Here is a 57,671-nt window from a genome sequence, read left to right as displayed (position 1 = left end):
TCGAAGCCGATGCCGGCATCGCGCTGCCGGGCGGCCAGCGGATCGCCGTCAATGCCGCGATGCGCGCGCCGGAGCGCTCGGTCGACATCCGCCTGCTGATTCGCCCGGAAGACGTGTGTGTGCGGCCCATGACGGCGAATCCCGGCCCGAACGTCGTCGCCGGCAAGGTGACGTTTGTTCGCGACGTGGGCGCGCAGATCGAAGCGACGATCGATTGCGACGGCTTCACGCTCACCGCCGCCACCACACCCCGCGAGACGCCGGACCTCGAAGTGGGGCGCCCCGTGCTCGCCGAGCTGCCGGCCCACGCCTGCAGGCTGATTCCGGCGCATATCGCGCACTGAAATCTCGCGTCGAAATTTTTTACCCCCAAAGAAGCAGTTGGAAGGAGACATCCGTCATGAACACCACTCACGTCACCACGAACCGCGTGCAGCGCCTGGCGGCTCGCACCATCGCAGCCTTCGCGCTGGCCGGCATGGCTGGCCTCAGCGCGTTCGCACCGCTCGCGCACGCGGATGCCCTCGACACGATTGCGAAATCGGGTGTCGTGCGTGTCGGCGTTTTCGAGGACTATCCGCCGTTTGGATCGATCGGGCCCGACATGAAGCCGCAGGGCTACGACATCGACGTGGCCAATCTGATCGGCAAGGCCCTGAATGCAAAGGTCGAACTCGTGCAGGTGACGGGCGACAACCGCATGGCCTATCTGGCGGATCACAAGGCGGACATGCTGCTCTCGGTCGGCCAGACGCCCGAGCGCGCGAAGGTGATCGACTTTTCGCAGCCGTATGCGCCGTACTATCTCGCGGTATTCGGGCCGAAATCGCTGGCGGTGAAGAATGCGGGCGATCTGGCCGGCAAGACGGTCGCCGTTGCGCGCGGCACGCTCGAAGATCTGAGCGTGTCCAAGGTGGCGCCGCCCTCCGCGGTCATCAAGCGCTTTGACGACCCGAACGGCGCGATTTCCGCTTTCCTGTCCGGTCAGGCCCAACTGCTGGTGGTTGGCAACGATGTCGGCGCGACCATCATGGCCCGTCATCCCGCCAACGATCCGGAGCAGAAGTTCTCGTTGTTCAGCTCGCCCGATCACGTGGGGCTGAACAAGAACGAGCCGCGCCTGAAGCAGAAAGTCGACGATGCCATCGCCGCCGCAAAGAAGGACGGCTCGATGAACGCCATCTCGCTCAAGTGGCTGCGTGCTCCGCTGCCGGCCAGTCTTTGATGCGCTCCGGCTCCCGCTTACTTGACGACAGACGGCGCAGCGATGACTTACACATTCGACTTTAGTGACTTCGGTCTTTACGCGGGCATGCTCGCGCGCGGCGTGGAAGTGACGCTCGGCCTGACGGCGGTCTCGACCGTGCTGGGCGGCCTGCTCGGCATTGCCGGCGCGAGCCTTGCCGTCGCGGGCCCGAGGTGGGTGCGCGCGCTGGTGGCGTCCTATGTCGAGCTGATCCGCAATACGCCTTTTCTCGTGCAGCTCTTTTTCGTGTTTTTCGGGCTGCCGGGGCTGGGCGTGCAGATCAACGAGATGCAGGCGGCGGTATTGGCGATGACCGTCAATCTGGGGGCCTACGCGACCGAGATCGTGCGCGCCGGCATCGACTCAGTCCCTCGCGGCCAGCGCCAGGCGGCCATGGCGCTCGGCTTGCAGGGGCGGCAGGTTTTCCGCCACGTGGTGCTACCTCAGGCGCTCGCCAACGTCTTCCCGGCGCTGCTGGGCCAGGTGCTGATCGTGATGCTCGGCTCGGCCGTCGTTTCGCAGATTTCTGTGCCCGACCTGACCTACGCAGCCAACTTCATCCAGTCGCGCAACTTCCGCTCGTTCGAGAGCTACGTGATCGTCACGGTGATCTACCTGCTGCTGTCGATCGTGCTGCGGCTGCTCATCAACCGGCTCGGCAAGGGCCTCTTCGCCGGACGCACGGCGCGCGGCGCCGGCGCCTCGCGCACAACCCTGCGCGCGTGGTTTTCCGGTCGCGCCCGCATGGCGGCATCCGGCCTTTCGAAGGAGCGTTCGTAATGGTCGAGTTCACTCTCTGGGATATAGCGCGCAATCTGCTGCTGGCCGCGCGCTGGACCGTCCTGCTCTCGCTTTGCGCGTTCGTTGGAGGCGGCATTGCGGGCCTCGTGCTGCTGGCGATGCGCGTGTCGCCGTTGGCCTGGCTGCGTCGGATCGCCGTGCTGTACGTCGAGCCGTTTCAAGGCACGCCACTGCTGATGCAGCTCTTTCTCGCGTTCTTCGGGCTGCCGCTCGTGGGAATCGAAGTGTCGCCGTGGCTGGCCGCAACGGTGACGCTCACGCTCTACACGAGCGCCTACCTGGCCGACATCTGGCGCGGCTGCGTCGAAGCCGTGCCACGAGGGCAGTGGAGCGCGGCGGCCAGCCTCGGCATGACATGGCCTCAGCAGCTGCGTTACGTCGTCTGGCCGCAGGCATGGAAAATCGCCGTGCCGCCCACGGTCGGCTTTCTCGTGCAGGTGGTGAAGAGTACGGCGCTCACGTCGATCATCGGCCTGACCGAGCTGACCAAGACCGGAACCATGATCACGAACGCCGTATTTCGTCCGTTCCCGATCTACGCAATGGTCGCACTGCTGTACTTCGCGATGTGCTTTCCGCTCACGTGGTACGCACGTGTGCTCGAAGGCCGCTACCAGCGTGCCCGTCACCGCTGAACGCATGAACTTCAACGCTTTTCAGAAGCAGGTTTCCACATGATTACCATTAGCAACGTATCGAAGTGGTACGGTCAGTTCCAGGTGCTCACCGACTGCACGACGGAAGTGAAAAAAGGCGAAGTCGTCGTGGTGTGCGGGCCGTCGGGCTCGGGAAAATCGACGCTCATCAAGACGGTCAATGGCCTCGAACCGTTTCAGAACGGCGAGATCAGGATCAACGGCGAGTCGGTGGGCGACAGGAAGACCAATCTGTCGAAGCTGCGTTCGAAAGTGGGCATGGTCTTTCAACACTTTGAACTCTTCCCGCATATGTCGATTATCGAAAACCTCACGCTCGCCCAGGTGAAGGTGCTTGGCCGGCACAAGGACGAGGCCGCGCAAAAAGCCCTGGGGCTGCTGCATCGCGTGGGCCTGCGCGCTCATGCGGACAAGTTTCCCGGCCAGCTCTCCGGTGGTCAGCAGCAGCGTGTCGCGATCGCCCGCGCGTTGTCGATGGACCCGATCGCCATGCTGTTCGACGAGCCAACCTCGGCCCTCGACCCGGAGATGATCAACGAGGTGCTGGACGTGATGGTCGAACTCGCCCAGGAAGGCATGACGATGATGTGCGTGACGCACGAGATGGGCTTCGCGAAGAAGGTGGCGAATCGCGTGATCTTCATGGACCAGGGGTGTATCGTCGAAGACGATCTCAAGGAGGCGTTCTTTGCGCAGCCGAAGTCGAGCCGCGCGAAGGACTTCCTTTCAAAAATCCTTCACTAGGCCGCTTCGGTTAAATCGGAAACGCGAATTCCATGCGACGCCTTCCTCCCCTCAACGCACTGCAGGTATTCGAAGTGGTGGCCCGCCACCGCAGCTTCACCTGTGCCGCGGAACATCTGTGTCTCACGCAGGGCGCGGTGAGCCGGCAGATCCTCTCGCTGGAGGACTACTACAACTTTCCGCTTTTCATCAGGGGAAAGAAAGGGCTCACGCTCACGACCGAAGGCGAGATGCTGCTGCCCGTCGTGAAGGAGGGCCTCGCGCGCATCGAGGAGACGTCGGCGCGTTTGACGCGGCAGCGCACCGATCTCGCCATGAAGGTGCCGACCTGCATCATGCGCTGGATGTTGCCGCGCATCATGCGGTTTCAGGGCGAGCACCCCGACTTGCTGGTGCTGATCACGGCAACCTGGCAGCATGACGTCGACTTCCAGGCCGAGCCGTTCGACGCCGCGATCATCTACGGCTCGTCCCCAGGGGCCGATGTTCACGCGGTGCCGCTCTTCGACGAGCAGATTACGCCGGTGTGCGCGCCGGAACTGCTGAACAGCAAGCCGCTCGCCCAGTTCGACGATCTCTCGCAATTCACGCTGCTGCACCCGACGCGAGACCATCGTGACTGGCGACAGTGGCTCGATCAGGTCGGCGCGACCCAGGTGGACGCGAACCTGGGGCCGAGTTTCGAGACACTCGACCTGGCGACGAACGCCGCCATGCAGGGCTTCGGCATCGCGATCGGCGACCGCACGCTGGTCGATGACGACCTCGTGGCGAAGCGGCTCGTCATGCCGTTCGACACGGTGATCGAAACGGGCGCGCGCTATTACTTTGTCTATCCCGAGTGCGTGGCACATCAGCCGAAGGTAAAGCTCTTCAGCGAGTGGATGGCACGGAATCATCAACCACAACCGGCGCTTGCGCCGCTATAGCAACCGCCAGGCTAGCGGCGCACGCTCAAGTCTGCGCCGCCGCTTCCTCCGTCTTGTCGCGTTCCAGCAGGGGATAGGCGAGCGCGCAAATATGCGACTGGATGCGCACGAGATCGCGCAGCACGTCGAGATGCAGCGAACTCGAGGCCAGGCTGTCCGGCTGGCCTTCGCGCAGCCGTTCGAGGTGGCGCTCGCGCGTCAATCGTTCGAGTTGCCGCAGTGCCTGCTTGTCGGCGATGAGCTGCGCCGCGGTCTGCGTCCGCCCCGACACGAGCAGGGCCTGGGCCCGGCGAAAGCTGTCGATCACCGAGTCGTGCAGCATGCGCAGCTCTTCGGTGCCCTCGGCCGAAAAGCTCAGTTGCATCTTGATCTTCTTCTGCGCGATCTCGAGCAGATTTCTGTCGATGATGTCGCCGATATGCTCGAGATTGATCACGGCGGTCATGATGTCCGACGCCCAGCGCCGGTCCTCTTCGCTGAGCGGCTCGCGGGTCAGTTCGGTGACGTAGCGCTTGATCGCGTCGTGGAGTACGTCCACGGTGTCGTCGCGGCTCGCGATATCGCTCACCGCGCGGCGGTCATTGGCGAGCAGCACCGGAACGCTCTCGCGCAGCATGGCCTCGACGATCTCGCTCATCCTGATCACTTCGCGCGCCGCGCACGCCAGCGCCAGCGGCGGAGACTGCAGGGCGCTTTCATCGAGGTAGCGCGGCGAGCCCGCGTCGTCGCCCGCAGCGGGCGAGGGCATCATGCGCTCCAGCAGACGCGCTACCGGATCGAGCAGTCCGATGAACACGATCGCGATGGCGACGTTCAGGCCCGTGTGAAAATCGGCAATCGTGCGGCTGGCGTCGCCGGGCAGCGTGTCGAGCAGGCGCGCGAGCGGCGAGCACACGGCGAGCAGCAGCACGCACACGCCGCCGCGCAGCAGCAGGTTGCCGGCGGGCAGCCTGCGGCGGCTGAGGTCGTCGCCCTTCGCCGCCTCGAAATACGGATTGAGCGCGCTGCCGACGTTTGCGCCGAGCACCATGGCGATCGCGATGTCGAGAGGCACTGTATGCAGCTTTGCGAGCGACATCACGAACAACACGACCGGAATGCTCGAATGCGCGGCCCATGTGAGCACGCACGCCAGCGCGGCGTTGAGCACGGGTTCGCCAGACAGCGCGCCGAGCACCGTACGCAGCGCGGGCGCGGTTTCCGCGGGCTGCACCGTCGCGACGAGCAGCGTGAGCGCGAGCAGCATGAGTCCGAGGCCGATCGATGCGCGGCCGATGTCGCGGTTGCGCGAGCCCTTGCCCCTTTCGAACAAGGCCATGCCGATCAGCAGGCACGCGGGTGAGATCCAGCTGAGGTCGAGCGAGAACGCCTGCACGATCAGCGTCGAGCCCACGTTCGCGCCGAGCATCACGGCGAGTCCCGTCACCGCTCCCATCAGGCCGCGCGCCGCGAAGGACGACGCGATCATGCCGGTTGCCGTACTGCTCTGCAGCGCGCCGGTGATCGCGAGTCCCGCACAGAACGCGTTGAAGCGGTTGCCGAGGCTGCGCGCCATGAAGCGCCGCAGCGACGCCCCGAACGCGCGCATGAGCCCGGACTCGACCATGTGCAGGCCCCATGTGAGCAGTGCGACACCGCCCGCGAGATGAAGCACGATCAGGATCATCCGGCGCCTCCCTTGTGTTGTTTTCGGCTACACCGCCTGCACGCCTGCCTCGATCGCCTCCTCGAGTATCATCAGCGCACCGCCGCTTTGGTGGAGACGCGCGACAGTGCGAGTAGCACGAGGAGCGTGCCGCCGCCCAGCACCATCGTGAGGGTCGACGCGTCGAAGATCGCACCACGGTCGGACAGCGCGAAGATGCCGACGGGCAGCGTGACCCAGCCGGGCGGGTAGATCATCAGCGTCGCGCCCAGCTCGCCCATCGACAACGCGAAGCTCAGGCTGAACGACGCGAGCAGATACGGCGCGATGAGTGGCAGTGTCACGCGGGTCAGCTGGTAGAACGGCCGCGCGCCGAGGCTTTCGGCGACCTCGCCATACTCCGGCGCGAGCCGCGAGAGCCCAGCCGACACGTTGCCATACGTGAACGCCGAAATCAGCAGGAAGTGGGCGAGAAACACGATCGACGCCGTGCCGTTGAGCAGGACGGGCGGCTGGCTGAACGCCACGAGCAGCCCGAGCCCGATGGAGACCGACGGCACGGCGCTCGGCACGAAGAACACGACGTCGAGCACGCGCTTCGGCATGCCCTTCATGCCACGCAGCGCGAGTGCCGCCCATGTGCCGCTCACGAGTGCCGCCGCACTGGCCAACGCCCCGGTGAACACGCTCACGCGCAACTGGTCGGCCGAATCCGTGTGGAACACCCGCGCGTAGTGGGCGAGCGTCAGGTGGCTCGGCAGGATGCCGTTCCACTGTCCGCTCACGCTGGCGAGCGCGATCATCGCGACCGGCAATCCATAGATCGCGGCGAATAGCAGCGCCGTCGCACTCCAGGTCGACACCTTTGCCCATTTAGCCCAAAGCAGCACGGCGACCTCCGCAAAGTGACACGACTGTCCGGTAGCAGGCGTAGAGCCCGAGCGACAGCGCGATGTTGATGACGGCGATCACGCAGGCCGTGGTGTAGTCGAACTCCTGAATCGCCTTGCCGTAGATGAGCAGCGGCAGGGTGATCACGTCTTTCGCGCCGATGAACAGCACGATGCCGAACTCGTTGACGGTCAGCAGCAGGCACAGGCTGCCGCCGGCGAGCAGCGCGGGCAACGCGGCGGGCAGGATGATCTGGCGGATGATGCGCAGCGGCTTCGCGCCGAGACTGCTCGCCACTTCGATCTGCGCGTTGTCGATCTGCGAGAAGCAGGCAAGCAGCGGGCGCATGATGAACGGCGTATAGACCGTCACCTCGGAGAGCACGACGCCCCACTGCGTGTACAGGAAGTCGACGGGCGGCAGGTTCAGGTGGAAGAACGTCATCAGCGACTGGTTCAACAGGCCCGCCGAGCCGTACACGAACGTGAAGGCGAGCGCGACGAGAAAGGTCGGCAGTGCGATGAAGGTATCGATCAGACGGCCGACGAAGCGCGCGCCAGGAAACGGCACGAATGCAATCACGAGCGAGAACACGAAGCCCAGCACGAGGCAGCCCGCCGACGCGCTGACCGCAATGGCGATCGTGTGATAAAGCCCGCTCAGGAACTGTCGCGAATGCAGCACGGCGGCGAAGTTCGCGAGCGTGAGCGTGTGAGTGCTGGAGTCGGCCCCGCCGCCCAGCGCCTGCAGCGCGATGAGGCCGAACGGGTAGAAGAAGATCGCCGCCAGCACCACGAGCGGCGGCGCGATCCAGAGGCCGCGCCAGTTGGCCGGGGAGCGGCCGGCTGGCGCGGGCGGAGCAATGACGAGATCAGCCATGGCCTTCGACCTCCGGTACGAGCGTGACATCCGCCGCGTCGAAATGAACGGACATCGCAGTGCCGGGCTCCGGCGGACTTTCGAGCGGCGCACGCGTGAGACGCAGCGCCTCGCCGCCGACGTCGAGCACGACGCTGTGCAGTTCGCCGAGCCACTGCACGCTCTGCACGACGCCCGTCACGCGGTTGGACGCTTCCGTGTGCGGCCTGAAGTGCAGATCGTGTGGCCGCACGCACACATAACACGTGCTGGCGGCGGGCAGGCCGTGATGATTGCGCCCGACGATCGAGAAGTCGCCGCAGCGCACCCGCGCGAAGCCGTCGGTCGTGGGCTCCAACTGCTGCGCCGGCAACACGTTCGCACGCCCGAGGAACTCCGCCGCGAAGCGGTTCGGCGGATGCCGGTAGAGCCCCTGGGTCTCGCCGTGGGCCACCAGCTTGCCGTCGCGCATGATGCCGATGTGGTTCGCGAGCGTGAGCGCCTCCGTCTGATCGTGCGTCACGTAAAGCACGGTCAGCGAAGGCAGGCTGCGATGCAGCTTCGCCAGCTCGTCGAGCATCGAGCGCCGGATCTGCGCGTCGAGCGCGGAGAGCGGTTCGTCGAGCAGCAGCACCTGGGGCTGGATCGCGAGCGCACGCGCAATTGCTACACGCTGCTGCTGGCCGCCGGAGAGTTCGCGCGGATAGCGCTTCGCATACTTCGACATGCCGACGAGGCCGAGGCACTCGGGCACCCGTGTGCGGATCGTCTCCGCATCGGTGCCGCGTGCACGCAGGCCAAAGGCGACGTTGTCTTCCACGCGCATGTGCGGAAACAGCGCGTAGTTCTGCACGACCATGCCGATGTTGCGTGCATACGGTGGCAAGCGCGTGACGTCGCGCGCCCCGATCACGATGCGTCCCGCGCTCGGCTGCACGAAGCCCGCGACGGCCCGCAGCGCGGTCGTCTTGCCGGAGCCCGAGGGGCCGATGAGCGCGACGATCTCGCCGGGCTTCACGGTGAGCGTGAGCGAGTCGAGAATGGTCTGGCCGCCGTACGTCACCGAGACATTCTCGAAGCCGATTCCGCTGGCGCCGTGCGCGACCGCCGCCGGCACCGCGGGGGCCTGCTGCGCAGGCCCGCGTTCCATGGTGAAGGTATTGGCCATTAGTTGCTCGAGATCGCCTGGTTGTAAGTTGCCACGTCGGACTTCAGGTCGTGCATGACCTGGTTCCAGTCGGGCTCCCAGATTTCGACGCCCTGCAGCATCGCGCTGAGCGTCTTGAAGTTGGCGTCGGTGGGATGCACGTCGGTGCGCACGGGCATGCCGTAGGCGGACTTGCTCACGTCCTGCTGGGCCTCGGCGCTGAGCAGGAAGTCGATCAGCTTCTTGCCGTTGTCCGTATGCGGCGCGCCGGCGACGAGACCGATGTAGTAGGGCAGCGAGAAGGTGGCGCGGCGCCCGCTCGGACCGGCGGGGAAGAAGACCGCAATGTTCGGGTTGTCGCGCATCTGCGAGAGGTTCATCTGCAGATCGCCGTTGGCGACGTAGAGTTCGCCCTTGTTCACGAGCGCCGTGAGCTTGCCCGTGGAGGCGGACGGCCCAAGGTTGTTCACCTGGAGCTTGCGCAGATACGCGAAGCCGCCATCCTTGCCGTCGAACGCGTGGAAGGTCTGCAGCATCAGCGCGGTGCCGTCACCGGCCTGGCCCGGCGTCGAGTACTGCACCTTCTGCTTGAACTGCGGGGCGAGGAGGTCCGTGTAGGCCTTGGGCGCGCTCTTGAGCACCGCAGAGTTGTAGATGAACGTGGGGTAGTTGTCGACCATGGCGACATACAGCCCCTTGGCGTCCTTGTCGCGCGCGGCGATCTTGTCGGCGCCGGCCGGGGTGTAGGGCTGCAGCAGGCCGTCGGCAGCGGCCTTCTGCATGAACGGCGGCAACGTCACGAGCACGTCGGCCTGAATATTCGACTTCTCCTTGCCGAGGCGATCCACCACGCCGCTCGACCCGGCCTCGATATATTGGACCTTGATGCCCGTCGCCTTCGTGAACGCTTCGAACTGGTTGCCGAACCAGCTGGGCGTACCGTCGTGCAGACCGTCCGCGCTATAGATGGTTACGACGCCGGATTGTGCATGCACGGAGCCCGCTGCGAAGGCGAAGGCACAGGTCACCGCGGCGATCAGTTGAGTTTTCATATTCAACCTTCCTTGAGTTCGGATGCTGAAAAAAACCTCGTAGGGCCGCGCGCTGGCGGCTTGCGTCGCAATCCTGCCGGTTGCTGCCGTTACTCCCAGGGCATGGACCAGGTCCTGACGTTGGTGTAGCTCTTCATCGCCTCGACCATGCCTTCCTTGTAGCCGTTGCCGGAGTCCTTGATGCCGCCGAACGGCGACATCTCGGTGCGGTAACCCGGCACTTCCCAGACGTTCACGGTGCCGACCTCCAGTTCGTTGACGAACTTCGTCGTGTAGTCGATCCGGTTCGTGCAGACGCCCGAGGAGAGGCCGTAGGCGGTCGAGTTCGAGATGCGGATGATGTCTTCGATCTGGTTGGGAACCCGAATGATCGGGATGACCGGGCCGAAGGTCTCCTCGCGCACGAGTTCGCAGTCGTAGGGCACGTGATCGACGACGGTGGGGGCGAACAGCGCGCCCTGGCGGGGGGCGCCGTAGAGCACGCGTGCGCCGTGCGCTTCGGCGTCGGCCACGCGGCGCTCGAACAGTTGCGCGGCCGCTTCGTTGATGACCGTGCCCACGTCGACGCTCGGGTCCATCGGGTCGCCGCACTTGAGCTTCTTCGCGTGCACGAGCACACGTTCGACGAAGGCATCCGCCACGCTTTCCACCACGAGAATGCGTTTGACCGCCGTGCAGCGCTGGCCGGAATTCCTGGTCGCGCCCGTCACCGCGAGCAGCGCGGCTCGGTCGAGGTCGGCGTCTTCCATGACGATGAGCGGGTCGTTGCCGCCCAGTTCCAGCACGGTGCGGCGGTAGCCCGCGTGCTGCGCGATGTACTTGCCCACACGTACCGAGCCGGTGAACGTGACCAGGTCGCAGTGCGGGTCCGTGATCATGCTGTCGCCCATCGTGCGCGGATTGCCGGTCACGACGCTCAGCATCTCGGGCGGCAGGCCCGCTTCGTAGAGCACGTCGGCGAGGGCGAGCGCGGTGAGCGGCGTGAGTTCGGTGGGCTTGAGCACCACCCGGTTGTTGGTTGCGATGGCCGGCGCGAGCTTGTGGCTCACCATGTTCAGCGGATGGTTGAACGGCGTGATGGCGGATATCACGCCGAGCAGCGGCAGACGCGTCGTGAAGATCTTGCGGTTCTTGCCGTTCGGGCTGATATCGCACGAGTAGACTTCGCCATCGTCCTTGATCGTGAGTTGCGCGGCAAACGACCAGACGTCGTAAGCGCGGCTTGCTTCGTAGAGCGAATCTTTCCAGCACAGACCCGACTCCGCGGTGATGAGGCGCGCGAAGTCCTCCTTGCGGTCGCGCAGCGCTTCGGCGGTGGTCTGGAGAATGCGCTGGCGCTCGAAGCGCGTGAGGTGCGGGCGCGCGGCGTGGGCTTTGGCGAACGCTTCCTGCACGTGTTCGGGCCGGCCCGCGGGCACGGTGCCGACCACTTCGTTCGTGTAGGGGTTGAAGACTTCGATCACTTCGTCGGTCGAGACCTGCCGGCCGGCGATGCGCATGGACTCCTGCCTGAATGCGGGTTTGGTCATGACGTTCATCGCTTACCTCGTTCTATGATCCGGTTGGGCACGCCCCCTCGCGAATGCGAGCGGCGGCGTGCGGGGGGCTTCGTGTTGATACGTGTGTCAAGCGGCGGCGGCTTGTGCGACGTGGTTCAGCGCGACATCGAAAATGTCGAAGTTGCGCAGCGCGCGGCCCTGTGGCCAGTCGGTCTGGCGGTTGACGATGAGCGGCACGTCCTGCTCCGAGATCCCGCCATGCGAGCGCAGCGGTTCAGTCAGGCCGGAGAAGTCGTGGCGCGCGGCGCTCGTGCCGAACACCTTGGCGCGCGTGCCGACCACGACGAGGTCGCCGATCCGGTCGGGCGGCAGCTCGAAGCGCTCGCATGCCGCCTCGCTCGTCAGCGCGAGTTCCACGCCCGCGGTGTTGCGCAGCTTGTCGAGCAGCGTCGCCGCGCCAGCGGCGTCGGTGCCCTCGGGCAGGTAGATGGTGGCGAACGAGCCGAGCGCGCCGTGGTGCGCGACGTAGGGATCGGTGATCGGCAGGATCACCCGCGCGCGGCCCTTGCCGGTCCACTCGTCGAACAGATCCTGGAGATAGAGCACATCGGGCTCGCCGCTCGCGCGGTGCTTGTCGTTCATGCCGTGGTCCGCCGTGATGGCGAGCACGCAGCCCGCGGCGTCGAGCGCGCCCACGTAGCGGTCGAACATCGCGTAGAAGTCGTTGGCCTTCGGCGCTCCTGGCGCGGCCTTGTGCTGCACGTAGTCCGTCGTCGAGAGATACATCAGGTCGGGGCGAAACGTATCGAGAAGCTTCACGCCGGCGGCGAACACGAACTCGGAGAGATCGGCGGAGTAGACGTCGGGCAGCGGCTTGCCGACGAACGCGAGCAGGTCGCCGAGACCGTTTTGCTCGCGCGTCGCCTGATCGGCCTTTTCAGCCGAGAACGCGATGGCGCGGCCGCTCGCGAAGTCGAGCCCCTTGCCGAGCAGCGTGCGCAGTTTGTCCTTCGCAGTAACGACCGCCACTTTCGCGCCGGCGTCGTGGAACGCCGCGAAGATCGTGGGGGCGCGCAGGAAACGCGCGTCGTTCATCATCACTTCCTCGCCGCTCGCACGGTCGTAGAAGTAGTTGCCCGCAATACCATGCACTTTCGGCGGGCGGCCCGTGAGGATCGAGAGATTGTTCGGGTTGGTGAAGCTGGGGATCACGCACTGCGCAATGCGGCTCGTGCCGGTGCGCAGCAGCTTCGCCAGATGCGGCGCGCGGCCTGCCTTGATGGCCTCCTCGATATACGCCGGCTCGGAGCCGTCGAGGCAGATCACCACGACGGGTGCGGCGGGAAAGCGGTATTCGCGGCCGTTCACGGCCACTGCGGTGTCGTTCAGCGTGCTCATTGCATCTCCATTCGGGCTGTCTTTTCGATCTGGCCGACCATGCCCATTTCCTCGAGGACCTCGCCGATCGCGGCGAGTGCGGCGCGGATTTCCTTTTCGCCGATCCGGCCAATACAGCCGATACGGAACGAGTCGGCCACGGTCAGCTTGCCCGGATAGATCACGAAGCCGCGCGCCTTCAAACTTTCATAGAACTGGGCAAAGACGAAGCGCGGGTCCTCGGGCATGTGAAACGTGACGATGATCGGCGCCTGCAGCGCATCCGCGAGCAGCGGCCGGAAGCCGAGCGCGCGCATGCCGTCGAGCAGGATCCGGCAGTTGTTGCGATAGCGTCCCCCGCGACCGGCTACGCCACCTTCGGCATCGAACTCATCGAGCGCCTGGTGGAAGGCAACGATCACGTGCGTGGGCGGCGTGAACCGGTACTGGCTCGTCTTCTCCATGTTGAGCCACTGGTCGTGCAGGTCGAGCACGAGCGTGGTGGCGTTGCCCTGCGTGCGCTTGAGCGCCTCCACCCGGCAGATTACGAAGCCGAGGCCCGGTACACCTTCGATGCACTTGTTGGACGATGCGGCGACCGCGTCGATGTGCATGGCCTGCACGTCGAGGGGCAGCGCGCCGAAGGCGCTCATCGAATCGACGAGATAGCCCTTGCCGTATCTGGCCGCCAGTGCGCCGATCTGCGCGATGGGGTTCAGAATGCCCGAGGTCGTCTCGCAGTGAACCGTGAACACGTGCGTGATGGAAGGGTTGCTCGCCAGCAGCGCTTCGACCGCGGCGAGGTCCGGCGGCGTGTCTTCGGCGGTTTCGTGCACCACCGTCCTGCGCCCGGCGATGTCGAGAATGCGCTTCGCCCGCTTGCCATAGGCGCCATTGATCAGCACGAGGACTTCGCCATCGGCGGGCACGAAGGTCGTGAGCATGGCTTCGACGGCGAAGGTGCCCGAGCCTTGCATGGGTACCGTCGCCCAGTCGTCCGAACCATTCGCTATCCTGACGAGTCGCGTGAGTACTGAGCGGTTGATCGCGATGAAGTTCGCATCGCGCGAGCCCCAGTCGTGAACCATTGCGGCTTTGACGGTGCGCGAGGTGGTGAGTGGGCCGGGTGTGAGCAGCAGCGGATCGCCGGTTTCTGAAGCTGCAGGGGAGGAAGCCGTGGAAGATGCCGTCATGGGGTGTCTCCGTGAAGGTCTGTTCTGACTGACTGCGTGTTGAAGTCACTTTAGGACGTGCAACAAAAACAGTCAATACGCCACTATTTGCCACAACACCAGGGGATACGCTGATGCATCGGCAGTGACTGAGTCAGATGCGCCGCGGCAGGCCGCAGCGCGGCCCGGCACTGCGTGCGCGCAGGGGAACGACGTGGAGTGGATGGGCAAACGCCCGTGTATGCGGCTCAGCGCTCGCCGTTCGCGACGATCACGCGCCACTGCTGCTGTTCGAACGCACGAGCGATACGCGGAGGCGGCGGCGCATCGACGACGACGCCGGCGATGTGCGGCACGGGCGTGATTCGCACGGGCGTGCCGTGCTCGAACTTGGTGTGGTCGGCGAGCACGTAGACCGCCTTGCCGGCGTTCATCATCAGATGCCGCTGCTCGGCGGCGAGCCGCGAGTAGTCGGTGAATTCGCCTTCCGGCGAGATACCGCTCACGCCGAGAAAAACGAGATCGACGCGATAGTGCGCGAGCGCGGTCATCGTCTCGATGCCGAATGCCGCTTCGTCGTTCGGCTCGATGTCGCCGCCGAGCACGATCACCTTCACGCCCGGCGCGCGGCACAGTAGCAGGCCGATCGGCAGGCTGTTGGTGATGACGGTGAGGTCGCTGTGGTTCGTGAGCGCAGCGGCGAGGCCCAGCGTGGTGGAGCCCGAATCGAGCAGCACGACCATGCCGTCGGCGACGAGCCACGCCGCCGCGGCGCCGATGGCCGCCTTGCCCGCTGCGTTCGCCGCTTCGCGCGTGGCAAGCGACGGCTCGTCAACCGGGCGCTTCGCCGCGCCGCCGTGGACCAGACTCACGCGGCCCTGTTCCGCGAGCGCCTTGAGGTCGCGGCGGATCGTTTCGCGCGAGACGCCGAGCGTCATGCTCATGTCGGCGACGCTCACTGAGCCGCGCACATCGAGGCTTTGCAGAATGTAATCGGTGCGTCCGACGGCGAGACGGCGGTTCAGCGGCGCGGGTGGAGCAAGGGGTGGGGCGGCGCGGTCATCTGGCATGGTGTTGCCTTTCAGGAAAGGAAAGCGCGGCGGTGCCCGTGAACTGGACGCACAAGGGTAAGCCACAAAATACCACAAATTGCCGAACCGTTCGTTGCTCTCGAAGACGTGGCAAATCACCGTTGTTTTTTGACGGTCGCGCGGTGCCACGCCACCCAGACGAGGCAGAGACCCCACGGCAAGCGACCAGGGCTCGTGGCAAATGGAGTTGTTTTTTGTGGCGTCGTGTTGCATTATTTGGCGCGGTAGCTGTCCTCGCAACGCATTTCACTTCGCATCGAGGCCCACCCTATGCCTACCCCTGTCCCTGCGCATGCGCGCGTCGTGATCGTCGGCGGCGGTATCGTCGGCTGCTCCGTGGCTTACCATCTCGCGAAACTCGGCTGGAGCGACATCGTCCTGCTCGAACAGGGCGCGCTCTCGTGCGGGACGACGTGGCACGCGGCGGGCCTGGTCGGCCAGTTGCGCGCGCAGCACAGCGTGACGAAGCTCATTCGCTATTCCACGGCCCTTTATGCCGAACTCGAGGCTGAAACGGGACTCGCCACGGGCTGGAAGCCGTGTGGGTCGCTCTCGGTGGCGCGTACGCCGGAGCGAATGACCCAACTGAAACGCACGGCGGCGTCAGCGCGCGCCTATGGCGTGACCTGCGACGTCATCGGGCCGCGCGAGGCGGGCGAGTTGTGGCCGGTAATGCGCACCGACGACCTGCTTGGCGCCGTCTGGCTGCCGGGTGACGGCAAGGCGAATCCGACGGACCTGACGCAGTCGCTCGCGCGCGGCGCACGCATGCGCGGCGCCCGCGTGGTCGAGAACACGCGAATCACGGCTGTGCACACGGCCGCCACGCACGCGGGGCGCGCCGTCGCCGGGGTGACGTGGCGCAACAAGGACGGCGACGAAGGCACGTTGCACGCCGACCTCGTCGTGAACTGCGCGGGGCAGTGGGCGAAGGCGATCGGCCGGCTGGCTGACGTCACGGTGCCCCTGCATTCGGCGGAGCACTATTACATCGTGACCGAGCGCATCGCGGGCGTGCATCCCGATTTGCCCGTCATGCGCGATCCCGACGGCTTTATCTACTTCAAGGAGGAGGTGGGCGGCCTCGTGATGGGCGGCTTCGAACCCAATGCGAAGCCGTGGGGCATGAACGGGATTCCGGAGAATTTCGAGTTTCAGCTGCTGCCCGACGACTGGGATCAGTTCGAAGTGCTGATGGAAAATGCCTTGCAGCGCGTGCCGGCGCTCGAAACCGCGCAGGTTCGCCAGTTCTATAACGGGCCGGAATCGTTCACGCCGGACAACAACTTCATTCTCGGCGAGGCGCCCGAGTTGCGCGGCTTCTTCGTCGGCGCGGGCTTCAACTCGATGGGCATCGCCTCGGCAGGCGGGGCCGGCATGGCGCTCGCCGAGTGGATCGTGGCCGGCGAGCCGACCATGGATCTGTGGCCCGTGGACATCCGCCGCTTTGCGCGCTTCAACGGCAACGACACCTGGCTGCACGACCGCGTAAAGGAAACACTGGGGTTGCACTATGCGATGCCCTGGCCAAATCGGGAACTCGACACGGCGCGGCCGTTCCGTCGCTCGCCGCTCCATGCGCTGCTCGCCGGGGATGGCGCCTGCTTCGGCAGCAAGATGGGCTGGGAGCGCGCGAACTTCTTCGCGCCAAAGCCCGCCGAGGCGCGCATCGAGTACGCGTTCGGCCAGCAGAACTGGCTGGCGTGGAGCGGCGCGGAGCACCGCGCCTGCCGCGAGCGCGTTGCGCTGTTCGACATGACGTCGTTTGCCAAGCTGCTCGTCAAGGGGCGTGACGCGGAAGCGGTCCTGCAGGGCATTGTCGCCAATGACGTCGCAGTGCCGGTCGGCACCACGATCTATTCCGGCATCCTGAACGATCGCGGCGCTTACGAGTCGGACGTGACGCTCACGCGCCTGGCGGAAGACCAGTATCTCGTCGTCACAGGTTCCGCGCAGGCGACGCGCGACTTCGACTACCTCGAGAAAGCGATCGGGCACGAGCGGCATTGCGTGCTCGTCGACGTCACCGGCCAGTACGCGGTGCTCGCCGTGATGGGGCCGCACTCGCGGGCGCTGCTGCAGAGTGTGTCGAAAGCCGACTGGCGTCCCGCGGCCTTCCCGTTTGGCCAAAGCCGCGAGGTCGATATCGGCTACGCGACCGTGCGCGCAACGCGCGTGTCCTACGTTGGCGAACTGGGCTGGGAGCTATACGTTCCCGTCGAATTCGCCGTGGGCGTCTACGAGACGCTGCACTCGGCGGGTGAAGCGTTCGGGCTGGTGAATGCGGGCTACTACGCGATCGAGTCGTTGCGCCTCGAAAAGGGCTACCGCGCGTGGGGCCGCGACCTCTCGCCCGAGCACAACCCCTTCGAAGCCGGGCTCGCCTTTGCGTGCAAGCTCGGCAAGGACATCGCCTTTCGCGGGCGCGACGCACTGCTGCGTCTGCGCGACCAGCCGTTGCAGCGTCGGCTCGCCGTCTTCAGCGCCGACGGCGCAAGCGATCGCATGCTGTGGGGCGGCGAAGGCATTCTGCGCGACGGCAAACCGGTTGGCTCGGTAACGTCGGCCGCCTTCGGCCACACGCTGGGCTGCCCGGTTGCAATGGGCTATGTCTCGCGCACGGATGGGCCTGTCGATGCCGCGTGGCTCGCCCAGGGGCGTTACACGATCGACGTGGCGGGAGAGCCGATTCCGGCGACGCTGCATCTGCAAGCGCCATACGATCCGCGCTCGTTGCGCATGAAGAGTTGACTGAGTCATTGCGGGCAACCGAAGGGCTGCTCGCGAGCGGGTCAACGGCATCGTCCTCCCAGGGTGGCAACATGCATTACGCGCAATTGCGGGCATTTCATGCGGTGGCGAAGCAGGGCGGCTTTTCGAAGGCGGCCCGCGCGCTTGCGCTTACCCAGCCGGCGATTTCCGATCACGTGCGGCGCCTCGAACAGGACTATGGCGTCCAGCTTTTCGAGCGCACCGCGCGGGGTGTCGAACCGACGGACCTCGGCCGGCGTCTCTACGCGGTGACACGCCAGATGGTGGCCTGCGAGCGCGACGCCCGCCGCTTGCTCGAAGCCGCGGGCGAGCTCGAGTCGGGCGAGCTTTCCCTCGTCGCCGACGCACCGGACCTGGCGATGAGGCTGATCGGCGCGTTCCGGATGCGCCATCCGGGGATCGTGGTGAAACTCTCGGTGGCCAACGCGACCGAGTGCATGCAGCGCGTGCTGGCGGGCGTCGTCGATGCCGCGATCTCTGCCGCAGGGGTCGTGCATGCCGGCCTGGAAACGCGGGTGCTGTGCGAGGCGCCGCTCGTCGCTGTCGTTCCTGCCAGCAGCGCGCTGGCCACGCAGGCTGTGCTCAGCTATGAAGCGCTCGCGCTCGAACCGATGATCTTCCGCGAAACGCAATCCGTCACGCAGCAACTGCTCGAAGCGGAACTGGTCCGCAAGGGCCTGCAAGTGCGTCCCGTGCTGTACGTGGAAGGTCGCGAAGCGTTGCAAACCGCGATTACGCAGGGCGTTGGCGTGGGTGTCATCGCGCGCACGGAGTTCGGCGGCTCGCCGGGCGTGCGCGCGATTGCGCTCGCCGACTGCCAGGTCCGCATGGTCGAGTCGCTGGCGCGGCTCGCGGACCGCTCGGCGTCGAACCTCCTCGATGCACTTTTTAGTACCGACCCTGTATCGCCCTGACTTCGGGCTCGATCGTTGCTACCCCCTACCGCGGGTCCGCCAGGCGATCGAACAGGCGCAGATGGGCGGACAACGATCGACTCATACGAAGCAGAAGGCATCTGTCATGAAACGCGAAGCATGAAAGAACGAGCCACTGTCGTGTGCTGGCAGCGAGGACGGATTCTCCTCGTCGAACGGGGACGATCGAGATGGTCGCTGCCCGGCGGCACGATCCGGCGTGCAGAGTCGCCAGCGGACGCTGCGCTGCGTGAACTCGCCGAAGAAACCACGCTCGAGGGCTGCGAGCTGGGATACCTGTTCCAGTTCGGCGGGCTCAACAAGCGGCACCATGTCTTTTTCTCCGTGCTGCACGACGACGCGAGACCTGCGCCGAGCAACGAGATCCTAAGGTGCCGCTGGTTTCGTCCCCAGAAGGTATCGACACTGATTACCAGCGTGCCGACACGCGAAATCGTCAGTCTCCTGTTCGGTCATGAAGTGGAGCAACCCACGCTCGTGCGCGCGTAACGCGCTCTGCCGCCGCGCGGCCTCGTTCCCCGAGCCCCGTCCAGTTTCGAATCCAGACGTCACGCCACGCGCGCCGCCTGCAACTATCGGGCGCGCTGATGAATGAGATCGCAAATTGCGAGTTTTTCTATTGGCCGCTCATTTATACGATATTCACTATCGGCACAAAGTTTGTGCAGCTGCACCGCAAGCGTATCTGGAGGAGCGATGGAACATCAGCCCCGCACGCAGAATGAAAAGCTCGAGGTCAAGACCACGACGTGCTACATGTGCGCGTGCCGCTGTGGCATACGCGTGCATCTTCGCGACGGCGAGGTTCGTTATATCGACGGCAATCCCGAGCATCCGCTTAATCAGGGTGTAATCTGCGCCAAAGGCTCGTCGGGCATCATGAAGCAGTATTCGCCGGCGCGCCTCACGCAGCCGCTGCTGCGCAAACCGGACGCCCTGCGTGGCACCGCCCAGTTCGAGCCCATCTCCTGGGAAGCCGCATTCGACATGCTCGAAAAGCGCCTCGCGCACTTGCGCGCGACCGACCCGAGGCAATTCGCGCTCTTCACGGGCCGCGACCAGATGCAGGCGCTCACAGGTTTGTTCGCCAAACAGTTCGGCACCCCAAACTATGCGGCGCACGGCGGCTTCTGCTCGGCGAACATGGCGGCCGGCATGATCTATACGATGGGCGGCTCGTTCTGGGAGTTCGGCGGACCGGACCTCGACCGCGCGAGGCTGTTCTTCATGATCGGCACCGCGGAGGATCATCACTCGAATCCGCTGAAGATTGCGATTTCGAAATTCAAGCGCGCGGGCGGCCGCTTCATCGCCATCAATCCGATCCGCACGGGCTACGCGGCAATCGCCGATGAGTGGGTGCCGATCCGTCCCGGCACGGATGGCGCGCTGTTCATGGCGCTCATGCGTGAGCTGATCGAACAGAATGCGTATGACCGCGAGTTCGTCGAGCGCTATACGAATGCGGGTGAACTGCTCGACCTGCGCGCCGACCGCGATACATATGGCCTGTTCGTGCAGGACCCGACGGTCGAAGTGCGCAATCCGCTCTTTCCGCAGAATCACCTCTGGTGGGACGCCGCGAGCCAGCGCGAAGTGCCGCATCACGCGCCGGGCGTGCGACCCGCGCTGGAAGGGCGCTACACGCTCGCGGACGGCACGCCGGTCGCGCCGTCGTTCGAGTTGCTGCGTGAGCAGGTTGCCGACTGCACGCCGGAGTGGGCGGCGCAGATCACCGGCATTCCCGCCGCGACGATCCGCCGGCTGGCTCAGGAAATGGCCGATGTCGCGCGCGATCAGAAGGTCACCTTGCCGATTCAGTGGACCGACGCCTGGGGCGAAACGCACGAAACCGTGACGGGTGCGCCCATTGCCTTTCACGCCATGCGCGGGCTCGCCGCGCATTCGAACGGCTTTCAGTCGATACGCGGCCTCGCCGTGCTGATGTCGCTGCTCGGCACCATCGACCGGCCCGGCGGTTTCCGCCACAAGTCGCCTTATCCGCGCGCCGTGCCGCCCTCCGCGAAGCCGCCCAACAGTCCCGACGACGTGAAGCCGAACACACCGCTCGCGAACGGTCCGCTGGGCTGGCCCGCCGCGCCGGAAGATCTGTTTATCGACGCCAAGGGCGAGCCCGTGCGCATCGACAAGGCGTTTTCGTGGGAGTACCCGCTCGCCGTGCATGGTTTGATGCATAGCGTCATTACGAACGCGTGGCGCGGCGATCCATATCCCATCGATACGCTGTTGATCTTCATGGCCAACATGGCGTGGAATTCGTCGATGAACACGATGGAAGTCCGCAAGATGCTCGCGGACAAGCACGAGAACGGTGAGTACAAGATTCCGTTCATCGTGGTGTGCGATGCGTTCCAGTCGGAGATGACGGCCTTCGCCGACCTGATTCTGCCCGACACGACCTACCTCGAACGCCACGACGCGATGTCGATGCTCGACCGGCCCATTTCCGAATTCGATGGTCCGGTGGACTCCGTGCGCGTGCCCGTCGTTCCGCCGACGGGCGAATGCAAGCCGTTCCAGGAGGTGCTCGTCGAGCTGGCGAGCCGCCTGAAGCTGCCGGCCTTCACGACGCCCGAAGGCACGCGCAAATACCGCGACTATCCGGACTTCATCATCAATCACCAGACGGCGCCGGGCTCGGGCGTGGGCTTCCTGATCGGCTGGCGCGGCAAGGACGGCGACAAGGCGCTGGTCGGCGAACCGAACCCGCGGCAGTGGGAGGAGTACGCGAAGCACAACTGCGTCTACCACTACACGCTGCCCGAGTCGCTGCAGTACATGCGTAACTGCAACGGGCCTTATCTGGATTTCGCCGTCGAAAAGGGCTTTCGCAAGTTCAACGAGCCGATCGTGATCGCGCTTTACTCAGACGTGATGCAGAAGTTCCGGCTCGCCGCCCAGGGCAAGACCAAGGGCCGGCAGCCGCCCGAGCATTTGCGCGCGCGCATCGAGCAATACTTCGACCCGCTGCCGTTCTGGCATGCGCCGCTCGAGCACGACGCGACCGATCACGCGCAGTATCCGCTCGCGGCCGTCACGCAGCGTCCCATGGCGATGTACCACTCGTGGGACTCGCAGAACGCCTGGCTGCGGCAGATTCACGGCGAGAACTATCTGTACATGAATCCGCGCACGGCGGCGGCGCAGGGCATCGAGGACGGCGGCTGGATCTACGTCGAATCGCAGTGGGGCAAGGTGCGCTGCCTCGCGCGCTACAGCGAAGCGGTCGAGCCGGGCACGGTCTGGACGTGGAACGCCATCGGCAAGTCGGCGGGCGCCTGGAATCTCGGACCCGACGCCAACGAATCGCAGCGTGGCTTCCTGCTGAACCACCTGATCGCCGACGAGCTTCCCGTCAAGCGCGCCGATCACACGCGCACCTCGAACTCAGATCCGATCACGGGGCAGGCCGCGTGGTACGACGTGCGCGTGCGCATCTACCCGGCAGAGGCGCACGCCGACCACACGCTACCGCAGTTCGCCCCCATGCCCGCGCTGCCGGGCGCCGTTGGCACCGGTGGCGCGGGGGGCTTCATCCATCGCGTCGTGCAGACATATTTCGCCGGGCGCGGCGAGTTTGCCGCGCGTCTTGCGAAAGCCGCGCAACGCAAGTGAAACGGAGAGCATGCTATGACACAGATGGCGCTCGTGATCGATCTGAACGTCTGCGTGGGCTGCCACGCGTGCGTGACGAGCTGCAAGGAATGGAACACGTCGGGCGAGGCGGGCAGTCTTGCCGACTTTCGCCCGTATGACGCCGATCCGTCGGGCACGTTCTTCAACCGGGTGCAGACGTTCGAAGCCGGCGAGTATCCGCTTGCCGACACCATTCATTTTCCCAAGTCGTGCCTGCACTGCGAGGACCCGCCGTGCGTGCCGGTCTGTCCGACCGGGGCAAGCTACAAGCGCAAGGAAGACGGCCTCGTGCTGGTCGACTACGACCGCTGCATCGGCTGCAAGTACTGCGCGTGGGCCTGCCCCTACGGCGCGCGCGAAATCGACGAAGCGCGCAAGGAAATGACCAAGTGCACGCTGTGCTCCGACCGCATTTACAACGAAGCGCTGCCGGAGCGCGACCGCAAGCCCGCGTGCGTGCTGGCGTGCCCGACCTCGGCGCGCCTCTTCGGCGACATTCACGATCCGGAGTCGGTCGTGTCGAAGGCGATCCGCGAACGGGGCGGCTATCAGCTGATGCCCGAGTGGGGAACCCGGCCGTCGAATCACTATTTGCCGCGTCAACCGGTGACGTCCTGCGGCAGCGGCTCGTGTTCGTGCAAGACAGCGGGCGCGGGGGAGACCGAAATGCTGGAAACGCAGGTCGAACACGGCGCGCTCAATCTCGCGTCGATCGCCACGCGCGTATGAGCACGTCAGCGCGCCCGCATGGCGCGCCCCGAATCGAAGAGTGGAGAACGGTATGAATCCGGCATTTTCCGTGGTGTTTCTCACCACGCTGAGCGGTGCGGGCCAGGGGTTGCTGATCGCGCTCGTCGGCGTGGAGCTGGCGCAACGGCTCGGCTTCGGCGACGTGGCGGCGGTTCCGGCGATGTTCTATGTCGTCGGCGCGGCGCTTTCGTGCGCGCTGGGCGCATTGGGGCTCGTGGCGTCGTTCTTCCATCTCGGCCATCCCGAGCGGGCATGGCGGGCCATTGCGATGTGGCGCACCTCGTGGCTGTCGCGCGAATGCCTGTGTCTTCCCGCGTTTCTGGCCTGCACGTTCGCCTATGGCCTCGCGCACCTGCTAGGGGCGTCGTATTCCCTCGCAATAGGGGGCGTGGCTGTCGTCGCGAGCCTGCTGCTGTTCGTGTGCACCGCGATGATCTACGCGTGTCTGCGCTTTCTGCAGGAATGGGCGACGCCGCTCACGCTGGTCAACTTCGTCTTGCTCGGCTGCGCGTCCGGCTTCACGCTCGCGACCGCGTGCGCCGCAAAGTTTGCACCGGCCATGGCGGTGCCGCTCGCCGTCTGCGCCTGCGTGTTGACGCTGGCGGGCTGCGCGTCGCGTACGGCCTCGCTGGTCCGCAACGCGCGCCTGCGCCCGAAATCGACCGTGCAAAGCGCGACCGGCATTCGCGCGGCACGCGTCGAGCAGAAGTCGCGCGGGTTTACGGCAGGCGCCTTCAATCTGCGCGAGTTCTTTCACGGCAAGACGCCAGGCGCGCTCAAACGCATCAAGTGGACGTTCGTGATCGCGGCGTTCCTCGCTCCTTTCTGCCTCGTGGCGATCGGCGGCGGCATTCGATCCGTTGGGCTCTCGTTCGCGGTGTTTTGCCTCGCGGCTGTGATCCAGTACGCGGGACTGGTGGCGGAGCGCTGGTTTTTCTTTGCCGAAGCGCGGCATCCGCAGAATCTCTACTATCAGCGTTCCTAGTGGAGTGGGAGGCATCCAGCCTCGAGCCTTAACCGGCGGCTACACGCACGCTACTCGCGGAACGTCTTCGCGGTTTCCGTTGCGGCATGCCTCAGTTCGGGCACGAAGGCGAGCAGATCGTCGAGCGCGACGCGCCCGACCGGCGCCTGCACGGCGATTGCCGCGCACGCACGGTTGCGGTCCAGCATCACGGGCACGGCGATCGCGATCAAGCCCTGTAAATGCTCCTGATTGTTGATCGCGAGTTGCCGCCGTCGTGTCACCGCCAGCTCCTTGCGCAACGCTTCGCGGTCGGTGATCGTTTGCTCCGAATGCGCGCGCAGCGGCAGCGTGTCGATCATGCGGTCGCGCCGCTCCTTGGGCAAAAAACTCAGCAGCAGCTTGCCGCTCGCCGAACAGTGCAGCGGCACGTGCGAGCCCGGCTGCAGATGCATGCGCAGCGGCCATTCGGTCTCCACGCGGTCGACATAGACCACGTCGTTGCCGGCGAGCATGGTGAGATTGCAGGTCTCGCCGATCTTTTCGACGAGCTGTTCGAGCAGCAAATGCCGCGCCGCCGCCGGCCCCGCATGCATCAGCACGTTCACCGCCATCATTCTCACGCGCGCCGAACACTCGTAGAGCTTGTCGTTGGCGCCGCGCGTGACGAGCCACGCGTCGGTGAGCTGCGCCAGGATGCGGTGCACGGTCTGCTTGGGCAAGCCGAGCGCATCCACCAGATCCATCATCGCCAACGGACGGCCCGCCTGGGCTAGCGTTTCCAGCACGCGGAACGCGCGGACTGCCGCCGCATTCGATTGGTTCGATGTGGACACGCTTGTCTCCTGCGTCGGTTGCGTTGTGCGGTCGACGCCAGCTTTCCCGTCATTGTGCATCTCCCAATGCGATTTTCGGGACTGGTGAAAGTCCCGAAAATCGCATATTCCGCGCCGTCATAGCCGAGTGTCACCGAATGTGCGGGAATCGGGACTCGCATTCACGCGCCGATGAATAGATTGGCAGTACAGCCAATTATTTGATCGGAGCGCGCCGATGAATGTGAGAGAGACCGTCGCCAATGCCGCCGGTGCGGGCAAACCCGAGGCGGGCGCGCCGCAGATCGCCGCGCTCGTGGCGCGTGCGCGTGCGGCGCAGCAAGCGTTCGAGTTCGCCGGGCAGGCAACCCTGGACACCGCTGCAGCAGCAGCCGCGTGGGCGATCATGGAGCCCGGCCGAAACCGCGAGCTGGCCGAACTGGCGGTGCGCGACACAGGGCTCGGCAACGCCGACGACAAGTTCCGCAAGAACTACCGCAAGACGCTCGGGCTGCTGCGCGACCTGCACGGGAAAAAGACCTGTGGCGTGATTGCGCGTGACGAGGCCACAGGCATCGTCGAAATCGCGCGCGCGGTCGGGGTGGTCGCGGCGATCACGCCGTCCACCAATCCGGCCGCGACGCCCGTCAACAAGATCGTCAACGCGCTCAAATGCGGCAATGCGGTGATCGTCGCGCCTTCGCCGAAGGGCTATGGCGCGTGCGAGGCGCTCATCGGCTTCATCCACGCGCAGTTCGCCAAAGCGGGGCTGGACCCGGCGCTCGTGCAGATGCTGCCCGCGCCGGTGGACAAGGCCGCCACCGCCGCGTTGATGCGCGAAGCCGACCTCGTGGTCGCGACGGGCTCGCAGGCCAATGTGCGCATGGCCTACGCCAGCGGGACGCCGGCTTTCGGCGTGGGGGCCGGCAACGTCGCGTCGATCGTCACGCGCACGGCGAACCTTCGCGATGCGGCGCACAAGATTGCCGCGTCGAAGACCTTCGACAACGCGACGAGCTGCTCGTCGGAGAACAGCGTCGTGATCGACGAGGCGGTCTACGACGCGATGCTGCACGAACTCGCCGCGTGTGGCGGCGTGCTGCTCGACGCGCAGCAAAAGGCGCAATTGCAGGCGGCGATGTGGACCGACGGCAAGCTCTCCTCGCGTTGCACTGCAAAATCCGCGGAACAGATCGCGCGCGCCGCCGGCCTCGACGAGGTGGCAGAGGTCGCGGCGCACACAGGCGCGTTCCTGATGGTCGAGGAGAGCGGCTTCGGCGCGGCGCATCCTTTTTCGGGCGAAAAGCTCGCGCCGGTGCTCACGGTCTACCGCGCGCGCGATTTCGACGCTGCGGCGGATATCGTCCGCAGCCTCTACGCGTATATGGGCGCGGGCCACTCGGTCGGCCTGCATACGGACGACCCGGAGCAAGCCGTGACGCTGGGTTCGACGCTGCCGGTGGCGCGCGTGATCGTCAACCAGGCGCATTGCTTTGCGACGGGCGGCAACTTCGACAACGGCCTGCCGTTCTCGCTCTCGATGGGCTGCGGGACCTGGGGGCGCAACAACTTCTCGGACAATCTCGGCTTTCGCCAGTACCTGAACATCACGCGGGTGGCGTACCCCATCACGGAACACGTACCCGAGCTCGACACCTTGCTCGGCGACTATTTCCGGAGGTTCGGCCAATGAGCGCGCCCGCCACGATCCGCGCGCTGATCGAAGCCCGCGCCGCGCAGTACCCGGACAAGCCCTTCCTGCTGGCCGCGCCCGACGAAGATGCCGGCGCAGCCGCCGGCAGCGCCACGGCAGGCGCGACGCTGACCTTCGGCGCGTTGCTCGAGCGTTGCCGCACGCTCGAGAGCCGCTTTCGCGAGGCCGGCCTGAAGCCGGGCGACGTCGTTTCGGTGCTGATGGGCAACGGCATCCAGACGGCCACGCTGCTGCTCGGCGCGATGTACAGCGGACTGATCGCGCATCCGCTCAACCTGCTTTGCCAGGCGTCGCAGCTCGCCTATATCGTCGAGCATTCGGATACGCGGATGATCTTCGCGAGCGCGCAGACCAGCGGCGCGCTTGCGGCGGCGCTTGCCGCGCTGCGCGAGCAGGGCATGTCGCGCCACATCGCGCTCGTGCGTACGGAGCCGGATGCCGTTGCCTTGCCGGTGCTGCCCGCACTCGAAACGGCGGCCGCCTATATGGCGAGCGCTGTGCCGGCAGCGGCGAGCCTCGCGGGCCTCCCGGTCCTGGAATCAGCGCCCGTGGAAGAAGCCCGGTCCGGGCCCGATGGGCCCGACATCGCCCTGCTGATGTACACCTCGGGCACGACCGGCGCGCCGAAGGGCGTGCTGCTCAGCCACGCAAGCCTCCATGCGAACGCGCGCAACATCAGCATCGAGCACCGGCTCGCCGACGACGACCGCGTGCTGGCATCGCTGCCGCTCTATCACATCAACGGCCTCGTCGTGACCTTGCTTGCGCCGCTCTGGCACGCGGGCTCGGTGGTGCTCACGCCGCGCTTCTCCGGGCGCACGTTCTGGCGCGACGCGGCCAGCTACGGCTGCACGTGGATCAACGTGGTGCCGACCATCGTCGCCTATCTCCTCAACGGCGACGAACCGCGCGGGCTCGACCTCTCGGCGCTCAAGTTCTGCCGCAGCGCGTCTGCCGCGCTGCCCGCCGATCATCATCGCGCCTTCGAGGCGCGCTTCGGCATTGGCGTCATCGAAACGATGGGGATGACCGAGACCGCCGCGCCCGTCTTTAGCAATCCGTACGATGCATCGCGGCGCCGGATCGGCAGCATCGGCCTGCCATCGGGCGGCGAAGCGCGCGTGATCGATCGTGACGGCCGTGAATGCGGACCGAACGAGTGCGGCGAAATCGTGCTGCGCGGCGCCCAGCTCATGCGCGGCTACTACAAGCGCCACGAGGAAACGGCGAAGGCGTTCACCGCCGACGGCTGGCTGCACACCGGCGACCTCGGCTATCGCGACGACGAAGGCTACTTCTATATCAACGGCCGCTCGAAGGAACTGATCATCAAGGGCGGCGAGAACATCGCGCCGCGCGAGATCGACGAGGCGCTGCTGCGCCATCCGGGCGTGCTCGACGCGGCGGCCGTCGGCGTGCCCGACCCCGCCTATGGGCAGGAGATCGTCGCGTTCGTGGTGGCGCGCGAGACGCACTGGCAGGGCGCGCCCGACCCGGACGCTCTGCGCGAGCACTGCCTGCGCGAACTGGGCCGCTACAAAACGCCGAAAGAGATCCGCTTCGTGAAAGAACTGCCGCGCGGCCCCTCGGGCAAGGTCCAACGGCTGAAGCTCGTGACGCCCTCGGGCTGATACACGACTGCGCCTCGCGCGCCAATGCGCGCATCCGACCCGGCGACACAAAAGAGAGACTCAGGAGACGACGACATGAAGCAGCACGCGCAGCGCGTCAAGACGCGCCATATCATTCTCGCGGTCATGTGTCTGATGTATTTCATCTCGTACATCGACCGCGTCAACATCGCGGTCGCGGGACCGCTGATCCGCCACGAAATGGGCCTGAGCGCGGTGCAGCTCGGCCTGGTCTTTTCCGCATTCGCCTATCCCTATGCCGTCATGCAGATCATCGGCGGCTGGCTTTCCGACAAGTTCGGTCCGAAGATCGTGCTCACCGTGCTTTCGTTGATCTGGGGCGCGGCGACGCTCGCCACGGGCTTTGCCGGTAGTGTCGCGATGCTGGTGGGGCTGCGCTTCGCGCTCGGCGTGGGCGAGGGCGGGGCGTTTCCCACGGCCACACGCGCTTTCACGTATTGGATGCCGGTGGGCGAACGCGGCTTCGCGCAGGGCATCACGCACAGCTTCGCGCGCCTGGGCGGCGCGATCACACCGCCGCTCGTGCTCGCGGTGGTCGTGGCAGGCGGCTGGCGCGACGCGTTCATTCTGCTCGGCATCGTGAGCCTCATGTGGACGGTGCTCTATCTCTTCGTGTTCACCAACTCGCCGGAACAGAACCGGCGCGTCACGCCCGAAGAGACCGCCGAGATCGGCTATTGCAAGGGCGACTGCGACCGGGCGAAGCGCGCGGCGACGCCGTGGCGCAAGCTCGTGCGGCGCATGTGGCTCGTCACGTTCGTCGACTTCTGCTATGGCTGGCTGTTGTGGGTCTATCTCACGTGGCTGCCGTCGTATCTGAAGGAGTCGCGCGGTTTCGATCTCAAGCAGCTCGCGCTCTTCACGGCGCTGCCGCTGCTCGCGGGCGTGGTGGGCGACACGCTCGGCGGCGTGGTCTCCGACCGCATTTACAAGTGGACGGGCCGGCTGCGCTTCGCGCGCTGCTCGGTGCTCGTGACGGGCATGGGCGGCTCGCTCATTTTCCTGCTGCCCATGGTGTCCGTCTCGAACCCGATGGTCGCGGTGCTGTTCCTCTCCGCTTCGTTCTTCTTCCTCGAGATCACGAATCCGGTGCTGTGGACGCTGCCGCTCGATATCGCCGGCAAGTACGCGGGCACGGCGGGCGGCATGATGAACACGGGCTTCGGCATTGCGGGGATGGTGTCGCCGGTCGTGTTCGGATACCTGATCCAGCACACCGGCAGCTACAACGTGCCGTTCCTGATCTCGGCCGGGTTGCTGGCGCTGGGGATCGTCGCGGCGCTCTTCATCGATACCGCGCGCACGGTCGAGGCCGACGAGGAACGCGAGCGGCGCATGGGCCCGGAAGAGGCAGGGGCGTTCGCGTTCCTCGACAGCATGCCGACCGTGCGGCTCGAGCGGCACACGCTGCGGCGGCCGCTGCGCTGGTGGCGTTGAGCCTCGCAGGGGAGGCGAGGCGTGAGGCACTACGTGCGGCGGCCCTGAAGGCGTCCGGGGGCTTCCGGTGCCTTGCGGGGGCCGTCGCCCAGGTACGCCTTATGCGCCGCCGTCGAGCTTGCGCAGGCGCCAGATGAGGCTCGACGTGTCGAAGCGGCTGCCGCCCAGGCGCTGCACGTCGCCGTAGAACTGGTCGACGAGCGCCGTGACCGGCAGCGCCGCGCCGTTGCGTTTCGCTTCGTCGAGGCAGAAGCCGAGGTCCTTGCGCATCCAGTCCACGGCGAAGCCGAAGTCGAACTTGTTGGCCATCATGGTCTGGCCGCGGTTGTCCATCTGCCAGCTCGCGGCGGCGCCCTTGCCGATCACGTCGAGCACGAGCGCCATGTCGAGCCCGGCGCGCTCGCCGAAGTTGATCGCCTCGGACAGCCCCTGCACGAGGCCCGCGATGCAGATCTGATTGACCATCTTGGCGAGCTGGCCGGCGCCCGCCGCGCCCACCAGCGTCACGGCCGCCCCGTAGTGGGCGAGCGTGGGTTTCGCGCGCTCGAAGGCGGCGGCTTCGCCGCCGCACATGATCGTGAGCTTGCCGTTCTGGGCGCCCGCCTGGCCGCCCGACACGGGCGCGTCGATGAAATGCAGGCCATGTTCGGCGGCTTGGGCCGAAAGCTCGCGCGCCACGTTGGCGGAGGCGGTCGTGTGGTCGGCAAACACGGCGTCGCGCGCCATGCCGGCGAAGGCGCCGTCCGCGCCGAGCGCGATGCTGCGCAGGTCGTCGTCGTTGCCGACGCAGGCGAGCACCAGATCGGCGCCCTGGGCCGCTTCGCGCGGCGTGGCGGCCGCGCGGCCGCCGTATTCGGCGACCCATTGCGCGGCCTTTTCAGCGGTGCGGTTGTAGACCGTGACGTCGAGCCCGGCCTTGGCGAGATGACCGGCCATGGGATGGCCCATCACGCCGAGGCCCAGGAACGCGACACGGCGTACCGGATTGGGGGCGGACGAGGATGCGGATTGGCTCACAGTGGCTCCTTGGGGTGGGGTTTGAGGCTGGGGCGGTTTCATTATCTCAGCTATCGGCGCGGCGCCTGGGCGGCGTCGGCACGAGGCGGCGCCGGCCTGGGCGCGAGCTGGACGCGGCCTGGACTCAACGATAAGGCGCGTCTGGCACTAGCCGCGCGCGTTTTTGTCAGCCGATACTCGGTACAACAAGACGGCCTGGCCGGCCTCGCTCGCGACTGGAGCAGCGCGCCCGGGCCCCCAAAAGGAGACAAGGATGCTCAGGTATCTGATCGGAATCGGCCTCCCTTTTCTGGGCGTCATCGGCGCGCTGCCGTGGGTGGCCGCACAGCAGGACCGCTACGTCTTCGGCGTGCCCTTCATCTACGCGTGGATCTTCGCCTGGTTCCTGCTGACCTCCGGGTGTCTCTTCATCTGCTGGCGCTGCTTCGACCGGCACCGCTCCGCGAACGAGCACTAGCGAGCGCCCGCGGCGCAGACCGCATCCGCGCGCCACCGCCCATCCCATCGCCTCCACCCTGGAGAGCCGCGCATGTCCACATTCGTCTTCTCGCTCCTCATCGCCTTTTCGCTGTATCTCGCCATCCGCTCCCGGCGCGGCCACGGCAAGCAGAGCGTGCACGACTTCTTCGTCGCGTCGCGCCAGTTCGGCGTCGCGCTCGTGTTCTTCCTCACGGCAGGCGAGATCTACAGCATCGGCACGATGGTCGGCTTTCCGGGGGGCATCTATGCGAAAGGGCCGACCTACGGCATCTGGTTTCTCGGCTACATCCTGCTGGCTTACCCGATCGGCTATTTCATCGGGCCGCGCATCTGGGAGGCCGGCAAGCGGCACAACGCCATTACCCAGGCGGACCTCTTCAAGGGCCACTATCGCAGCCGCGTGCTCGAGCTGATCGTCGCGGGCTCGTCCATCCTGTTCCTGATCCCCTGGGGCGAACTTCAGTTCACGGGCCTCGTGTCCGCACTCAAGGGACTCGGCTGGCACGTTCAGCCGGTCTGGCTGATCGTCGTCTGCGCCGCGCTCGCGTTCACCTATATCGCCATTTCCGGCGTGCGCGCCTCCGCCTGGATTGCCGTGCTCAAGGATATCCTGATGCTGCTCGCGATCGTCGTGACCGGCGTGGCCGCCGCGTGGATGGCCGGCGGCACGCACGAGGTGTTCCATGCCGCGAGCCACCAGGTGAGCAACGCGATGACGCCGCCGCAACTGCGCTTCTCCATGAGCACGATGCTGTTCCAGTCTCTCGGCTTCTACATGATGCCGTTCGCGGCGCAGGGCTTCTTCACGGCGCGCGGGCCCAACACGATCCGCCGGACCCAGATCGCGATGCCGCTCTACATGATGATGTACCCGTTCCTCGTGGTGGCCTCGTACTATGCGATCAGTGCGAACCTCAAGCTCGCCTCGCCCAATGACGCGTTCTTCGCGGCCGCCGTCCACCTGCTGCCCGACTGGCTGCTCGGCCTCGTCGCGGCGGGCGCCGCGCTCTCGGGGCTGCTCGTGCTCGCGGGCATCTGTCTCGCGATCGGGCCGATCGTCACGCGCAATCTCATTCCGAACCTGCCCGAGACGCGCCAGAAGCGCACCGCGAAATTCGTGATCGTGGCCTATCTGCTGGTGTCGATCGCCACCACGCTGCTCACGCCGAACCTCATGCTCTTGCTCATCAACCTGACCTACTACGGCGTGACGCAGTTCCTGCCCGGCATGCTGATCCTGCTCGCCGGACGCCAGGTGCGGCCAGGCGCGGTGGCGGCCGGCATTGTCTGCGGCCAGGGCCTCGCGATCGTGTGCTACGTGCTGCATATCGGCTTCGGCGGCATCAATCTCGGGCTCGTGTGCCTGGCTGTGAACGTGCTCGTCGTCTTCGTGGGACATATCCTGTTGCGGCCGTCCGGGCGGCGCTATGGCATGCCCGATCCGCTTCACCATCATTCATAGGAGTTGAGCCTGTCAATGAATCCGCAAGCCTCGTCTTCATCTGCCGGTCAGCCGGTCACGGTTTTCGCGGCGCGCCGCATCCTCACGCTCAACCCTGGCCAGCCGCATGCGACGCACGTGGCCGTGCGCGAGGGACGCATTCTCGCGGTCGGCACGAACGAGGATGCCGCGCGGTGGGAGACGCAATACGGCGCCTGCACGCGCGACGACACGTTGCGCGACAAGGTGCTGATGCCCGGGCTCGTCGAAGGCCATTGCCACCTGATGGAAGGCGCGGTATGGGATGCCGTCTACGTGGGCTACTACGACCGTCGCGGGCCGGACGGCAAGCTGTGGCGCGGGCTGCGCACGCTCGATGCCGTGCTCGAACGCCTCGCGCAAGCCGAACGCGCCATGACCGACGACGGCCCGTTGCTCGCGTGGGGCTTCGATCCGATCTACTTCGGTGCGGCGCGTCTGACGACACGCGAACTGGACACGGTCTCGGCGAGCCGCCCGATCGCGATTCTCCATGCGAGCGTGCATTTGATGAACGTGAACGGCGCGATGCTCGCGCTCGCCGGCATCGACGAGGACACCGACGTGGACGGCATCGCGCGCGACACGCAGGGCCGGCCCACGGGCGAACTGCAGGAGTTCGCGGCGATGTTCCCGATCTACCAGGTGATTGGCGGCAAGCTCGCGATCGCGGCCAGCGAGAAGCCGCACGCGGTCTGGAATTTCGGCCGCGTTGCGCAACTCTCGGGCGTGACGACGGCCACCGATCTCGTCAACGATCTCTCGCCCCAGGGCAACCAGACCTTGCACAGCGTCACGGCCGACCCCGAGTACCCGGTGCGCATCGTGCCCGCGTTCGCGCCGCAGCGTAATCCAACACAGAGCGCAGCCGGCGTGCTGGAGGCGATGGCGGGCACTACCGACAAGCTGCGCTTCGGGCCGGTCAAGTTCATCGTCGATGGCTCGATCCAGGGCTTCACGGCACGCGTGCGCTGGCCGGGCTATGCGGGCGGGCAGCCCAACGGCCTGTGGCTGATTCCGCCCGCGCAGCTGGTCGAGGTGTTCGAGCCGTACCACTGCGCCGGGCTGCAGCTGCATATCCACACCAACGGCGACGAAGCGACCGAGGTCGTGCTCGACGCGCTTGCGACGCTGCTCGCGCGCCATCCGCGGCCCGACCACCGGCACACGCTGCAGCACTGCCAGATGGCGGACGCAGCGCAGTTGCGGCGCATCCGCGCGCTGGGCCTGTGCGTGAACTTCTTCGCGAACCACATTTACTACTGGGGCGATGCGCACTACGGCCAGACCATGGGCCCGGACCGCGCGAACCGCATGGACCCGGCCGGCTCGGCGCAGCGCATGGGCATTCCCTGCGCGTTGCATTCGGACGCGCCCATCACGGCGTTGAGCCCGCTGTTTACCGCGTGGTGCGCGGTGCGGCGCGAAACGGCCAGCGGCCGCGTGCTGGGCGAGGCGGAGCGGCTCACGGTCGACGAGGCGCTCCATGCGATCACGCTCGGCGCCGCGTACACGCTGCGGCTCGATCACCTGATCGGCAGCATCGAGGTGGGCAAGTTCGCCGATTTCGCGGTGCTCGACGAAGACCCGAGCACCTGTGCGCCCGAGCGGCTGAAGGACGTGCCGGTGTGGGGCACGGTGCTCGGCGGACGCGTCATGCGCGCCCCGCGATGAATCCGGCCGCCACGCCCGCGACCGCGCGCGCGCCGATCGACCTCGCGGTGATCGGCGGCTACCTCGGCGCGGGCAAGACCACGGTGGTCAACCAGTTGCTGGAGGCGCCGCACGGCAAGCGCATCGCGGTGCTCGTCAACGACTTCGGCGCCGTGAATATCGACGCCCGGCTCGTGCGCGCGCACAGCGACGACGTGATCGAGCTCGACAACGGCTGCATCTGCTGCACGATCGGCGGTGCGCTCGTCGATGCGCTTGCTCGTCTGGCCGCGCGCGAAGAGCGGCCAGACCTGCTGCTGATCGAGGCGAGCGGGGTGTCGGACCCGGCGAAGATCGCCCAGGTGGGCTTGCTCAACGGCGCGTTTCGTCTCACGGCGGTGCTCGTGATTGCGGATGCGCTCGAGTTCGTGCACACGCTCGCCGATCCGCTGGTCGGCGCGATGGCGCAGCAGCAGATCGACAGCGCAAGCGCGGTGATCGTCACCAAGCTCGAACTGATCGAGGCCGGTGCGCGCGAGCGCGCCGTCGCGGATGTGCGCGCGTTTGCGCCCACCGACATCGTCGTGGCCGCGGATCACGGGCGCGTCCCGCCCGCGCTGCTGTTCGACGCAAGCGTGCCGCAAACGCGCGCGCTCGCCGATGCCAGGCGCTGGCAGCACCAGCCGCCCGGGTCGAACGCCGGCGTGTTGCCCGCCTTCGCAAGCGTGACGCTTGCCGCGCCCGACGTGCTGGACAAGGCGCGCCTGCGTGCGTGGCTCAAGGCGCTGCCGCGCACGATCCTGCGCGCGAAGGGTTTCGTGCGCGTGGCCGATGCGGATGGCGGCATCGGCACCCGCGTGTGCCAGGTCGCTGCCCGCCGGCTGCGCATGACGCCGCCCGCGCAGAGCGAGCATGCGGCGGCGAGCGCGGAGAGCGTCATCGTCTTCATCGGCTTCATCGATCCGGAAACCGAAGCGACGTTGCGCGACGGACTGCTCGCGTGTTGCGTGCATGCCGCCTAGTGCCGCATTCCATGCCGCGCGCGCAGCGCGGCGAACCCTTTACCGCACCCCGCTCATGGCCAGATGTCGCGTGTGATGGCGACGGCCCACCCAGGCGGCCGAGAGCGCGCTCACGAGACCCGCGAACATCGTGTAGAGGCAGATGAGCCACGGATCGCCGCCGTTGCGCTGCAAGAGCCAGGTCGCGATGATGGGGCTGATGCCGCTCGCGAAGATGCCGGAGAACTGATAGACGAACGAGATGCCGGAGTAGCGCACGTTGGCGTCGAACAGCTCCGCGAAGAGCGCCGCCTCGGGTCCGTACACAGACGCGTAGATGACGCCTAGCGGAATGATCACCGCGATCCACACGAACACAGGCGAGCCGCCGCTGTGCTTCATGAGCCAGAAGCCGAAGAACGACGACAAGCCCGTGAAGAGCGAGCCCCAGAAGTAGATGCGGGTCCTGCCGATGCGGTCCGAAAGGCGGCCGAAAAACGGAATCGTGAAGATCATCGTGAAAGCGGCGGCCATCACGGCGAGCAGGGCGTCGGTGCGCGAGAGCTTGAGCGTCTGCGTGAGATAGGCGATCGTGAAAACGGCAAAGACGTTGAAGAACACACCGTCGATGAAGCGTGCGCCCATGCCGGCGAGCACGTTGCCGGGATAGCGGGAGAGTACCTCGGCGATCGGCACACGGACTTCGGCGCCCTGTTGCTTCACGCGTTCGAACTCCGGTGTTTCCAGCACGCGCAGGCGGATATACATGCCGATCGCCACGAGCGCGAAGGAAAGGAAGAACGCGACGCGCCAGCCCCAGGCGAGAAACTGCGCGTTGCTGAGCACGGAGGAGAGCAGGGCGACCACGCCCGACGCGAGGCAGAGCCCGATCGCGAGGCCGATCTGCGGAATGCTCGCATAGAGACCGCGCTTGCCCTCGGGCGCGTATTCGAACGACATCAGCACGGCGCCGCCCCATTCGCCGCCGAGGCCGAGGCCCTGCGCGACGCGCAGGATGAGCAGCAGCGCGGGCGCCCACAGGCCGATCTGCGCATAGGTCGGCACGGTGCCGATCAGCACGGTGGCGACGCCCATGATCGAGAGCGTCATGATCAGCATGCTCTTGCGGCCGAGCCGGTCGCCGAAGTGACCGAACACGATCCCGCCGAGCGGACGGCTCAGGAAGCCCACCGCGAAGGTGCCGTAGGCGAGCATCGTCGAAATGAGCGGATCGCCGCTAGGGAAATAGAGCTTGTTGAAGACGATGCCGGCGACGACGCCGTAGAGGAAGAAGTCGTACCACTCGATGGTCGCGCCGATCAGGCTCGCGACGACCACGCGCCTCATCTGCCGGGCGTCGGTGCGGGGCAATGCGTTCATGGCTGTCTCCTTGTTGGGGCGCACCTGGTGCGGTGCGGTTCCTTGAAAAACCGGTATTTTCGTCAGGTATCCTTTGTTTGCTGCGGGTCGTTGCGGTGCTGCATGGACTACTTGCTTGCGCCCCTGCGTGTGGTGACTTCAGGGGTGGGCCTCGGCATGCTCCCGTTGCGGCTCGGTGAGGCTCGCGTGGTCCTCGAGAATCATGTTGGCGGCCTTCTCCGCGATCATGATCACGGGGGCGTTGGTGTTGCCGGAGACGAGCTCGGGCATGATCGACGCATCGACGACGCGCAGCGCGGCGAGGCCATGCACGCGCAGGCGTTCGTCGACGACCGCGGTCGCGTCGCGGCCCATCTTGCAGGTGCCCGCCGGGTGATAGATGGACTGGCTGAACTGGCGCGCCGCATCGAGCAATTCGGCATCGCTCTGATACCGCTCGCCTGGCACGAACTCGGACACGATGTGCGGCGCGAGCGACGGCGCGGCGGCGATGCGGCGCGCCACCCGAATGCCGCCGATCACGACGGGATGGTCGCGCGGATCGGAAAGATAGTTGGCGCGAATGGCCGGGTACTGGAGCGGGTCGGTGGAGCGGATTTCGACGCTGCCGCGGCTATGGGGCCGCAACTGGCAGACGGACGCCGTGAACGCCGAGAACGGATGCGCGCCCTGGCCGGGCTTGTCGGCGCTCAGCGGCTGCATGTGGAACTGGATGTCGGGGCGCTCGACCGCGGGGCTCGAGCGCGTGAAGATCGCCACCTGGCTGGCCGCCAGCGTGAGCGGCCCGGTGCGCCAGAGCGCGTATTGCAGGCCGATCCACGCCTTGCGCAGCGGATGGTTGACCTCGTCGTTGAGCGTGCGTTCGCGGGTGCGGAACACGAGCCGCACCTGCAGATGATCCTGCAGGTTCTGGCCGACGCCCGCCAGGTCGTGCAGCACGGCAACGCCTGCGTTGCGCAACACGTGCGCCGGACCCACTCCGGAGTGCTGAAGAATGTGCGGCGAGCCGATCGCGCCCGAAGCGAGAATGACCTCGACGCGCGCCCGCGCAGTCTTCTTCACACCGTCCTGCAGATACTCCACGCCGACCGCGCGGCGCCCTTCGAACAGGATCCGGCTTGCCTGCGCCCGCGTTTCCACGATCAGATTGCTGCGTTTGCGGGCGGGCTTGAGAAAGCCCTTCGCGGTGCTCCAGCGAAAGCCGTTATAGGCGGTCTGCTGAAAGTAGCCGACCCCTTCCTGGACCGCGCCGTTGTAGTCCTCATTGAGCGGGATGCCGATTTCCTGTGCCGCGGCGATGAAATGATCGGCAATGGGCCGGCGCAAGCGCAGGTCGGAGACCTTCAGCGGTCCGCCGACGCCGTGCCAGGCGTTTGCGCCGCGCTCCTGATCCTCGGACTTCCTGAAATACGGGAGAACGTCGGCGTAACTCCAGCCGCGATTGCCGAGCGCCGCCCAGCGATCGTAGTCCTCACGCTGCCCGCGCACGTAGAGCAGGCCGTTGAGCGAACTGGATCCGCCGAGCACCTTGCCGCGCGGCCAGTCGATCTGCCGGCCGGCCACGCCTTCGTCCGGCTCGGTGCGATAGCACCAGTCGAGCGCGGGGTCGTGCATGGTCTTGAAGTACCCGACCGGGACGTGGATCCACGGATTGTTGTCTTCGCCACCCGCTTCGAGCAGCAGCACGGCGTTGCGCGCGTCGGCACTGAGCCGGTGGGCAAGCACGCAACCGGCCGATCCGGCGCCGACGATCAGGTAGTCGACCTCATGGTCCATGAATCCCGTCTCCTCGAAATCCAGGGGCGGCATGACGCGCCGCGTTTTCGGATCAATGTCGGGGAAGGGGATGCCGACCGCAAGCGGCGATCGCACGCACGGGCCGAAAGTGAAACGGAAACTGCCGAAACGGAATCAGAAAGCCACGGCGCAGCGCGTACCTTTTGCCGCCGAAGCGGCGACGCGCCGGGGCCCGCTCAGGCGAGCGAGAGCCCCTGGAGCAGCGGCGCGAGCCGGCTCGCCGTTTGCTTCATGCGGCCCACCGACTCCAGCAGTTCCTCGAGGGTCGCGCGCGCGGTCGGCGCATGCACGGCGAGCGCGGCGAGCACGCGTTTGCTGGCGGGGTCGCGCACGGGCACCGCAATCGCCACCATGCCGCGCACGAACTCTTCGTTGTCGATGCCGATGCCGCGCACCGCGAGCTGCTCAAGCTCGGCCGCGAGCGCTTTGGGGGCGGTCAGGGTGCGGTGCGTCATCTTCGTCAGCACGAGGCGTTCGAGCAGCGCGTTGCGCTCGAGCACGCTCATCTGCGAGAGAAAGAGCTTGCCGCTCGCGGTGCAGTGCAGCGGAACGTGCATGCCTGGACGCATCTCCATGCGCAACGGCTCCGTCGTCTCGACGCGCTCGATATAGAGCACGCGGTCGCCGTCGAGCGCGGTGAGATTGCAGGTTTCGCCGAGCGATTCCACGAGTGTGCGCAGCAGCACGCGGCACGAGCGCGTGAAGGTGTTGTTGGCGAGCGTGGCGAGCGCGAGCTGCGCCGCGCGCGGGCCCAGCGCGATGCTGCGGTCGTGCCCGCGCGAATCGGGCATGTGGATCACGTAGCCGCGCGCTTCCAGCGAATCGATGAGCCGCAGCAGTGTCGCCTTGGGAATATGCAGCCGGGCGGACAACTGCGAAAGCGTGTACGGCTGGCCCGCGGACGCCAGTTGCTCCAGCACCACGAGCGCGCGCAGCACGCGGGCGTCATCCGCCGACGATTCTTCGCGCAGCGCGGGGGTATGGTCTTTCGCCCTGATTTGCGGTGGGGTTTGCGTCGTCTCTCGCGCTGTGTCGCGCATCGGTCTCCTCCTGAAGGGCGTGGAAATGAAACGAATTGTTCGAGTTTCCGGGCTTTTTTCAGTATGAGCGCAAAGTTCGCGGCGTTACGTAGCGGATTACCCCGATATGTCATGCGAATGATTTCCGAACCGTACCAGGCCGCTGTACCAGGCGATACCGGGCCACTGGCTCTACCTGTGCAATTCTGGTCTGCCTAGAATTTTTCCCAACAGAGCGCCAAAGAACGACGACAGCTTTGCAAGGAGACAGGCATGACGAACAGGCAGTCGGCAGGAACCGCTCTCGCAGCGGAGCGTGCAAGCGTCTTCACGAAGCCTGTGGAGCAATGATCATGGGATACAGCACAGTCGATCCCGCCGCCGCCGGCTTTGCCGCGAGCGATTCCGGCTCCACGAAGTACGACCCCAAGTACGATCCGCTCGTCTCGCCGGGCCCGGGCGTCGGCAAGGATTATGCGCTGACCTACTGGGTCGCGACGGCGGGCAGCCCGCCCCCCGACGACGGCCCCGTCACGAGGGATCTCGACGTGGATGTCGCGATCATCGGCGCGGGCTACACGGGGCTCGCCACGGCGCTGTGCCTCGCACGCGAGCATGGCATCAAGGCCGTGGTGCTGGAGGCGAACCGCACGAGCTGGGGCTGCAGCAGCCGCAATGGCGGACAGGGGCAGAACGCTTCGGGCCGCCTCTCGCGTTCGCAATGGATCGAGCGCTGGGGCAAGGATGTCGCCCTGAAAATGCACGACGAGATCCAGCAGGGCTTCGATCATTTCAAGGAACTCGTTGCCGAGATCGATTGCGATCCCCAGCCGGGCGGTCACTTCCTGATCGCCCACCGGCCGCGCATCATGGCGAAGCTCGCCGCCGAGGCGAAGGTCTGGAAGGACGTATTCGGCTACCCGTCGGAGCTATTGAGCGCGCAGACGTTTCGCCGCGAGTTCGTCGACGACCACGAGGCGGCCGGCGCGCTGCACGAGCCCGAAGGGATCGGCATCCATGCGCTGAAGCTCGCGTTCGGGTATCTGCGCCTCGCACGTGCTGCTGGCGCGAAGGTCCACACGAGCAGCCCGGTGATGGGATGGGAGACCATCAACGGCGTGCATCACCTGCGCACGCCGGGCGGCGTGGTGCGGGCGCGCGCGGTGGGCATCGCGACCGGCGCGTACACGGCGCAGACGCTGCATCCCACGCTGCGTAGCAAGGTCATGCCGATTCTCTCTAATTCGATGGTTACGCGTCCGCTTACCGAAGCCGAGATCGCCGCGTGCGGCTTTCGCACGACTCAGGTGCTCACGGATACGCGCACGCTGCGCTTTTACTATCGGTTCTTGCCCGATGGGCGGTTGCAGATTGGCAGCCGCAGCGCGATTACCGGTGAGGATGCGCCTAATCCGCGGCATCTCGATCTGCTCAAGGAGGGCATGGCGCGCAAGTTTCCGGCGCTGCGCGGCGTGCAGATCGACTATTCGTGGTGGGGGTGGGTGGATGTGAGCCACGACATGATGCCTCGGGTGTGTCAGCCCGATCCCAGGCAATCGGTGTTTTATGCACTTGGCTATGGGGGGAATGGGGTGTCTTATTCGCAGCAGGCTGGGAGGCGGCTTGCTGAGCGTATCGCTGGTAAGGGTGGACAGCTTACGCTGCCGATTTTTACCACGCCACTGCCTGGGCATCCGTTTGCGCCGTTCCGGCGGATTGGGCAGAGGATGCTGTATTTGCAGTATTACAGGCGGGATGAGAAGGCTTGAAGGTATGCGTTTTCTGTTGGCCTTTCCTTGTTTTCGCGGTGGTCTGCCTGGGTTGCCCCTGTGCGGGGCGGCACCTACTTTCTTTGCGGCGGCAAAGAAAGTAGGCAAAGAAAGCCGCTCAAACCGCTAGCGCCTGCCACCGTTCACATCTCGCCACTAGTGGTGAATGGCTCCGGAGCGTCTGTCACCTCGCACCACCCAAGTGAGTGACAAGGCAGTCATTCATCCCGCTGCTCGCTACGCGCGCTGCGGTTCGGTCTGCATGGGAAACCAAAGGGCTCTGCGTGGCTTCGTGACAATGTACGCGCACCAAAAGGTTCTCGGTTATGCCCTTCGGCGCGCGTAGCGCCGCCGGAAGGATGAGCGCCTTGTCACTTCGTTTGTGGGCGAGTGGTGACAGACGCTCCGGAGCCATTCACCATTTACGGCGCGAGGTGAACGGTGGCAGGCATTAGCGGTTTGAGCGGCTTTCTTTGCCTACTTTCTTTGCCGCTGCAAAGAAAGTAGGTGCCGCCCCGCACAGGGGCAACGCGTGCGTACCGACGCGAAAACAAGAAAACCCACAAAACAAAAAACAAAAAAAGCGCCACCCAAAGAGGCGCACCGAAAAGCGATTCCCCAAAATGGAGGTGATATGCAACCCCCGATGGACAACCAGCAACTGAAGTGCGGCCTAAAGCAGCGCCACATGACAATGATCGCCCTCGGCGGCGTGATAGGCGCCGGCCTCTTTGTCGGCAGCGGCGTCGTGATCCAGCAAACAGGCCCAGCCGCCGTCCTCTCCTTCCTCATCACCGGCGGCCTCGTCGTACTCGTGATGCGCATGCTCGGCGAAATGGCCTGCGCCATGCCCGCAGTCGGTTCGTTCTACGAATATGCGCGCCTCGCCTTCGCCACCTGGCGCGGACCGGGCAAGCTGGCCGGCTTCCTCACCGGCTGGATGTACTGGTACTTCTGGGTGATCGTGGTCGCCGTCGAGGCGGTGGCGGGCGCCAAGCTCGTCCAGTTCTGGCTACCCGACGCGCCCGCCTGGCTCATCAGTCTCGTATTGCTCGTGCTCCTGAGCGCAACGAACCTGATCTCGGTGGGCAGCTACGGCGAATTCGAATTCTGGTTCTCCTCGATCAAGGTGGCGGCGATCATCGTTTTCCTCTTTCTCGGCGGCCTCTATGTCCTCGGATTGTGGCCGTCGTCGCTGCACACGACCGCCGTATTGCCGACGCTGCTCGGCCATGGCGGCCTCATGCCGAAGGGCATCGGGCCGGTACTGAGTGGCGCCGTCGCGGCCACGGGCTTCTACTTCGGCGCGGAAATCGTCACGATCGCAGCGGCCGAGGCGCGCGAGCCCGCCAAGGCCGTCGCGAAGGCCACGAACTCGGTCATCACGCGCGTCCTCGTGTTCTACGTCGGCTCCGTGCTGCTCGTGGTCGCGCTCGTGCCGTGGAATTCGCCGGCCATGTCGACGCCCTATGTGAGCGCGCTCCAGGTGATGGGCTTGCCCGCCGCCGCGAACATCATGAACGCGATCGTGCTGACCGCCGTGCTCTCCGCGCTCAATTCGGGGCTTTATGCGGCCTCGCGCATGCTGTTCGCACTGACCCGCCACGGCGACGCCCCGGCGGCGCTCGCGAAGGTCAACCGCCGCGGCGTGCCGGTGCGCGCGATCCTGCTCGGCACCGTGTTCGGCTATGTGTCGGTCGTGATGTCGTACGTGTCGCCGGATACGGTGTTCGCGTTCCTTGTCAACTCGTATGGCACGGTCGCGATCTTCGTCTATCTGCTGATCGCCCTGTCGCAACTGCGCCTGCGCAAGCGCCTCGATCCGTCGGCCGTTGGCGAGCTGCGCGTGAAGATGTGGTGCTTCCCCTACCTCACGTGGGTGGCGATTGCCGGCATGGTGGGTATTCTCGTCGCGATGGCGTTCATCCCCGAGCAGCGCAAGCCGCTCTGGCTCGGCGTGGCGAGCCTCGCCGTGCTGCTCGTCACCTACGCATGGCTGCAGCGCCGCGCGCGCATCCGCGAGCGTGCCCGCGACTACGCGTCGTCCTTCGCGACGTGGACGCCCGCCACGACAGAATCGAGCGCTGGCCGCTTCGGCAAATGAAGCCGCAGTCTGCATGCAGTCATGAACGCGACAAGGAGAACGCGATGACCACGGAACGCGCGATGGAGGGGCCGGACCGCATGGTGTCGGTGCGCGAGCGCTTCGGCTTCGATTCGAACCTCATGGTGCCGGCCTTCAGCGAGCGCGACGCCCACGTGCCCGACGTCGATGAGGCTTATCGCTTCAACCCCGAAGTCACGCTCGCCATCCTCGCCGGCTTCACGCGCAACCGGCGGGTGATGGTGCAGGGGCTGCACGGCACGGGCAAGTCCACGCACATCGAACAGGTCGCCGCGCGGCTGAACTGGCCCTGCGTGCGCGTGAATCTCGACGGCCATATCAGCCGGCTCGATCTCGTCGGCAAGGACGCCATCGTGGTGCGCGACGGCCGCCAGGTCACGGAGTTCCAGGAAGGGATCGTGCCGTGGGCGCTGCAGCGTCCGGTCGCGCTGATCTTCGACGAATACGATGCGGGCCGCCCCGACGTGATGTTCGTGATCCAGCGCATTCTCGAGCGCGACGGCAGCTTCACGCTGCTCGACCAGAATCGCGTGATCCGCCCGCACGCCCACTTCCGCCTCTTCGCGACCACCAATACGATCGGCCTCGGCAATCTCAACGGCCTGTATCACGGCACGCAAATGCTGAACCACGCGCAAATGGACCGCTGGAACGTGGTCGCCACGCTCAACTACCTGCCGCGCGAGGAGGAGGCCGGCATCGTGCTCGCCCGCGTGCCGGAGATGACCGACGACGCGGGCCGGCAACTCGTCGATTCGATGATCAGCATGGCGGCGATGACGCGCAAAGGCTTCGCAACCGGCGATCTCTCCACGCTGATGTCGCCGCGCACCGTGATCGACTGGGCCGAGAACTGCCAGATCTTCCGCGATCCCGCGCTGGCGTTCCGGCTCACGTTCCTCAACAAGTGCGACGAAGCGGAGCGGCCGATCGTCGCCGAGTATTATCAGCGCTGCTTTGGCGTCGAGCTGGACGCGGCGTCCACCGCAAGGGGCGGCGAGGGCGGCGAACCGCGGGAGGCGCGCGCGTGAGTGCCACGCCCACGCCCGAGGCCGTGCGCACCGCGCTGCGGCACGAGTCGCTCTGCGCGGCCGCCGTGCGCGCGCTCACCGGCGACGCCGCGCTCCACTATCGCGGCGGCCGGCTTTGCCGCGAGTCGCGGCCCTTGCCGCTCTATGCTCCGCATCTGCGCAGCAACGTCTACGAGGACGAGTTCGCTTCGCTGCGTGGCGCCGCCGACGCCGCCGCGCAGCGTCTTCTCCATTCCGACGCGGCGCTGCACCGGCTGCTCGCTCCCGACGCCCCGATCGAGCGCCTGCTGTTCGAGCTGTTCGAGCAGGTGCGCTGCGAGGCGCAATTGCCGCCCGGCATGCCGGGACTTGCGCACAACCTGCGGCACCGCTTCGAAACGTGGTCGCGCGCGTATTGCCGGGCGGGCTTGACCGAAGGCCATCTCGGCATCCTGCTCTATACGGTGGCGCAGATCGTCTGGTCGCGCGTGAGCGGCTGGCCCGTGCTCGACGAGACCGAGGATCTGATCGAAGCGACACGCGCCGGCATCGTGCCTGCAATCGGCGTGCAGCTTGCGGGGCTGCGCGCGACTCGCACGGATCAACGCGCCTATGCGGCGCATGCCCGCGAGCTGGCGCGCCGCGTCGCGACGATGCTCGAAGACGCGCGCGCGGCACATGCAGGGGACGACGCCGAGGAAGCCCGCGCAGCCGACGACGCCTTGACGTCGTTCTCGCTGTGGGTCGACTTCGACGAAACGAGCGTCGAGCTGCCCGCGCTCGCGCCGACCGGCGTGAGCCGCGTGCTGGCCGAGGCGGCGAACGGCTATCGCGCCTACACGACGCAGTACGACCGCGAGATCCGGCCCGCCACGCGCGTGCGCGAAGCGCTGCTGCGCGCGTATCGCGAGCGGCTCGACGAGCGCATCGGCGCGTGCGGCATCAACGTTGCGCGCCTCGCGCGCGCGCTGCAGGCAGCGATTGCGGTGCCGCAGCGCGATGGCTGGCTCTTCGGCGAGGAGGACGGCCGCATCGACGGCAGACGCCTCGCGCAGGTCGTCAGCTCGCCCGCCGAGCGGCGCGTGTTCCGGCGCGAGCGATACGAGCCGCACAGCGATTGCGTGGTGGGCTTCCTGATCGATTGCTCGGGGTCGATGAAGGCGCATATCGAGCCCGTCGCGATGATGGTCGATCTGCTCGCGCGCGCATGCGAGCAGGCGGGAATCGCGACCGAGGTGCTCGGCTTTACGACGCTCGCCTGGAACGGCGGCCGTGCGCGTGCGGACTGGCTCGCGGGCGGGCGGGCGCCGCATCCGGGGCGCCTGAACGAGACCTGCCACATGGTGTTCAAGTCCGCCGACGAGAGCGGGCGGCGCGCTCGCCCGGCCATCGCCGCGCTGCTCAAGGCGGACCTGTTTCGCGAGGGCGTGGACGGGGAGGCCGTGGAATGGGCATGCGCGCGGCTCGCGGGCCGCGCCGAGGCGCGGCGCATTCTCGTCGCGATCTCGGACGGCAGCCCGATGGACACGGCCACGGCGCAGACGAACGACGCCTTCTATCTCGACAATCACTTGAAGGAGGTGGTCGCGCGCCACGAGGTAATGCGCGACGTCGACGTGATCGGGCTGGGCGTCGGGCTGGACCTCAGTCCGTACTACCGGCATTGCGTCGCGCTCGACTCCGGCGAGCCGCTCGATATGGCCCGCTTGATCGATCTCGCGCAATGGATTGGGGCGCCGCGTTAGCGCACAGTCATCGATTCCTGCGCGGGCCATCACCCGCTCACATCACACCATCAGTTCCTTCACCGCACACAGCACGAGCGAAGCGCCGATGATCATCAGCACGCCGAATGCCAGCCTGCGCATCGCGAGGGAAGACAGCGGCGGCGGGTAGTGGCGCGCCGCCAGCGTCATCAGCATCACGACCGGCGCGGCGAGCGCGGCCTCGATGCAGATCGAAGCGGGAAGCTCGCCCTCCCAGGCGCTGAACAGCACGCGCACAAGCGACGTGACCGTGAAGAGCAGGATCAGCGCGCAGCGAATCTCGATCAGCTTGAGCGGCTGGCGATAGAACTGGAAGATGAGCGGCGGCCCGGACACGCCGAACATGCCGCTCAGGAGGCCGCCACATACGCCGCTCACGAAAAAGCTGCGGTCGCCCGAGCGTTGTGCGAGCGGCACGGGCCGCAGCGCGGCGCTCAGTCCGCCGTACAGCACGACGGCGCCGAGCAGCAATTGCAGCATGCCGGAGGCCGAGGCGCTCAGGTAGTCGAGCACCATCACACCCACCACGACCGAGGGCAGCACCCCGAGCGTCGCGGCGCCCACGGCCCGCCAGTCGATATGGTGGAGCTTGCCGGGCAGCGCGGCCGCGCTGTTCGCGAGCGTAACGAGGCTCAGCAGGGTGGCGATGCTTGCGAGCGGCGCGAGGCTGAAGCCGCTCGTGGCGCCCATGACGATCATGCTGAGGCCGAAGCCCGTGATCGTCTGAAAATAACTGGCTGCGCCGATCACGGCGATCAGGACCAGGACCTTCTCATGCGTCATGCTGCGTGGGGTTCCTTCGAGTGAGTGACGTCGCGTTGGCGGGCCGTCTGCGCCTGGACCGCCGTGGTGGCGATCACGTAATAGATATCCTCGGGGCAGCAGCCTCGAGAAAGATCGTTGGCGGGCCGGTTCAGGCCCTGCATCAGCGGGCCGATGGCCTTTGCGCCGCCAAGACGCTCGGCGAGTTTGTAGCCGATATTGCCCGCGTCGAGATTCGGGAAGACCAGCACGTTCGCGTGGCCGCCGCACTGCGAATGCTCGATCTTGCGCTCGGCGATCTCCGCCACGAGCGCCGCGTCGAGCTGCACGTCGCCGTCCACGCAGAGGGCGGGGCGCTGCTCGTGCACGCGCCGCGTCGCCTCGATCACCTTGTCCACGCTCGCATGGTGGGCGCTGCCGCTGGTCGAGAACGACAGCATCGCGACGCGCGGCTCTTCCATCAGCAGGCTGCGCGCGCTGTCGGCGGCGGCCATGGCGATCTCGGCGAGCTGTGCGGCGTCGGGGTCCACCACGAGCGCGCAGTCGGAGAAGATCAGGCCGCCTTTATAGCGATGAAACGGCTCGCACAGCATCATCAGGAAGAAGCTCGAGACGAGCTTGAACGACGGCTCGACGCCGATCAGCTTGATGGCCGCGCGCACCACGTCGGCGCTGGTATGAACGGCGCCCGCCACCGACCCGTCCGCGTGGCCGAGACGCACCATCAGGTTGGCGAAGACGAGCGGCTTCGCGGCCTCCTCCCACGCGAGTGCGGGCGTCATGCCTTTGGCGCCGCGCAGCGTGACCAGTTCGTCGGCGAAGGCCGTGCGCCATGGGCTCTTTTGCGGATCGATCAGCGCGATCTCGCCGAGCTCGACCGACTCGCGTGCGGCGGCCGCACGGATCGCGCCCGGGTCGCCGAGGAGCATGATGCGAGCAATGCCCTCCTGGTGCGCCCGCGCCGCGGCGGCGAGCACGCGTGGGTCATCGGCTTCGCACAGCACGATGCGCATGGGCGCGAGGCGGGCGCTTTCGACGATACGGTTCAGGGCTTTCATGGTGTCATGGGCTCATGGACGCACAAACGGACGGACGCACGCCAGCAGCAGGCGTGTCCAGACGAAAACCGGCCACAAGCGGGTGCCCCGCCTGCGGCCGGCGATCGGTGGCAGCCCGCGCGCACCTGCCTGCAACGTACGGCGCGTGCGGGCTGCGGCTGGCCCTTCAGACGAAGTCCTTGTACTTGTCGAGCAGGCGCACGGGCTTCGAGAGCGCGTCGCGGCGGAACGGATCGCCAAGCTCGCGCGTGCACATGATCTCGACGATGGTCGTCTTGCCCTGGTTCATCTGCAGGTCGATCGCGCGCTTGAGCGCCGGGCCCACGTCCTCGAGCTTGTCCACCACGATGCCTTCCGCGCCCATCGCCTTCGCGATGCCGGCAAAGCTCGGGCTGTCCAGTTCGCCCGCGACGAAGCGGCGATCGTAGAAGTCCACCTGGTTCTTCTTCTCGGCGCCCCATTGGCGGTTATGGAACACGACGGCCGTCACCGGAATGTTGTGGCGCACGCAGGTGAGCGTTTCCATCAGGCTCATGCCCCAGGCGCCGTCGCCCGCATACGAGATCGCGGGGCGGTGGGGCGCGGCCACCTTCGCGCCGATGATGGTCGGGAACGCATAACCGCAGTTGCCCCAGCTCATCGCCGCGAACAGGCTGCGCGGCTGGTTGAAGCGCAGATAGCTGTTCGCGACGGAGTTGATGTTGCCGATGTCGGTCGACACCATCACGTCCTCGGGCATCGCCTTCTCGAGCTCGCGCAGCACCTGGCGCGGATGCAGATACTCGCCGCCGGTGGGCGTGCGCTCGTGCTTCTGCTCTTCGATCATGTCGAGGCTGTAGGCGTCGCGCTCGTGCGTCCACGAGTCGAGTTCCTTTTCCCACGCGGCCTTTTCGGTGGCGATCTGGTCGGCGCGCTCGGCGCGGTTGGCGTCGCTTGCGAGGGTGCGGTTCGCGAGACGCTCGGTCAGCGCCTGCGCTGAGGCCTTCGCGTCGCCGCAGATGCCCACCGAAATCTTCTTCACGAGGCCGAGCATCTTGTGATCGGCGTCGATCTGGATGATCTTCGCGTCTTTTGGCCAGTAGTCCATACCATGTTGCGGCAGCGTGCCGAACGGTCCGAGGCGCGAGCCCAGCGCAATCACGACGTCGGCGCGCGAGATCAGCTTCATCGCGGCCTTCGATCCCTGGTAGCCGAGCGGGCCGCACCAGAGCGGATGATTCGCCGGGAACGAATCGTTATGCAGGTAGCTGTTCACGACGGGCGCACCGAGCCGTTCGGCGAGCACCTTGCACTCTTCGATCGCATCGCCCATCACGACGCCGCCGCCGGAGATGATGACGGGGAACTTCGCGGCCGCGATCAGATCCGCCGCTTCGTTGAGGCTTTCGTCGCCGCCGGGGCCGCGGTCGAGCCGGCGCGGCTGCGGAATCTCCGTCTTGATCTTGCCGTAGAAGTAATCGCGCGGAATGTTCAGCTGGGTCGGGCCCATTTCGGACATGGCACGGTCGAAGCAGCGCGCGGTGTACTCGGCCATGCGCGCGGGGTTCGTCACGTGGCCCTGGTACTTCGTGAACTCCTGGAACATCGGCAGCTGATTCGCTTCCTGGAAGCCGCCGAGGCCGATGCCCATCGTGCCTGCCTCCGGCGTGACGATCACGACCGGGCTGTGGGCCCAGTAGGCCGCAGCGATGGCCGTCACGCAGTTGCTGATGCCGGGACCGTTCTGGCCGATCACGACGCCGTGGCGGCCCGATACGCGCGAGTAGCCGTCGGCCATGTGCGCCGCGCCCTGCTCGTGAACGACGGGAATGAGGCGAATGCCGGCGGGCGCGAAGATGTCCATCGCATCCATGAACGCGGAGCCCATGATCCCGAACATGTCGGTCACGCCGTTGGCCGCGAGGGTTTCGACAAAGGCCTCGGACGGGGTCATGTCCTGCGGGCCGCTGGCCGTCTGGGTAGGGGTCTTTTCGCTCATCAACTGTCTCCGGTTATCGTTTGACGGAATGCCGTGTTTCGAATGCTATTCGGCGCCCAATGAGGGTCAAGGGATTCCGTCCTTGATGGGTGAATCTGAAATGGAATGGAACGATTCGTTTCAAAACACTGGCGACCGCTGCGCCGCTGCACGCGGGTCAGGCGGGCTGTTTCGGGCGCTCCTTGCGGAACGCGCGCTTCACGGCGATCAGGCCGTCGCGAAATTCGAAGAGATCGCAGCCTTCGGCCTCGATGCGCCAGCCTTCGGCATGCGTGCCGGTGAACACCCATTCCGATACGCCGCGTTCGCCCGCGACGTAGTGGCGGCCGTTGCCCCAATGGGCGTCCGGGAACGTGCGAAAGACTGCTTCGAAGGCAGCGCGCACGGCTTCACGCCCGACGAAGCGGGTGCCATACACTTCGGGGCCGCCGGCCGCGTCGAATACGCAGTCTTCGGTCATGAACCCCATCAGCGCGTCGGCGTCATGACGGTTGAAGGCGTCGGAAAAGGCGGCGAGCGTGTCGGCCGTGACGGCGGGTTGGGCGCTGAGCGTGTCTGCCATACGTGTCTCCAGTGGGAAAGCCGGTGCCGTCCGGTGCGCGAGAAATCGCGCGCGGCACGGTATATCGACACGTTAGGGTTTGCGAGGCGAGGGCGGTAGCACCAGTGTGGAGCTTTCGCCTGGGCCAGCGCCCGCGTAGTTGCGCGAAGACTCAGGCGGGCCGCTGCTTGCGCACGACCTCGGCGAGCGCGCGCACGCCGGGTTCGATTTTCTCGAGCTTGATGGCGGAGAAGCCCATGCGGAACCATGGGCTGTGTTCGGCCTCGTCGGCGAAGAACACGCCGCCGGGCTCGATCAGGATGCCTGCCTCGCGCGCGTCGTCGGCAAGGCGCGCGGAGTCCAGCCACGCCGGCCCCTGGACCCAGCACGAGGCGCCACCGCCGATCGGCACGTAACGCACCTCGGGCAGATGGGTATCGAGCGCCGCCATCAACGCGCGGGCGCGCTCCTTGTAGGCATGTGCGAGCCGGCGCAGGAGCGCGTCGTGGTGTCCGAGCGCGAGGAATGTCGCGAACGCGCGCTGGATATACGCCACCGGGTGCCGGACCATCAGGCGGCGCAGCGAGCGCAACTCGCGCACGAGTTCCTGCGGGCCGACCACGTAGCCGAGACGCAGGCCGGGGGCGAACGTCTTCGAAAGGCTGCCAACGTAGATCACGCGATCGGCCGTATCGAGGCTCTTCAAGGCCGGATGTGGCGTGCCGGAAAACGTGTTTTCGCTCTCGTAGTCGTCTTCGATGATGACGAAGTCGTGCTGCTGGGCCAGTTCGAGCAGCGCCTGGCGGCGCGCGATGGGCATGGTGGCCGTGGTCGGGCACTGATGGCTCGGCGTGACGAACACGTAATCGCAGCGGGCGAGCGAATCGCGCTGGCGCACGGGATCGATCCCTTCGCCGTCGATCGGCAATTCGAGCAGCTGCGCGTTGCGATTCACGAAAATATTGCGGGCATCGGGATATCCCGGATTCTCGAAGCCGACCGTCGTGTTCTTGCCGCAGAGCAGGTCGGCGACGAGATAGAGCGCCTGCTGGCAGCCATTCGTGATGATGATCTCCTCGGGCATGGCGAACACGCCGCGCCGCGGCAGCACGCGCGTGCGGATCTGCTGGATCAGCGACTCGTCATCGCGCTCGATCAGGTCGGGCGCCCAATTGCGGATCTCCATGATCGAGAGCGCTTTCAGGCAGCATTCGCGCCAGTCATTGGTCGGAAAGAGCGATTGATCGAACTGCCCGTAGATGAAGGGATATGCGTAGTTCTGCCAATTGGCGGGCTTGACGATGTTGCGCTGGGCGGAGGGCGGGCGCACGATGCGCGATTTCCACGCGGGCGGGGCAGGCAAGCGGGCGTCATGGGGCTCGACGACGTCGGGCTGCTGCACCCGCTGTTGCACGCGCTGCTGGACCCGCTGTTGGACCCGCTGCTGGACCGTTACGCCGTGCAGGCCCTCCAGCATTTCGGGGTTGACGAAGTGGCCGCTGCGTTCGCGCGAGACCAGATAGCCTTCCTCCACGAGCATCTGGTAGGCGAGCACCACGGTATTGCGCGCCACGCCGAGCTGCTCGGCCAGCTCGCGGCTCGAAGGCAGGGCGGAGTCCGGCGGCAGTTGCCCGTCGAGGATGGAGGCCACCAGCATCTCGCGGATCTGGTGCTGCAGACTAGTCTTCGACTCCGGTGACCGTCGGAATTGCTGTGCCCAAAGGGCGGACGGGGTACGGGTCGGCATGCTTGCTCCTGTGATTGATGTCAGCGGCGAGAGGACGATTGAGCAACCGTATTGCAGCAAAATCGGCCAGTCAATCAACACACCATATTCAACACTGGGCGTCCGAGTCGATTAGGTAAATTTCGGAGCGACTGTTCGCGACGAGACGGTCAGCACCGCGCTTGCCGAAAGAAACTCGACGTGCGCGCGCTCGCCAGGCCCTTGCTGCGGCGCAACGCGACCGGCTGGCGGGCCTTGCGGCTGCGAGCGCCGGGCGTTCGAATAATCGGAAGAAATCGGCTGGACGGTGCTTGCGGCGCTTCGGGAAAGCGCGGACAGCGGTCATCCGCGACTGGCTCCATCGGAACTTCCCGCCTGGTACTACCCGCCGCTTTATTGATTGAGAATGCTTGACTAAACGGGCGAGTTCGCGAGTGCGAAATAAAAGAAGCCGAAATTCGCCCGGGTAGCCGCTGACTATACTTGAATTGAGACGGAACCCGAACCGGACGCGGAACTTCGCGCTGGTGTGCGCATTGTTTTTCAACTTGAGGAGACGGCGGTGAGAGCCCTACCCAGACTAAAGATGATGAAGCATCACGCGGATTCGTCGATCGAGCCGGTCATCAAGATCCGCCGCGGCCACGGGAAAATGAATGCCTGGTGGTTGACCACTGCCGTGCTCGTGATGTGCGTCGTGCTCTGGCAGGCCGTATCGATGGCGCGCATCTTCCCGCCGTTCGCGCTGCCTTCGCCGGTGGCGGTGTGGCAGGCCTTCGTCGAAATCGTCCGCAACGGCTACGGCGGCCAGTCGCTCGTCAGCGACATCCTGATTAGTTGCTTTCGCATCGTTATTGGTTTTGTCGGCGCGATTGCGATCGGCGTACCGATCGGCCTGCTGATGTCACGCAACAAGATCGTGTTCGACATCATCGATCCGCTGCTGCAGTTCGTGCGGCCGGTTCCGCCGCTTGCTTATATTCCGCTGCTGGTGGTGTGGTTCGGCATCGGCGAATTGCCCAAAGCCATTCTTATTCTGGTCGGCACCATTCCGGTCATTATCATCGGCACGATGTCGGGCGTGAAAAGCACGCCGCCGCTGCGCATCGAGGTTGCCCGCACACTCGGCGCGACCAATGCGCAAATCTTCCGCAAGGTCGTGCTGCCCTCGGCCATGCCGGAGATCTTCACCGCCATGCGCGTGGGTATCGGCGTGGCGTGGACCTGTCTGGTCGCCGCGGAACTGATCGCGGCGAGCAGCGGCCTCGGCTGGCTCGTGCAGTTTGCTGGACAGGCCTTGCAGGTTGCCATCGTGATCGTCGGCATCGTGATCATCGGGTTGATCGGATATGGAATGGAGCTGGCGATTCGGAAAATCGAAAATATCGTCGTACCGTGGCGCGGACATAACTGATCGGGTGACTGGAGGAGACGAAAAATGAAAAAGATGCAATGGGTCTATGGCATGAGCGCGGCTGTGCTGGCGAGCAGTTGTCTGGTTCCTGGCGCGGTGTATTCGCAGAGCAAGCCCGAGGTGATCATCGGCTACGAGGACAACGGCGCCGATCCGTACATGGTGTCGATGGCCGAGCATCTGTTCGAAAAGCAGATGAACGCCGATGTCCAGTACAAGCTCTTCAGTTCGGGGCCGGCGGCGATGAGTGCATTGGCATCGAACAGCCTCACGTTCATGTGCGGGCTGGGCGTGCCGCCGCTCGTCACGGCGATCGCACAGGGCTTGCCGATGACCATCGTGTACAACCAGGAGCGCTATACGAATGCGGCCGGCATCGTGGTCAAGCCGGACAGCGGCATCCACGACGTCGCGGGGCTGCAAGGCAAGAAGATCGCGATCGTTGCCGGCTCGCAGGCCTCGTTCGAACTCGCGACCTTCCTGGCGGCTGCACATGTGCCGTATGCGTCCGTCACGCAGATCAACATGGCGCCGCCGCAGATGCGCACTTCGTGGGTGACCGGTGCGATCGACGCGGCGATCGTCTGGGATCCGGTATTCAGCGCGCTGCGTACGTCTGGCGGCAAGGCGATCAAGACGGACGGCGATTTGCCGCGCGAAGCCTCGAGCTACAACGTCTGTATTGCCAACTCCGACTGGGCGAAGGCGCATCCGGACCTGGTCCGCGGTTTCGTCGCGGCGCTCGACCAGGGCTATCAGGTGACGATGAAGGATCGCGACAAGGCGCTCGCCGAGATGGCGAAAGCCACGGGCGTGACGGTGCCGGTGGCAACGAGCGAACTGGCCGGTTACGAGCTGTTTTCCGGCGCCGACCAGACCACGCCGAAAGTCATGGGCCTCGACGCGGGCGTCAAAACCTCCGCCACGTACCTGACTCTGGTGAACACGGCCAAGGTGCTCAACTCGATTGGCCGCATTCCGAGTGTGCCGGCGAGTTTCGACAACAACGTCGCGCCGCAGTACTCGAAGCATCTGGCCCATTGATCCATTGACTGTCTGACTGTCGAGCAGGAGACGAACTTGAACATCGTCATCGATTCGCTGTACAAGACCTTCGGCGCCACCTCGGCACTGGAAAACATCAATCTGCAGTTCCGGGGCGGCGAATTCATCACCGTGCTCGGCGCTTCGGGCTGCGGAAAGACGACCTTGCTGCATCTGCTCGCCGGTCTGACTTCGCCCACCAGGGGCAACATCTATGTCGATGGCGAGATCAAGGACCAGCCTGGGGCCGACCGTGTCGTGGTGTTCCAGCAGGCCGGCTTGTTTCCGTGGCTCAGCGTGGAGGAAAACATCGAGTTCGGGCCGTCATTGCATGGCGTGCCCAAGGCGCAACGGCACAAGGAGTCGGCGGACATTCTGCGCATCATCGGTCTGGAGTCTTTTGCACGGCACAAGCCCTATGAGCTATCGGGCGGCATGCAGCAGCGCGTGGCGATCGCGCGGGCACTCGTGATGAAGCCGAAGGTGCTGCTGATGGACGAGCCCTTCGGCGCGCTGGATGCGCAGACGCGCAGCTCCATGCAGACGTTCTTGACCGCGCTGTGGGAGCAACTCCACTGCACGGTGGTCTTCATCACCCATGACATCGACGAAGCGATCTTTCTCGGGACGCGCCTCGTCGTGCTTTCGGCGCGGCCGGGGCGGGTGGCACTCGATGTACCCATCGAACTGGACCGGCCGCGTACGCCGGAAGTCGCGTTCGAACCACACTTTCTGGATCTGAAGAAGCGCGCGATGGGGATTCTCGCGCATTGAGCGCGCGCTCAGCGGCGAGCGGCCGTCGACGCCATCGCGGAAGGCGCAGCGGCGACGCGCGCCTGCGTGTCGATGCGGCGGAAGACCAGGGCGGAGATCAGTGTGATCGCGCCCACGCCCGCGAAGCTCATGCGAAAGCCGGGCGCAACCGATCCCCACTGTGCCTCGCCAAGACTCACGAGCGCGCCGCCAATGGTGACGCCGAGGCCCATTGCGAGCATTTGCACCATCGAAAAGAGGCTGTTGCCGCTGCCGGCGTCTTCGTGCGAGAGGTCCTTGAGCGTAACGCTGTTCATCGCGGCGAACTGCATCGAGTTGGCCGCGCCGAAGATGGCCAGCACGGCAATCTCCACGGCGATGGGCGTGCCACGCGAGATCAGTGCGAACGCAACGATCGATGCGCCCACGATCAGCGTGTTGACCAGCAGGAACGTCTCGTAGCCGTAACGGCGGATCAGCGGCGCAATCCAGCGTTTGGCGACCGTCCCCGCGAGCGCGGCGGGCAGCATCATGAGGCCCGAGCGCAGCGGCGAGTAGCCGAGCTCGAGTTGCATGAGCAGCGGCACGAGAAACGGCACGGCACTCGAGCCGACGCGGCAGACGAGATTGCCGATCAGGCCGACGCTGAAATTCGGCTCGCCGAACAAGCGGAGCTTGAAGAGCGGTTCGCGGTGGCCGCGTGCATAGGCCACGTAAGCGAAGGCCGCCGCGATGCCGAGTGCGAAGAGCCCGGCAGACCACGCGGCGCGATGCGTCTGGACCGGCGTGTCGAAGGCCAGTGAAAAAGCGATCATGCACAGCGACACGAGTGCGCAGCCGACGAGATCGAACGGAGGCGCCGCAGTGCTCGACGCGTTCGGCAGATAGCGGTGCACGGCGAACACGCCGGCGAGGCCGATCGGCACGTTGATCAGGAAGATCCAGTGCCACGAGATCGCCTGCACGAACCAGCCGCCGAGCGTTGGGCCGACGATCGGCCCCACCTGGCCCGCCACCGAAATGAGCGCGAGCGCGGAGACGTACTGCTCGCCGCTCACTGCACGCAGCACCGCGAGCCGGCCGATCGGCATCAGCATCGATCCACCGATACCCTGCAGCACGCGCGCGACCACGAGCTGCGTGAGCGTGTGCGCGCTCGCGCAGCACAGCGAGCCGAGCACGAAGATCAGAATCGCGACGAAATAGACGCGGCGAGTGCCGAAGCGGTCAGCAAGCCAGCCCGAAGCGGGCGTGAGCATGGCCATGGTCAGCGTGTACGCGACGATGACCGGCTGCATCACGAGCGGTCTCACGCCAAGGCTGCGCGCAATCGAGGGGAGCGCGGTGTTGACGATCGTCGTGTCGAGCGTCTGCATGAAAAAGCCCGCGGCGACGATCCATAGCAGCGCCGTGTGGCTCGAATTTTTGTTCATCTGGAACTTCTCGGCGCGCCGCGTTGGGGGCGGGTACGGCTTTGCGGCGCAATTGTCATCCATGGCGTCATGATATTGTTACGCTCGCTCATCGGGAACCCCAGTAGAGACTTTGACTGTCATCGGCATTGCCGATAACCATCCGCCATGCTCAATCCCATCTGGCTCAGGACCTTCGAGGCGGTCGCGCGCTGCCACAGTTTCACCGAAGCGGCGCGCCAGCTCGGCCTTACGCAGTCGAGCGTGAGCGATCACGTGCGCCGGCTCGAAGAGGCGATCGGGCGCCGCCTGTTCATCCGCGACGGTGTGCCTTTGATTTTCGTGCAGGTTTCCGGTTAGACGCGCCTCGGCGCTGTCTGGCCTTGCCATGGGGCCCTTAATAAATTTCTTAAGGAATCAGTGGCTTGCTGTTTGGCGCCTTCTGGGTTGACAAGAACTTAAGGGTTCAGACCACGAACGAGCTGTGTCATCGACGATGTCCTTTAATTCGCCTTCCGCCAGGATAGGCGAATCAAAATTCAACGGCAGAAGTTTTGCAGATGGTATGGACGCCTCCCCCCGGAAACGGGCCGTCGTGGAAGTGACGGACCGGGCGCGGGAGACTTGGCACGCGTCGGTCTGCGTATGCCAAAGTAAGGGTGCTCGTCAACCGCGCGTCAAG

46 protein-coding genes and 1 pseudogene (1 of these 47 running past the window's edge) are annotated in these 57,671 nt (G+C 65.9%); 27 read left to right on the top strand and 20 right to left on the bottom strand.

Going from position 1 to position 57,671, the window contains the following annotated elements; translation table 11 throughout:
• The 6 genes in view from AB4Y40_RS11745 to AB4Y40_RS11720 are tightly spaced (at most 56 nt apart) and all read left to right on the top strand, a layout consistent with a single transcriptional unit that may run on beyond the window.
• Window positions 1-344, top strand: partial view of an ABC transporter ATP-binding protein gene (locus AB4Y40_RS11745; protein ID WP_368687805.1) — the end only. 730 nt of this gene lie to the left of the window's left edge; only the last 344 of its 1,074 coding nucleotides appear in the window; the start codon falls outside the window, past its left edge; the stop codon is at window positions 342-344.
• Between the two features lie 56 nt (window positions 345-400).
• On the top strand, window positions 401-1,225 hold the full coding sequence (locus AB4Y40_RS11740) for a transporter substrate-binding domain-containing protein (RefSeq protein WP_368687804.1): 825 nt from the start codon (window positions 401-403) through the stop codon (window positions 1,223-1,225).
• A gap of 42 nt (window positions 1,226-1,267) precedes the next feature.
• A complete protein-coding gene (locus tag AB4Y40_RS11735; RefSeq protein WP_368687803.1) occupies window positions 1,268-2,026 on the top strand; it encodes an amino acid ABC transporter permease in 759 nt (252 codons plus the stop codon).
• Complete coding sequence (locus tag AB4Y40_RS11730; protein ID WP_368687802.1) at window positions 2,026-2,682, top strand: amino acid ABC transporter permease; 657 nt, start codon at window positions 2,026-2,028, stop codon at window positions 2,680-2,682. The genes AB4Y40_RS11735 and AB4Y40_RS11730 overlap by 1 nt, the downstream gene beginning before the upstream one ends.
• A gap of 39 nt (window positions 2,683-2,721) precedes the next feature.
• On the top strand, window positions 2,722-3,447 hold the full coding sequence (locus tag AB4Y40_RS11725; protein ID WP_368687801.1) for an amino acid ABC transporter ATP-binding protein: 726 nt from the start codon (window positions 2,722-2,724) through the stop codon (window positions 3,445-3,447).
• A 32-nt stretch (window positions 3,448-3,479) separates the two neighbouring features.
• Window positions 3,480-4,376, top strand: coding sequence for a LysR substrate-binding domain-containing protein (locus AB4Y40_RS11720; protein WP_368687800.1), 897 nt, complete (start codon window positions 3,480-3,482; stop codon window positions 4,374-4,376).
• Window positions 4,377-4,401: 25 nt separating this feature from the next.
• On the opposite strand, the gene AB4Y40_RS11715 is transcribed toward AB4Y40_RS11720, so the two are convergent.
• The 9 genes from AB4Y40_RS11715 to AB4Y40_RS11675 form a co-directional block, all read right to left on the bottom strand.
• Window positions 4,402-6,042, bottom strand: a complete 1,641-nt coding sequence (locus tag AB4Y40_RS11715; protein WP_368687799.1) for a Na/Pi cotransporter family protein — start codon at window positions 6,040-6,042, stop codon at window positions 4,402-4,404.
• Between the two features lie 71 nt (window positions 6,043-6,113).
• Window positions 6,114-6,911, bottom strand: coding sequence for an ABC transporter permease subunit (locus tag AB4Y40_RS11710; RefSeq protein WP_368687798.1), 798 nt, complete (start codon window positions 6,909-6,911; stop codon window positions 6,114-6,116).
• Complete coding sequence (locus tag AB4Y40_RS11705) at window positions 6,895-7,791, bottom strand: 2-aminoethylphosphonate ABC transporter permease subunit (protein ID WP_368687797.1); 897 nt, start codon at window positions 7,789-7,791, stop codon at window positions 6,895-6,897. The genes AB4Y40_RS11710 and AB4Y40_RS11705 overlap by 17 nt, the downstream gene beginning before the upstream one ends.
• Entirely contained in the window at window positions 7,784-8,938 is a 1,155-nt protein-coding gene (locus AB4Y40_RS11700; protein WP_368687796.1) for an ABC transporter ATP-binding protein, read from the bottom strand. The genes AB4Y40_RS11705 and AB4Y40_RS11700 overlap by 8 nt, the downstream gene beginning before the upstream one ends.
• Window positions 8,938-9,969 carry a 2-aminoethylphosphonate ABC transporter substrate-binding protein gene (locus AB4Y40_RS11695; protein WP_368687795.1) on the bottom strand — a complete coding sequence of 344 codons (1,032 nt, stop codon included), beginning with the start codon at window positions 9,967-9,969 and terminating at the stop codon, window positions 8,938-8,940. The genes AB4Y40_RS11700 and AB4Y40_RS11695 overlap by 1 nt, the downstream gene beginning before the upstream one ends.
• 89 nt (window positions 9,970-10,058) lie before the next feature.
• Complete coding sequence (phnY, locus tag AB4Y40_RS11690) at window positions 10,059-11,507, bottom strand: phosphonoacetaldehyde dehydrogenase (RefSeq protein ID WP_368687794.1); 1,449 nt, start codon at window positions 11,505-11,507, stop codon at window positions 10,059-10,061.
• Between the two features lie 87 nt (window positions 11,508-11,594).
• Entirely contained in the window at window positions 11,595-12,866 is a 1,272-nt protein-coding gene (phnA, locus tag AB4Y40_RS11685) for a phosphonoacetate hydrolase (RefSeq protein WP_368687793.1), read from the bottom strand.
• Window positions 12,863-14,038: a 2-aminoethylphosphonate--pyruvate transaminase gene (locus AB4Y40_RS11680; RefSeq protein ID WP_368687792.1), complete on the bottom strand. Its 1,176-nt coding sequence runs from the start codon at window positions 14,036-14,038 to the stop codon at window positions 12,863-12,865. Before AB4Y40_RS11680 ends, phnA begins: the two co-directional genes overlap by 4 nt.
• A gap of 227 nt (window positions 14,039-14,265) precedes the next feature.
• A complete protein-coding gene (locus AB4Y40_RS11675; protein WP_368687791.1) occupies window positions 14,266-15,087 on the bottom strand; it encodes a DeoR/GlpR family DNA-binding transcription regulator in 822 nt (273 codons plus the stop codon).
• 291 nt (window positions 15,088-15,378) lie between these two features.
• On the opposite strand from AB4Y40_RS11675, the gene AB4Y40_RS11670 reads away from it, so the two are divergent.
• The 6 genes from AB4Y40_RS11670 (at window position 15,379) to AB4Y40_RS11645 (ending at window position 24,207) form a co-directional block, all read left to right on the top strand.
• Entirely contained in the window at window positions 15,379-17,859 is a 2,481-nt protein-coding gene (locus AB4Y40_RS11670) for an FAD-dependent oxidoreductase (RefSeq protein WP_368687790.1), read from the top strand.
• 71 nt (window positions 17,860-17,930) lie between these two features.
• On the top strand, window positions 17,931-18,794 hold the full coding sequence (locus tag AB4Y40_RS11665) for a LysR substrate-binding domain-containing protein (protein ID WP_368687789.1): 864 nt from the start codon (window positions 17,931-17,933) through the stop codon (window positions 18,792-18,794).
• Between the two features lie 120 nt (window positions 18,795-18,914).
• Entirely contained in the window at window positions 18,915-19,304 is a 390-nt protein-coding gene (locus AB4Y40_RS11660) for an NUDIX hydrolase (RefSeq protein WP_368687788.1), read from the top strand.
• Between the two features lie 207 nt (window positions 19,305-19,511).
• Complete coding sequence (locus tag AB4Y40_RS11655; protein ID WP_368687787.1) at window positions 19,512-22,451, top strand: molybdopterin oxidoreductase family protein; 2,940 nt, start codon at window positions 19,512-19,514, stop codon at window positions 22,449-22,451.
• Window positions 22,452-22,466: 15 nt separating this feature from the next.
• Window positions 22,467-23,201 carry a 4Fe-4S dicluster domain-containing protein gene (locus AB4Y40_RS11650; protein WP_368687786.1) on the top strand — a complete coding sequence of 245 codons (735 nt, stop codon included), beginning with the start codon at window positions 22,467-22,469 and terminating at the stop codon, window positions 23,199-23,201.
• A gap of 52 nt (window positions 23,202-23,253) precedes the next feature.
• Window positions 23,254-24,207 (top strand): dimethyl sulfoxide reductase anchor subunit family protein, encoded by a 954-nt coding sequence (locus AB4Y40_RS11645; protein WP_368687785.1) that lies wholly within the window; start codon window positions 23,254-23,256, stop codon window positions 24,205-24,207.
• Between the two features lie 50 nt (window positions 24,208-24,257).
• On the opposite strand, the gene AB4Y40_RS11640 is transcribed toward AB4Y40_RS11645, so the two are convergent.
• Window positions 24,258-25,022, bottom strand: coding sequence for an IclR family transcriptional regulator (locus AB4Y40_RS11640; protein WP_368687784.1), 765 nt, complete (start codon window positions 25,020-25,022; stop codon window positions 24,258-24,260).
• Between the two features lie 217 nt (window positions 25,023-25,239).
• Here AB4Y40_RS11640 and AB4Y40_RS11635 point away from each other — a divergent pair, with 217 nt between their 5' ends.
• The 3 genes from AB4Y40_RS11635 (at window position 25,240) to AB4Y40_RS11625 (ending at window position 29,804) form a co-directional block, all read left to right on the top strand.
• Window positions 25,240-26,694, top strand: a complete 1,455-nt coding sequence (locus AB4Y40_RS11635) for an aldehyde dehydrogenase family protein (protein ID WP_368687783.1) — start codon at window positions 25,240-25,242, stop codon at window positions 26,692-26,694.
• Window positions 26,691-28,346: an AMP-binding protein gene (locus tag AB4Y40_RS11630; protein ID WP_368687782.1), complete on the top strand. Its 1,656-nt coding sequence runs from the start codon at window positions 26,691-26,693 to the stop codon at window positions 28,344-28,346. Before AB4Y40_RS11635 ends, AB4Y40_RS11630 begins: the two co-directional genes overlap by 4 nt.
• Window positions 28,347-28,421: 75 nt before the next feature.
• On the top strand, window positions 28,422-29,804 hold the full coding sequence (locus tag AB4Y40_RS11625) for an MFS transporter (protein WP_368687781.1): 1,383 nt from the start codon (window positions 28,422-28,424) through the stop codon (window positions 29,802-29,804).
• A 99-nt stretch (window positions 29,805-29,903) separates the two neighbouring features.
• Here AB4Y40_RS11625 and AB4Y40_RS11620 read toward each other — a convergent pair whose 3' ends face one another.
• Window positions 29,904-30,821: an NAD(P)-dependent oxidoreductase gene (locus AB4Y40_RS11620; RefSeq protein WP_368687780.1), complete on the bottom strand. Its 918-nt coding sequence runs from the start codon at window positions 30,819-30,821 to the stop codon at window positions 29,904-29,906.
• A 253-nt stretch (window positions 30,822-31,074) separates the two neighbouring features.
• Between AB4Y40_RS11620 and AB4Y40_RS11615 the strand changes: the two genes are divergently transcribed.
• The 4 genes from AB4Y40_RS11615 (at window position 31,075) to AB4Y40_RS11600 (ending at window position 35,456) form a co-directional block, all read left to right on the top strand.
• Window positions 31,075-31,278: a DUF3311 domain-containing protein gene (locus tag AB4Y40_RS11615; RefSeq protein WP_368687779.1), complete on the top strand. Its 204-nt coding sequence runs from the start codon at window positions 31,075-31,077 to the stop codon at window positions 31,276-31,278.
• A 72-nt stretch (window positions 31,279-31,350) separates the two neighbouring features.
• Entirely contained in the window at window positions 31,351-32,763 is a 1,413-nt protein-coding gene (locus tag AB4Y40_RS11610) for a sodium:solute symporter (RefSeq protein ID WP_368687778.1), read from the top strand.
• A gap of 15 nt (window positions 32,764-32,778) precedes the next feature.
• Window positions 32,779-34,455 carry an amidohydrolase gene (locus AB4Y40_RS11605; protein WP_368687777.1) on the top strand — a complete coding sequence of 559 codons (1,677 nt, stop codon included), beginning with the start codon at window positions 32,779-32,781 and terminating at the stop codon, window positions 34,453-34,455.
• The gene (locus AB4Y40_RS11600; protein ID WP_368687776.1) at window positions 34,452-35,456 is read left to right on the top strand and encodes a GTP-binding protein; all 1,005 of its coding nucleotides are present in this window, start codon (window positions 34,452-34,454) and stop codon (window positions 35,454-35,456) included. Before AB4Y40_RS11605 ends, AB4Y40_RS11600 begins: the two co-directional genes overlap by 4 nt.
• 39 nt (window positions 35,457-35,495) lie before the next feature.
• Here the strand turns inward: AB4Y40_RS11600 and AB4Y40_RS11595 are convergent, their stop codons facing one another.
• The 3 genes from AB4Y40_RS11595 to AB4Y40_RS11585 form a co-directional block, all read right to left on the bottom strand.
• The gene (locus AB4Y40_RS11595; RefSeq protein ID WP_368687775.1) at window positions 35,496-36,815 is read right to left on the bottom strand and encodes an MFS transporter; all 1,320 of its coding nucleotides are present in this window, start codon (window positions 36,813-36,815) and stop codon (window positions 35,496-35,498) included.
• Window positions 36,816-36,953: 138 nt separating this feature from the next.
• Window positions 36,954-38,591: a GMC family oxidoreductase gene (locus tag AB4Y40_RS11590; protein ID WP_368687774.1), complete on the bottom strand. Its 1,638-nt coding sequence runs from the start codon at window positions 38,589-38,591 to the stop codon at window positions 36,954-36,956.
• Between the two features lie 197 nt (window positions 38,592-38,788).
• Window positions 38,789-39,652: an IclR family transcriptional regulator gene (locus AB4Y40_RS11585; protein ID WP_368687773.1), complete on the bottom strand. Its 864-nt coding sequence runs from the start codon at window positions 39,650-39,652 to the stop codon at window positions 38,789-38,791.
• Between the two features lie 332 nt (window positions 39,653-39,984).
• Here AB4Y40_RS11585 and AB4Y40_RS11580 point away from each other — a divergent pair, with 332 nt between their 5' ends.
• The 4 genes from AB4Y40_RS11580 to AB4Y40_RS11565 all read left to right on the top strand — a co-directional run bounded on the left by AB4Y40_RS11580 (window position 39,985) and on the right by AB4Y40_RS11565 (window position 46,280).
• Window positions 39,985-41,400: an NAD(P)/FAD-dependent oxidoreductase gene (locus tag AB4Y40_RS11580; RefSeq protein ID WP_368687772.1), complete on the top strand. Its 1,416-nt coding sequence runs from the start codon at window positions 39,985-39,987 to the stop codon at window positions 41,398-41,400.
• 634 nt (window positions 41,401-42,034) lie between these two features.
• A complete protein-coding gene (locus AB4Y40_RS11575) occupies window positions 42,035-43,504 on the top strand; it encodes an amino acid permease (RefSeq protein WP_368687771.1) in 1,470 nt (489 codons plus the stop codon).
• A 62-nt stretch (window positions 43,505-43,566) separates the two neighbouring features.
• The gene (locus AB4Y40_RS11570) at window positions 43,567-44,556 is read left to right on the top strand and encodes an AAA family ATPase (protein ID WP_368688083.1); all 990 of its coding nucleotides are present in this window, start codon (window positions 43,567-43,569) and stop codon (window positions 44,554-44,556) included.
• A 23-nt stretch (window positions 44,557-44,579) separates the two neighbouring features.
• Window positions 44,580-46,280, top strand: a complete 1,701-nt coding sequence (locus AB4Y40_RS11565; protein WP_368688082.1) for a cobalt chelatase — start codon at window positions 44,580-44,582, stop codon at window positions 46,278-46,280.
• Window positions 46,281-46,322: 42 nt separating this feature from the next.
• On the opposite strand, the gene AB4Y40_RS11560 is transcribed toward AB4Y40_RS11565, so the two are convergent.
• From AB4Y40_RS11560 to AB4Y40_RS11540, 5 genes are all read right to left on the bottom strand, one after another.
• On the bottom strand, window positions 46,323-47,084 hold the full coding sequence (locus AB4Y40_RS11560) for a sulfite exporter TauE/SafE family protein (RefSeq protein WP_368687770.1): 762 nt from the start codon (window positions 47,082-47,084) through the stop codon (window positions 46,323-46,325).
• Window positions 47,081-48,121 carry a phosphate acetyltransferase gene (pta, locus tag AB4Y40_RS11555; protein ID WP_368687769.1) on the bottom strand — a complete coding sequence of 347 codons (1,041 nt, stop codon included), beginning with the start codon at window positions 48,119-48,121 and terminating at the stop codon, window positions 47,081-47,083. Before pta ends, AB4Y40_RS11560 begins: the two co-directional genes overlap by 4 nt.
• Before the next feature lie 166 nt (window positions 48,122-48,287).
• Window positions 48,288-50,099 (bottom strand): sulfoacetaldehyde acetyltransferase, encoded by a 1,812-nt coding sequence (gene xsc, locus AB4Y40_RS11550; RefSeq protein WP_368687768.1) that lies wholly within the window; start codon window positions 50,097-50,099, stop codon window positions 48,288-48,290.
• A 157-nt stretch (window positions 50,100-50,256) separates the two neighbouring features.
• Complete coding sequence (locus AB4Y40_RS11545; protein WP_368687767.1) at window positions 50,257-50,661, bottom strand: nuclear transport factor 2 family protein; 405 nt, start codon at window positions 50,659-50,661, stop codon at window positions 50,257-50,259.
• Between the two features lie 151 nt (window positions 50,662-50,812).
• Complete coding sequence (locus AB4Y40_RS11540; protein ID WP_368687766.1) at window positions 50,813-52,387, bottom strand: PLP-dependent aminotransferase family protein; 1,575 nt, start codon at window positions 52,385-52,387, stop codon at window positions 50,813-50,815.
• 508 nt (window positions 52,388-52,895) lie between these two features.
• Between AB4Y40_RS11540 and AB4Y40_RS11535 the strand changes: the two genes are divergently transcribed.
• Genes AB4Y40_RS11535 through AB4Y40_RS11525 form a run of 3 tightly spaced genes read left to right on the top strand, consistent with a single transcriptional unit; the run spans window position 52,896 to window position 55,598 of the window.
• The gene (locus AB4Y40_RS11535) at window positions 52,896-53,780 is read left to right on the top strand and encodes an ABC transporter permease (RefSeq protein WP_368687765.1); all 885 of its coding nucleotides are present in this window, start codon (window positions 52,896-52,898) and stop codon (window positions 53,778-53,780) included.
• Between the two features lie 24 nt (window positions 53,781-53,804).
• Window positions 53,805-54,824: an ABC transporter substrate-binding protein gene (locus tag AB4Y40_RS11530; protein ID WP_368687764.1), complete on the top strand. Its 1,020-nt coding sequence runs from the start codon at window positions 53,805-53,807 to the stop codon at window positions 54,822-54,824.
• A gap of 36 nt (window positions 54,825-54,860) precedes the next feature.
• The gene (locus tag AB4Y40_RS11525; protein WP_368687763.1) at window positions 54,861-55,598 is read left to right on the top strand and encodes an ABC transporter ATP-binding protein; all 738 of its coding nucleotides are present in this window, start codon (window positions 54,861-54,863) and stop codon (window positions 55,596-55,598) included.
• Window positions 55,599-55,606: 8 nt separating this feature from the next.
• On the opposite strand, the gene mdtD is transcribed toward AB4Y40_RS11525, so the two are convergent.
• Entirely contained in the window at window positions 55,607-57,073 is a 1,467-nt protein-coding gene (gene mdtD / locus AB4Y40_RS11520) for a multidrug transporter subunit MdtD (protein WP_368687762.1), read from the bottom strand.
• 84 nt (window positions 57,074-57,157) lie between these two features.
• Here mdtD and AB4Y40_RS11515 point away from each other — a divergent pair.
• Window positions 57,158-57,313: pseudogene (locus tag AB4Y40_RS11515) on the top strand (LysR family transcriptional regulator); the annotation flags it as partial.
• Window positions 57,314-57,671: the final 358 nt, after the last annotated feature.

Source organism: Paraburkholderia sp. EG287B (assembly GCF_040965595.1).
GTDB lineage: Bacteria > Pseudomonadota > Gammaproteobacteria > Burkholderiales > Burkholderiaceae > Paraburkholderia.
Note: the sequence above shows the minus strand (reverse complement) of the source record. Positions and strands in the feature narration are given on the sequence as shown.

What these genes read in the sequence shown, in the direction of transcription:
- AB4Y40_RS11645 (WP_368687785.1), top strand. Translation starts at nt 23,254, where the DNA reads ATGAATCCGGCATTTTCCGTGGTGTTTCTCACCACGCTGAGCGGTGCG.
- mdtD (WP_368687762.1), bottom strand. Translation starts at nt 57,073, where the DNA reads ATGGATGACAATTGCGCCGCAAAGCCGTACCCGCCCCCAACGCGGCGC.
- AB4Y40_RS11585 (WP_368687773.1), bottom strand. Translation starts at nt 39,652, where the DNA reads ATGCGCGACACAGCGCGAGAGACGACGCAAACCCCACCGCAAATCAGG.
- AB4Y40_RS11560 (WP_368687770.1), bottom strand. Translation starts at nt 47,084, where the DNA reads ATGACGCATGAGAAGGTCCTGGTCCTGATCGCCGTGATCGGCGCAGCC.
- AB4Y40_RS11720 (WP_368687800.1), top strand. Translation starts at nt 3,480, where the DNA reads ATGCGACGCCTTCCTCCCCTCAACGCACTGCAGGTATTCGAAGTGGTG.
- AB4Y40_RS11630 (WP_368687782.1), top strand. Translation starts at nt 26,691, where the DNA reads ATGAGCGCGCCCGCCACGATCCGCGCGCTGATCGAAGCCCGCGCCGCG.
- AB4Y40_RS11705 (WP_368687797.1), bottom strand. Translation starts at nt 7,791, where the DNA reads ATGGCTGATCTCGTCATTGCTCCGCCCGCGCCAGCCGGCCGCTCCCCG.
- phnY (WP_368687794.1), bottom strand. Translation starts at nt 11,507, where the DNA reads ATGAACGTCATGACCAAACCCGCATTCAGGCAGGAGTCCATGCGCATC.
- pta (WP_368687769.1), bottom strand. Translation starts at nt 48,121, where the DNA reads ATGAAAGCCCTGAACCGTATCGTCGAAAGCGCCCGCCTCGCGCCCATG.
- AB4Y40_RS11610 (WP_368687778.1), top strand. Translation starts at nt 31,351, where the DNA reads ATGTCCACATTCGTCTTCTCGCTCCTCATCGCCTTTTCGCTGTATCTC.
- AB4Y40_RS11530 (WP_368687764.1), top strand. Translation starts at nt 53,805, where the DNA reads ATGAAAAAGATGCAATGGGTCTATGGCATGAGCGCGGCTGTGCTGGCG.
- AB4Y40_RS11545 (WP_368687767.1), bottom strand. Translation starts at nt 50,661, where the DNA reads ATGGCAGACACGCTCAGCGCCCAACCCGCCGTCACGGCCGACACGCTC.
- AB4Y40_RS11625 (WP_368687781.1), top strand. Translation starts at nt 28,422, where the DNA reads ATGAAGCAGCACGCGCAGCGCGTCAAGACGCGCCATATCATTCTCGCG.
- AB4Y40_RS11725 (WP_368687801.1), top strand. Translation starts at nt 2,722, where the DNA reads ATGATTACCATTAGCAACGTATCGAAGTGGTACGGTCAGTTCCAGGTG.
- AB4Y40_RS11695 (WP_368687795.1), bottom strand. Translation starts at nt 9,969, where the DNA reads ATGAAAACTCAACTGATCGCCGCGGTGACCTGTGCCTTCGCCTTCGCA.
- AB4Y40_RS11580 (WP_368687772.1), top strand. Translation starts at nt 39,985, where the DNA reads ATGGGATACAGCACAGTCGATCCCGCCGCCGCCGGCTTTGCCGCGAGC.
- AB4Y40_RS11655 (WP_368687787.1), top strand. Translation starts at nt 19,512, where the DNA reads ATGGAACATCAGCCCCGCACGCAGAATGAAAAGCTCGAGGTCAAGACC.
- AB4Y40_RS11675 (WP_368687791.1), bottom strand. Translation starts at nt 15,087, where the DNA reads ATGCCAGATGACCGCGCCGCCCCACCCCTTGCTCCACCCGCGCCGCTG.
- AB4Y40_RS11735 (WP_368687803.1), top strand. Translation starts at nt 1,268, where the DNA reads ATGACTTACACATTCGACTTTAGTGACTTCGGTCTTTACGCGGGCATG.
- AB4Y40_RS11590 (WP_368687774.1), bottom strand. Translation starts at nt 38,591, where the DNA reads ATGGACCATGAGGTCGACTACCTGATCGTCGGCGCCGGATCGGCCGGT.
- AB4Y40_RS11600 (WP_368687776.1), top strand. Translation starts at nt 34,452, where the DNA reads ATGAATCCGGCCGCCACGCCCGCGACCGCGCGCGCGCCGATCGACCTC.
- AB4Y40_RS11635 (WP_368687783.1), top strand. Translation starts at nt 25,240, where the DNA reads ATGAATGTGAGAGAGACCGTCGCCAATGCCGCCGGTGCGGGCAAACCC.
- AB4Y40_RS11595 (WP_368687775.1), bottom strand. Translation starts at nt 36,815, where the DNA reads ATGAACGCATTGCCCCGCACCGACGCCCGGCAGATGAGGCGCGTGGTC.
- AB4Y40_RS11570 (WP_368688083.1), top strand. Translation starts at nt 43,567, where the DNA reads ATGGAGGGGCCGGACCGCATGGTGTCGGTGCGCGAGCGCTTCGGCTTC.
- AB4Y40_RS11615 (WP_368687779.1), top strand. Translation starts at nt 31,075, where the DNA reads ATGCTCAGGTATCTGATCGGAATCGGCCTCCCTTTTCTGGGCGTCATC.
- AB4Y40_RS11540 (WP_368687766.1), bottom strand. Translation starts at nt 52,387, where the DNA reads ATGCCGACCCGTACCCCGTCCGCCCTTTGGGCACAGCAATTCCGACGG.
- AB4Y40_RS11670 (WP_368687790.1), top strand. Translation starts at nt 15,379, where the DNA reads ATGCCTACCCCTGTCCCTGCGCATGCGCGCGTCGTGATCGTCGGCGGC.
- AB4Y40_RS11730 (WP_368687802.1), top strand. Translation starts at nt 2,026, where the DNA reads ATGGTCGAGTTCACTCTCTGGGATATAGCGCGCAATCTGCTGCTGGCC.
- xsc (WP_368687768.1), bottom strand. Translation starts at nt 50,099, where the DNA reads ATGAGCGAAAAGACCCCTACCCAGACGGCCAGCGGCCCGCAGGACATG.
- AB4Y40_RS11660 (WP_368687788.1), top strand. Translation starts at nt 18,915, where the DNA reads ATGAAAGAACGAGCCACTGTCGTGTGCTGGCAGCGAGGACGGATTCTC.
- AB4Y40_RS11650 (WP_368687786.1), top strand. Translation starts at nt 22,467, where the DNA reads ATGACACAGATGGCGCTCGTGATCGATCTGAACGTCTGCGTGGGCTGC.
- AB4Y40_RS11575 (WP_368687771.1), top strand. Translation starts at nt 42,035, where the DNA reads ATGCAACCCCCGATGGACAACCAGCAACTGAAGTGCGGCCTAAAGCAG.
- AB4Y40_RS11665 (WP_368687789.1), top strand. Translation starts at nt 17,931, where the DNA reads ATGCATTACGCGCAATTGCGGGCATTTCATGCGGTGGCGAAGCAGGGC.
- AB4Y40_RS11715 (WP_368687799.1), bottom strand. Translation starts at nt 6,042, where the DNA reads ATGATCCTGATCGTGCTTCATCTCGCGGGCGGTGTCGCACTGCTCACA.
- AB4Y40_RS11680 (WP_368687792.1), bottom strand. Translation starts at nt 14,038, where the DNA reads ATGACGGCATCTTCCACGGCTTCCTCCCCTGCAGCTTCAGAAACCGGC.
- phnA (WP_368687793.1), bottom strand. Translation starts at nt 12,866, where the DNA reads ATGAGCACGCTGAACGACACCGCAGTGGCCGTGAACGGCCGCGAATAC.
- AB4Y40_RS11605 (WP_368687777.1), top strand. Translation starts at nt 32,779, where the DNA reads ATGAATCCGCAAGCCTCGTCTTCATCTGCCGGTCAGCCGGTCACGGTT.
- AB4Y40_RS11740 (WP_368687804.1), top strand. Translation starts at nt 401, where the DNA reads ATGAACACCACTCACGTCACCACGAACCGCGTGCAGCGCCTGGCGGCT.
- AB4Y40_RS11700 (WP_368687796.1), bottom strand. Translation starts at nt 8,938, where the DNA reads ATGGCCAATACCTTCACCATGGAACGCGGGCCTGCGCAGCAGGCCCCC.